At 65.2% G+C, this 56,306-nt stretch carries 53 protein-coding genes (1 of these 53 only partly in view); 35 read left to right on the forward strand and 18 right to left on the reverse strand.

The genetic code is table 11. The features are described from left to right. Nucleotides 1–80: 80 nt before the first annotated feature. Complete coding sequence (locus tag DBY63_RS08055) at nt 81–968, reverse strand: lysophospholipid acyltransferase (protein ID WP_044341240.1); 888 nt, start codon at nt 966–968, stop codon at nt 81–83. Nucleotides 969–1,058: 90 nt separating this feature from the next. Further along, the gene (locus DBY63_RS08060; protein WP_027598729.1) at nt 1,059–1,643 is read right to left on the reverse strand and encodes a DNA-3-methyladenine glycosylase I; all 585 of its coding nucleotides are present in this window, start codon (nt 1,641–1,643) and stop codon (nt 1,059–1,061) included. A gap of 343 nt (nt 1,644–1,986) precedes the next feature. On the opposite strand from DBY63_RS08060, the gene glyQ reads away from it, so the two are divergent. The 4 genes from glyQ to DBY63_RS08080 are packed head-to-tail and all read left to right on the forward strand — an operon-like array spanning nt 1,987 to nt 6,298. Continuing rightward, a complete protein-coding gene (glyQ, locus tag DBY63_RS08065) occupies nt 1,987–2,952 on the forward strand; it encodes a glycine--tRNA ligase subunit alpha (RefSeq protein WP_027598728.1) in 966 nt (321 codons plus the stop codon). Next, nucleotides 2,952–5,009 carry a glycine--tRNA ligase subunit beta gene (gene glyS, locus DBY63_RS08070; protein ID WP_027598727.1) on the forward strand — a complete coding sequence of 686 codons (2,058 nt, stop codon included), beginning with the start codon at nt 2,952–2,954 and terminating at the stop codon, nt 5,007–5,009. Before glyQ ends, glyS begins: the two co-directional genes overlap by 1 nt. Nucleotides 5,010–5,012: 3 nt before the next feature. Further along, nucleotides 5,013–5,555: a D-glycero-beta-D-manno-heptose 1,7-bisphosphate 7-phosphatase gene (gene gmhB, locus DBY63_RS08075; RefSeq protein ID WP_027598726.1), complete on the forward strand. Its 543-nt coding sequence runs from the start codon at nt 5,013–5,015 to the stop codon at nt 5,553–5,555. Further along, on the forward strand, nt 5,555–6,298 hold the full coding sequence (locus DBY63_RS08080) for a lysophospholipid acyltransferase family protein (RefSeq protein ID WP_027598725.1): 744 nt from the start codon (nt 5,555–5,557) through the stop codon (nt 6,296–6,298). Before gmhB ends, DBY63_RS08080 begins: the two co-directional genes overlap by 1 nt. 389 nt (nt 6,299–6,687) lie before the next feature. On the opposite strand, the gene gyrB is transcribed toward DBY63_RS08080, so the two are convergent. The 4 genes from gyrB to dnaA are packed head-to-tail and all read right to left on the reverse strand — an operon-like array spanning nt 6,688 to nt 12,826. After that, entirely contained in the window at nt 6,688–9,108 is a 2,421-nt protein-coding gene (gene gyrB / locus DBY63_RS08085; RefSeq protein ID WP_027598724.1) for a DNA topoisomerase (ATP-hydrolyzing) subunit B, read from the reverse strand. Next, nucleotides 9,105–10,214 carry a DNA replication/repair protein RecF gene (gene recF, locus DBY63_RS08090; RefSeq protein WP_007160137.1) on the reverse strand — a complete coding sequence of 370 codons (1,110 nt, stop codon included), beginning with the start codon at nt 10,212–10,214 and terminating at the stop codon, nt 9,105–9,107. The genes gyrB and recF overlap by 4 nt, the downstream gene beginning before the upstream one ends. A gap of 10 nt (nt 10,215–10,224) precedes the next feature. Continuing rightward, nucleotides 10,225–11,328, reverse strand: a complete 1,104-nt coding sequence (gene dnaN / locus DBY63_RS08095; protein ID WP_007160136.1) for a DNA polymerase III subunit beta — start codon at nt 11,326–11,328, stop codon at nt 10,225–10,227. 28 nt (nt 11,329–11,356) lie between these two features. Further along, nucleotides 11,357–12,826, reverse strand: coding sequence for a chromosomal replication initiator protein DnaA (gene dnaA / locus DBY63_RS08100; RefSeq protein ID WP_007160135.1), 1,470 nt, complete (start codon nt 12,824–12,826; stop codon nt 11,357–11,359). 526 nt (nt 12,827–13,352) lie between these two features. Here dnaA and rpmH point away from each other — a divergent pair. The 21 genes from rpmH to glmS all read left to right on the forward strand — a co-directional run bounded on the left by rpmH (nt 13,353) and on the right by glmS (nt 33,451). Further along, complete coding sequence (gene rpmH / locus DBY63_RS08105; RefSeq protein ID WP_007160134.1) at nt 13,353–13,487, forward strand: 50S ribosomal protein L34; 135 nt, start codon at nt 13,353–13,355, stop codon at nt 13,485–13,487. Between the two features lie 12 nt (nt 13,488–13,499). Beyond that, nucleotides 13,500–13,901, forward strand: coding sequence for a ribonuclease P protein component (gene rnpA / locus DBY63_RS08110; protein ID WP_108582264.1), 402 nt, complete (start codon nt 13,500–13,502; stop codon nt 13,899–13,901). Beyond that, entirely contained in the window at nt 13,894–14,142 is a 249-nt protein-coding gene (gene yidD / locus DBY63_RS08115; protein WP_007160132.1) for a membrane protein insertion efficiency factor YidD, read from the forward strand. Before rnpA ends, yidD begins: the two co-directional genes overlap by 8 nt. Nucleotides 14,143–14,144: 2 nt before the next feature. Beyond that, on the forward strand, nt 14,145–15,860 hold the full coding sequence (yidC, locus tag DBY63_RS08120) for a membrane protein insertase YidC (RefSeq protein ID WP_027598723.1): 1,716 nt from the start codon (nt 14,145–14,147) through the stop codon (nt 15,858–15,860). A 63-nt stretch (nt 15,861–15,923) separates the two neighbouring features. Next, a complete protein-coding gene (gene mnmE / locus DBY63_RS08125; RefSeq protein ID WP_108582204.1) occupies nt 15,924–17,285 on the forward strand; it encodes a tRNA uridine-5-carboxymethylaminomethyl(34) synthesis GTPase MnmE in 1,362 nt (453 codons plus the stop codon). Nucleotides 17,286–17,730: 445 nt separating this feature from the next. After that, entirely contained in the window at nt 17,731–19,623 is a 1,893-nt protein-coding gene (gene mnmG, locus DBY63_RS08130) for a tRNA uridine-5-carboxymethylaminomethyl(34) synthesis enzyme MnmG (RefSeq protein WP_027600505.1), read from the forward strand. Next, on the forward strand, nt 19,623–20,267 hold the full coding sequence (gene rsmG / locus DBY63_RS08135; RefSeq protein ID WP_108582205.1) for a 16S rRNA (guanine(527)-N(7))-methyltransferase RsmG: 645 nt from the start codon (nt 19,623–19,625) through the stop codon (nt 20,265–20,267). Before mnmG ends, rsmG begins: the two co-directional genes overlap by 1 nt. An 8-nt stretch (nt 20,268–20,275) precedes the next feature. Further along, the gene (locus DBY63_RS08140; RefSeq protein WP_007160127.1) at nt 20,276–21,070 is read left to right on the forward strand and encodes a ParA family protein; all 795 of its coding nucleotides are present in this window, start codon (nt 20,276–20,278) and stop codon (nt 21,068–21,070) included. A gap of 9 nt (nt 21,071–21,079) precedes the next feature. Further along, nucleotides 21,080–21,952 (forward strand): ParB/RepB/Spo0J family partition protein, encoded by an 873-nt coding sequence (locus DBY63_RS08145; RefSeq protein ID WP_044341244.1) that lies wholly within the window; start codon nt 21,080–21,082, stop codon nt 21,950–21,952. A gap of 146 nt (nt 21,953–22,098) precedes the next feature. Continuing rightward, nucleotides 22,099–22,503 carry a F0F1 ATP synthase subunit I gene (locus tag DBY63_RS08150; protein ID WP_037006585.1) on the forward strand — a complete coding sequence of 135 codons (405 nt, stop codon included), beginning with the start codon at nt 22,099–22,101 and terminating at the stop codon, nt 22,501–22,503. Nucleotides 22,504–22,519: 16 nt separating this feature from the next. Beyond that, on the forward strand, nt 22,520–23,383 hold the full coding sequence (gene atpB, locus DBY63_RS08155; RefSeq protein WP_007160124.1) for a F0F1 ATP synthase subunit A: 864 nt from the start codon (nt 22,520–22,522) through the stop codon (nt 23,381–23,383). A gap of 139 nt (nt 23,384–23,522) precedes the next feature. Next, nucleotides 23,523–23,780: a F0F1 ATP synthase subunit C gene (atpE, locus tag DBY63_RS08160; RefSeq protein ID WP_003097235.1), complete on the forward strand. Its 258-nt coding sequence runs from the start codon at nt 23,523–23,525 to the stop codon at nt 23,778–23,780. Between the two features lie 55 nt (nt 23,781–23,835). After that, nucleotides 23,836–24,306: a F0F1 ATP synthase subunit B gene (locus DBY63_RS08165; RefSeq protein WP_007160122.1), complete on the forward strand. Its 471-nt coding sequence runs from the start codon at nt 23,836–23,838 to the stop codon at nt 24,304–24,306. A 12-nt stretch (nt 24,307–24,318) separates the two neighbouring features. Then, nucleotides 24,319–24,855 (forward strand): F0F1 ATP synthase subunit delta, encoded by a 537-nt coding sequence (locus tag DBY63_RS08170; RefSeq protein ID WP_027598717.1) that lies wholly within the window; start codon nt 24,319–24,321, stop codon nt 24,853–24,855. Between the two features lie 18 nt (nt 24,856–24,873). Then, the gene (gene atpA / locus DBY63_RS08175; protein WP_007160120.1) at nt 24,874–26,418 is read left to right on the forward strand and encodes a F0F1 ATP synthase subunit alpha; all 1,545 of its coding nucleotides are present in this window, start codon (nt 24,874–24,876) and stop codon (nt 26,416–26,418) included. Nucleotides 26,419–26,466: 48 nt separating this feature from the next. After that, on the forward strand, nt 26,467–27,330 hold the full coding sequence (gene atpG / locus DBY63_RS08180; RefSeq protein WP_007160119.1) for a F0F1 ATP synthase subunit gamma: 864 nt from the start codon (nt 26,467–26,469) through the stop codon (nt 27,328–27,330). Between the two features lie 30 nt (nt 27,331–27,360). Continuing rightward, the gene (gene atpD, locus DBY63_RS08185; RefSeq protein ID WP_007160118.1) at nt 27,361–28,737 is read left to right on the forward strand and encodes a F0F1 ATP synthase subunit beta; all 1,377 of its coding nucleotides are present in this window, start codon (nt 27,361–27,363) and stop codon (nt 28,735–28,737) included. Between the two features lie 38 nt (nt 28,738–28,775). Continuing rightward, nucleotides 28,776–29,201: a F0F1 ATP synthase subunit epsilon gene (locus tag DBY63_RS08190; RefSeq protein WP_007160117.1), complete on the forward strand. Its 426-nt coding sequence runs from the start codon at nt 28,776–28,778 to the stop codon at nt 29,199–29,201. A gap of 154 nt (nt 29,202–29,355) precedes the next feature. Continuing rightward, nucleotides 29,356–30,723, forward strand: a complete 1,368-nt coding sequence (gene glmU, locus DBY63_RS08195) for a bifunctional UDP-N-acetylglucosamine diphosphorylase/glucosamine-1-phosphate N-acetyltransferase GlmU (protein ID WP_108582206.1) — start codon at nt 29,356–29,358, stop codon at nt 30,721–30,723. Nucleotides 30,724–30,777: 54 nt separating this feature from the next. Next, nucleotides 30,778–31,548 (forward strand): DeoR family transcriptional regulator, encoded by a 771-nt coding sequence (locus DBY63_RS08200; RefSeq protein ID WP_108582207.1) that lies wholly within the window; start codon nt 30,778–30,780, stop codon nt 31,546–31,548. Between the two features lie 67 nt (nt 31,549–31,615). Beyond that, the gene (gene glmS, locus DBY63_RS08205; RefSeq protein WP_074583353.1) at nt 31,616–33,451 is read left to right on the forward strand and encodes a glutamine--fructose-6-phosphate transaminase (isomerizing); all 1,836 of its coding nucleotides are present in this window, start codon (nt 31,616–31,618) and stop codon (nt 33,449–33,451) included. Nucleotides 33,452–33,469: 18 nt separating this feature from the next. Here the strand turns inward: glmS and DBY63_RS08210 are convergent, their stop codons facing one another. Then, complete coding sequence (locus tag DBY63_RS08210; protein WP_256594361.1) at nt 33,470–33,805, reverse strand: NADH:ubiquinone oxidoreductase; 336 nt, start codon at nt 33,803–33,805, stop codon at nt 33,470–33,472. Between the two features lie 67 nt (nt 33,806–33,872). On the opposite strand from DBY63_RS08210, the gene DBY63_RS08215 reads away from it, so the two are divergent. Then, nucleotides 33,873–34,829: a CobW-like GTP-binding protein gene (locus tag DBY63_RS08215; protein ID WP_042134956.1), complete on the forward strand. Its 957-nt coding sequence runs from the start codon at nt 33,873–33,875 to the stop codon at nt 34,827–34,829. Between the two features lie 185 nt (nt 34,830–35,014). Then, a complete protein-coding gene (locus tag DBY63_RS08220; RefSeq protein WP_256594362.1) occupies nt 35,015–35,926 on the forward strand; it encodes an energy transducer TonB in 912 nt (303 codons plus the stop codon). A 4-nt stretch (nt 35,927–35,930) separates the two neighbouring features. On the opposite strand, the gene ybaL is transcribed toward DBY63_RS08220, so the two are convergent. From ybaL to DBY63_RS08245, 5 genes are all read right to left on the reverse strand, one after another. Beyond that, nucleotides 35,931–37,649, reverse strand: coding sequence for a YbaL family putative K(+) efflux transporter (gene ybaL / locus DBY63_RS08225; protein WP_042134955.1), 1,719 nt, complete (start codon nt 37,647–37,649; stop codon nt 35,931–35,933). 74 nt (nt 37,650–37,723) lie between these two features. Further along, complete coding sequence (locus DBY63_RS08230) at nt 37,724–38,206, reverse strand: acyl-CoA thioesterase (RefSeq protein ID WP_007160109.1); 483 nt, start codon at nt 38,204–38,206, stop codon at nt 37,724–37,726. Nucleotides 38,207–38,266: 60 nt separating this feature from the next. Then, complete coding sequence (locus tag DBY63_RS08235; RefSeq protein ID WP_027598710.1) at nt 38,267–39,025, reverse strand: SDR family oxidoreductase; 759 nt, start codon at nt 39,023–39,025, stop codon at nt 38,267–38,269. A gap of 69 nt (nt 39,026–39,094) precedes the next feature. Further along, complete coding sequence (locus tag DBY63_RS08240; protein ID WP_007160107.1) at nt 39,095–39,496, reverse strand: SMI1/KNR4 family protein; 402 nt, start codon at nt 39,494–39,496, stop codon at nt 39,095–39,097. 180 nt (nt 39,497–39,676) lie between these two features. Next, nucleotides 39,677–40,534 (reverse strand): TIM44-like domain-containing protein, encoded by an 858-nt coding sequence (locus DBY63_RS08245; RefSeq protein WP_042134953.1) that lies wholly within the window; start codon nt 40,532–40,534, stop codon nt 39,677–39,679. Nucleotides 40,535–40,805: 271 nt separating this feature from the next. On the opposite strand from DBY63_RS08245, the gene DBY63_RS08250 reads away from it, so the two are divergent. Further along, nucleotides 40,806–42,566 carry a cation:proton antiporter gene (locus DBY63_RS08250; RefSeq protein ID WP_027598708.1) on the forward strand — a complete coding sequence of 587 codons (1,761 nt, stop codon included), beginning with the start codon at nt 40,806–40,808 and terminating at the stop codon, nt 42,564–42,566. Nucleotides 42,567–42,890: 324 nt separating this feature from the next. On the opposite strand, the gene DBY63_RS08255 is transcribed toward DBY63_RS08250, so the two are convergent. The 3 genes from DBY63_RS08255 to DBY63_RS08265 form a co-directional block, all read right to left on the reverse strand. Continuing rightward, on the reverse strand, nt 42,891–43,319 hold the full coding sequence (locus DBY63_RS08255; RefSeq protein WP_108582209.1) for an EamA family transporter: 429 nt from the start codon (nt 43,317–43,319) through the stop codon (nt 42,891–42,893). 2 nt (nt 43,320–43,321) lie between these two features. Next, nucleotides 43,322–45,490, reverse strand: a complete 2,169-nt coding sequence (gene uvrD / locus DBY63_RS08260) for a DNA helicase II (protein ID WP_044341252.1) — start codon at nt 45,488–45,490, stop codon at nt 43,322–43,324. Between the two features lie 132 nt (nt 45,491–45,622). Next, nucleotides 45,623–46,141, reverse strand: coding sequence for an Hcp family type VI secretion system effector (locus DBY63_RS08265; protein WP_017639168.1), 519 nt, complete (start codon nt 46,139–46,141; stop codon nt 45,623–45,625). A gap of 340 nt (nt 46,142–46,481) precedes the next feature. On the opposite strand from DBY63_RS08265, the gene hexR reads away from it, so the two are divergent. Together hexR and DBY63_RS08275 are read left to right on the forward strand one after the other, a co-directional pair. Next, a complete protein-coding gene (gene hexR / locus DBY63_RS08270) occupies nt 46,482–47,351 on the forward strand; it encodes a transcriptional regulator HexR (RefSeq protein ID WP_007160102.1) in 870 nt (289 codons plus the stop codon). Nucleotides 47,352–47,425: 74 nt separating this feature from the next. Continuing rightward, nucleotides 47,426–47,647 (forward strand): hypothetical protein, encoded by a 222-nt coding sequence (locus DBY63_RS08275; RefSeq protein ID WP_074583361.1) that lies wholly within the window; start codon nt 47,426–47,428, stop codon nt 47,645–47,647. On the opposite strand, the gene DBY63_RS08280 is transcribed toward DBY63_RS08275, so the two are convergent. Continuing rightward, nucleotides 47,577–48,551: a LysR family transcriptional regulator gene (locus DBY63_RS08280; RefSeq protein ID WP_042135432.1), complete on the reverse strand. Its 975-nt coding sequence runs from the start codon at nt 48,549–48,551 to the stop codon at nt 47,577–47,579. The two genes, DBY63_RS08275 and DBY63_RS08280, sit on opposite strands and share 71 nt — an antisense overlap. A 138-nt stretch (nt 48,552–48,689) precedes the next feature. On the opposite strand from DBY63_RS08280, the gene DBY63_RS08285 reads away from it, so the two are divergent. Together DBY63_RS08285 and oadA are read left to right on the forward strand one after the other, a co-directional pair. After that, nucleotides 48,690–50,105, forward strand: coding sequence for an acetyl-CoA carboxylase biotin carboxylase subunit (locus tag DBY63_RS08285; protein ID WP_027598704.1), 1,416 nt, complete (start codon nt 48,690–48,692; stop codon nt 50,103–50,105). Between the two features lie 13 nt (nt 50,106–50,118). After that, entirely contained in the window at nt 50,119–51,924 is a 1,806-nt protein-coding gene (oadA, locus tag DBY63_RS08290) for a sodium-extruding oxaloacetate decarboxylase subunit alpha (RefSeq protein ID WP_044341253.1), read from the forward strand. A 56-nt stretch (nt 51,925–51,980) separates the two neighbouring features. Here the strand turns inward: oadA and DBY63_RS08295 are convergent, their stop codons facing one another. Next, nucleotides 51,981–52,847, reverse strand: coding sequence for an SDR family oxidoreductase (locus tag DBY63_RS08295; RefSeq protein WP_027600490.1), 867 nt, complete (start codon nt 52,845–52,847; stop codon nt 51,981–51,983). A 12-nt stretch (nt 52,848–52,859) separates the two neighbouring features. Continuing rightward, nucleotides 52,860–54,248: an NAD(P)-binding domain-containing protein gene (locus DBY63_RS08300; RefSeq protein ID WP_042134943.1), complete on the reverse strand. Its 1,389-nt coding sequence runs from the start codon at nt 54,246–54,248 to the stop codon at nt 52,860–52,862. A gap of 171 nt (nt 54,249–54,419) precedes the next feature. On the opposite strand from DBY63_RS08300, the gene DBY63_RS08305 reads away from it, so the two are divergent. The 3 genes from DBY63_RS08305 to DBY63_RS08310 form a co-directional block, all read left to right on the forward strand. Continuing rightward, nucleotides 54,420–55,469, forward strand: a complete 1,050-nt coding sequence (locus tag DBY63_RS08305) for an AraC family transcriptional regulator (protein ID WP_108582210.1) — start codon at nt 54,420–54,422, stop codon at nt 55,467–55,469. Between the two features lie 145 nt (nt 55,470–55,614). After that, entirely contained in the window at nt 55,615–55,746 is a 132-nt protein-coding gene (locus tag DBY63_RS25180) for a hypothetical protein (protein WP_255211807.1), read from the forward strand. 195 nt (nt 55,747–55,941) lie between these two features. Then, nucleotides 55,942–56,306: the 5' end (the start) of a metal ABC transporter substrate-binding protein gene (locus tag DBY63_RS08310; RefSeq protein ID WP_027600488.1), read on the forward strand. 529 nt of this gene lie beyond the right edge of the window; 365 of the gene's 894 nt are visible here — the first part of the coding sequence; its start codon is at nt 55,942–55,944; its stop codon lies beyond the right edge, outside the window.

Here is a 56,306-nt window from a genome sequence, read left to right on the forward strand (position 1 = left end):
CTGGCGAAGCGCCGAGCGATAGCTCATGGGATGACCGCTCGAGGTTCAGCGCCCGGGCATGACCCGGGCTGGCAAGCGGCCTAGTACCACTTCTCCTCGCCATCCGGGCGATTCTTGAATCTCTTCATGCTCCACATGTACTGGGTCGGATAGCGCCGCACGTAGCCGGCCAGCACCTCGCTCATGGCGGCCACCGAGACCTCCGGATCCGGGTCGTACATGGCCGCGGGCGCGGCTTCCAGGATCACCTTGTAGCCGCTGCCGTCCGCCAGGCGCACAGCATGGAAGAACACCCCGCGGGCCTTGCCGCGCGCCAGCAGCGAGGGCACGAACTTGCTGGTCAGGGCGGTGGTGCCGAGGAAGGGCACGAAGAGGCCGGCGCTGCGACTCGGCTCGGGATCCGCCGGAATGCCCACGGCGCCGCCGCGCCGGACTTCCTTGATCACGCTGATGATGCCTTCCGGGGTGGAGGGCGCCACCCGATTGCCCAGCTGTACCCGCTGGCGCTTGAGCAGCTCGTCCACCGCCTTGAGCTTGGGCGGCCGGTAGAAGATGATCGGCTTGGCGTGGGAGCAGTAGAAGTGGTTGAGCAACTCCCAGTTGCCCAGGTGGCTGGTGATGCCCACCACGCCATCGCCGGAGGCCAGGGCTTCCTGCAGGACGTCCATCCCTTCCACCTCGCGCACCAGGCGCAAGGAACGCTGCGGCGACCAGATCCAGGCGCAGGCGCTTTCGGTCAGGGTCTTGCCGATGCCGCGCAGGCACTCGCGCGACAGCCGTTCCAGACCGGCGGCATCGAGTTCGGGAAAACAGTGGGCGAGGTTGATGCGGGTGACCTTGCTGGCGCGGGTCGGCAGCTTCCACATGCACCAGCCGATGAATCCACCCAGGCGCTGCACCAGCGGCCAGGGCAGCAGGGCGAAAAGGCGCAGGAAGGCGATCATCAGCGCGCCTTTGAATCTTTCCAAAAGAGGGGCTCCTGTCTGAATGCCCAGACAGTTTACCGTCTACAGACCCCGGAAACGTTAAGAAAGCGTAAGGTTCGCGCCAACTGGCAGCTATACATTCGACTTTTCCTGCAGCTCTGCCGACGCAGACGCCAATTCGCCATGGCGGTCGCAGTCGAGGGTATGGTCCATGACCAGGCCCATGGCCTGCATGAAGGCATAGCAGATGGTCGGCCCGACAAAGGTGAAACCGGCCCGCTTGAGCGCCTTGCTCATGGCCTCGGCTTCCGGGGTGATCGCCGGCACCTCGCTGCGATCACGGAAACGATTGATGCGCGGAGTACCGCCGACAAAGGACCACAGCCAGCCGGCAGGGTCTTCGAGGCGCAACCAGGCCTGGGCGTTCTGACGAGCGGCGCGCAGCTTGGCGCCATTGCGGATGATGCCCGGGTCCTGCATCAGCACCGCGATCTCGGCATCGCTCAACTGCGCCAGGCGCCTGGGATCGAAGCCATGCAGCACCTGACGATAGCGCTCGCGCTTCTTCAGCACGGTGATCCACGACAGTCCGGCCTGGAAGCCCTCCAGCAGGAGGAATTCGAAGAGCACCGCCGGATCGCGCTGGGGCACGCCCCACTCGTGGTCGTGATACTCGATGTACAACGGATCGGCGGTGCACCAGAAGCAACGCGGCATGGCGAAGACTCGGTCGAGGAGGGAAGGCCTCACCTTAGCGCAATTGCCCGACAGCGGAGGCGAGTCATAACCGCCTCTGGAATGGGTAGCATGGCGAATGCTCTGAACGCACGTTTCTAACAGGCCGCAGGCGCTGCTACCGTAGGAGCAGCTACCTTTATCGCGGCCATGGGCCGCTCCTACAGGCCAACCCGTATCTGTAGGAGCGGCCCATGGCCGCGATAAAGCGCGCAGCCGGCCATCCCCGCCAAATACCGCCGGGCAGCCCTACGAGCCCATGCGGTCCCTCCCGGCTTTCGGCTATACTCCTCGGCTTTTCGTCGCAGCCGAACGGGTATTTTTCGTGAGCCAGTCCAAGCCCACCGTGCGCACCTTCCAAGACTTGATCCTGGCCTTGCAGCAATACTGGGCCGAGCAGGGCTGCGTGGTACTCCAGCCCTATGACATGGAAGTCGGCGCCGGTACCTTCCACACCGCCACCTTCCTGCGCGCCATCGGTCCCGAGACCTGGAACGCCGCCTATGTGCAGCCCAGCCGCCGCCCCACCGACGGCCGCTACGGCGAAAACCCCAATCGCCTGCAGCACTACTACCAGTTCCAGGTGGTCTTGAAGCCCAACCCGGACAACTTCCAGGAGCTCTACCTGGGCTCCCTGGCCGCCATCGGCCTGGATCCGCTGGTGCACGACGTGCGCTTCGTCGAGGACAACTGGGAATCGCCCACCCTGGGCGCCTGGGGTCTGGGCTGGGAAGTCTGGCTCAACGGCATGGAAGTCACCCAATTCACCTACTTCCAGCAGGCCGGCGGTCTCGAGTGCTACCCCGTGACCGGCGAGATCACCTATGGTCTGGAGCGCCTGGCCATGTACCTGCAGGGCGTGGATTCGGTCTATGACCTGATCTGGGCCGACGGCCCCTTCGGCACCGTGACCTACGGCGACGTCTTCCACCAGAACGAGGTGGAGCAGAGCACCTACAACTTCGAGCACGCCAATGTGCCCAAGCTGTTCGAACTGTTCGACTTCTACGAGTCCGAGGCCAATCGCCTGATCGCCCTGGACCTGCCGCTGCCCACCTACGAGATGGTGCTCAAGGCCTCCCACACCTTCAACCTGCTGGACGCCCGCCGGGCCATCTCGGTGACCGAGCGCCAGCGCTACATCCTGCGCGTGCGCACCCTGGCGCGCAGCGTCGCCCAGGGCTACTTCAAGGCCCGGGCCCGGCTGGGCTTCCCGCTGGCCAGCCCCGCGCTGCGTGACGAGGTCCTGGGGCGCGACGATGTCCAGGCGCTGCTCAAGGAGGGCGAATGATGAGCACCACTCTGGATTTCCTGGTCGAACTGGGTACCGAAGAACTGCCACCCAAGGCGCTCAAGACCCTTGGCGACAGCTTTCTCGCCGGCATCGAGAAGGGCCTCAAGCAGGCCGGTCTCGGCTATGCCGGCGCCCGCGCCTATGCCGCGCCGCGCCGTCTGGCGGTGCTGGTCGAAGCCCTGCAGACCCAGCAGCCCGAGCGTAGCGTCAACCTGGACGGCCCGCCGCTCCAGGCCGCCTTTGGCGCCGATGGCCAGCCGACCCAGGCGGCCCTGGGCTTCGCCCGCAAGTGTGGCGTCGACATCAGCGCCATCGACCGCAGCGGTCCCAAGCTGAGATTCTCCCAGAGCATTCCCGGCCAGCCGGCGGCCAGCCTGCTGCCCGGCATCGTCGAAGCCTCCCTGGCCGAGCTGCCGATTCCCAAGCGCATGCGCTGGGCCGCCCGCCGCGAGGAATTCGTGCGTCCCACCCAGTGGCTGGTGATGCTGCTAGGTGACGAGGTCATCGACTGCGAGATCCTGACCCGCCGCGCCGGCCGTGAGTCCCGCGGTCATCGCTTCCACCATCCCGACGCCGTGCGCATCAGCGCGCCGGCCCACTACGCCGCCGACCTGCGCGCCGCCCATGTGCTGGCCGACTTCGCCGAACGGCGTCAGCTGATCGAGTCCCGCGTGGCCGAACTGGCCGCGGCGGAGCAGGGCAGCGCCGTGGTGCCGCCCGCGCTGCTGGACGAGGTGACCGCCCTGGTGGAATGGCCGGTGCCGCTGGTCTGCGCCTTCGAGGAACGCTTCCTCGAGGTGCCCCAGGAAGCCCTGATCACCACCATGCAGGACAACCAGAAGTACTTCTGCCTGCTGGACGCCCAGGGCAAGCTCCTGCCGCGCTTCATCACCGTGGCCAACCTGGAGAGCAAGGACCCGGCGCAGATCGTCAGCGGCAACGAGAAGGTGGTCCGCCCCCGTCTCACCGACGCCGAGTTCTTCTTCAAGCAGGACCAGAAGCAGCCGCTGGAAAGCTTCAACGAGCGTCTCAAGAACGTGGTCTTCCAGGCCCAGCTCGGCACCGTCTACGACAAGGCCCAGCGCGTCGCCGCCCTGGCCGCCTTTATCGCCGAACGCATCGGCGGTGATGCCGAGCGCGCCCACCGCGCCGGTGTGCTCGCCAAGTGCGACCTGGCCACCGAGATGGTCGGCGAATTCCCGGAGATGCAGGGCATCGCCGGCTACTACTACGCCAAGAAGGGCGGCGAGGCCGATGACGTGGCCCTGGCGCTCAACGAGCAGTACATGCCGCGCGGCGCCGGCGCCGAATTGCCGCAGACCCTGACCGGGGCCGCCGTGGCCCTGGCCGACAAGCTCGACACCCTGGTCGGCATCTTTGGCATCGGCATGCTGCCCACCGGCAGCAAGGACCCCTTCGCCCTGCGCCGTCAGGCCCTGGGGGTGCTGCGCATCCTCATCGAGAAAGGTCTGGAGCTGGATCTGCCAGCCGCCGTCGCCTTCGCCATCGCCGGTTACGGCGAGCGGGTCAAGGCCGCGGGGCTGCAGGAGCAGGTGCTGGACTTCGTCTTCGACCGCCTGCGTGCCCGCTACGAGGACGAAGGCGTCGACACCGCCGCCTACCTGGCCGTGCGGGCCCTGCGCCCGGCTTCGGCGCTGGACTTCGATCAGCGCGTCCAGGCCGTGCAGGCCTTCCGCCGCCTGCCCGAAGCCGAAGCCCTGGCCGCCGCCAACAAGCGCGTCTCCAACCTCCTCGGCAAGTTCGAGGGCACGGTCGCCACCCAGGCCGATGCCGCTCTGTTCGAGACCGACGCCGAGCGCACCCTGGCCGCGGCCATCGCCGATGCCGAGCGAGAAGCCGCGCCCCTGGCCGAAGCCCGCCGTTATCGCGAAGCCCTGGAGCGCCTGGCCAGCCTGCGCGCCCCGGTGGATGCCTTCTTCGACGAGGTGCTGGTCAACGCCGAGGACGAGCGCGTCCGCGCCAATCGCTATGCGCTGCTCGCCCACCTGCGTGGCCTGTTCCTGGGCATCGCCGACATCTCGGTGCTGGGCTAGGGCATGAAGCTGATCGTGCTGGACCGCGATGGCGTCATCAATGTCGATTCCGATGACTACGTGCGCAGCGCCGAGCAGTGGCAACCGCTGCCCGGCAGCCTCGCCGCCATCGCTCGCCTGAACCGGGCCGGTTGGCAGGTGGCCGTGGCCACCAACCAGTCCGGCCTGGCCCGCGGCTACTTCACGGAAGACGACCTGACGGCCATGCACGAGAAACTGCAGCGGCTGCTGGCGGAGGAGGGCGGTCGGGTCGACCTGATCCTGCACTGCCCCCATGGCCCGGAAGCGGGCTGCGACTGCCGCAAGCCGCTGCCCGGCCTGTTTCGCGCCATCGCCCACCACTATGGCCGTGCCGACCTGAGCGGCGTGCCGGTGGTGGGCGACAGCCTGCGCGATCTGGAAGCCGGCGTGGCCCTTGGCTGCACGCCCTGTCTGGTGCGGACCGGCAAGGGTGAACGCACCCTGGCCAAGCCTTTGCCAGCCGGCACCCGGGTCTTCGTCGACCTGGCCGCGGTGGCTGATCACCTGCTCGAGGAAGCGCCCTGATGCGGCTCTTGCGTACCCTGTTGTTCTATGTGCTGCTGGGAACCAGCGGCATCCTCTGGTCCTGCGTCAGCCTGCTGATCGCGCCCTTCCTGGCCTATCGCGCCCGCTATCGGCTGGTGGTCAAGGCCTGGACCGGTTTCGCCGTCTGGCTGGCCAAGGTCATCTGCGGTATCCGTTACGAGATCGAAGGCCTGGAAAACGTCCCGGCGCAGCCCTGCGTGATCGTGGCCAATCACCAGAGCACCTGGGAAACCTTTTTTCTGTCCGCCCAGTTCGAGCCCACCTCCCAGGTGATCAAGCGCGAATTGCTGCGGATTCCCTTCTTTGGCTGGGCCTTCTCGCTGCTCAAGCCGATCGCCATCGACCGCGACAACGGCAAGCTGGCCCTGCAGCAGCTGACGGAGCAGGGCGGTCGCTACCTGGCCCAGGGTTGCTGGGTGCTGATCTTTCCCCAGGGCACCCGCATCGATCATGGCCAGATGGGCAAGTTCTCTCGCGGTGGCGCCGCCCTGGCCTGCAGCCTGAACGTGCCCATCCTGCCCATCGCCCATGACGCCGGTGCCTACTGGCCCAATCGCTCCTGGATCAAGTCGCCGGGGACCATCAAGGTCAGCATCGGTCCGCTGCTCCATCCCCAGGGTCAGGATCCGCGCGCCATCGTCGATCTCAATGCCCGCTGCTTCGCCTTCATCGAACAGGCTCTGGCGACCAAGCCCGACGCCAGTCCCGCCCGCGCTGCGTAGCCTGACCGCCAGGCCGCGAGGCCTGGCTGTTTCCACCCCTTTTCCGCCCTTTTCCCACAGACTTATCCACAGGCCAGATCAAGCCTTTGGTGTGGGCGGATTTTGGCCCGCTACCTCGGATGAGTCTTCATCCACAAGTACCGACAAGCTTATTCCCAGGCTTATCCACAGGATCATCCGTTATAGCCTGTGTCTCTATGCCGCATGGCACGGCCTCTTTACGCAAATTTTCTGTGGTGATCAAAAGCGGCTGAGGAAAACTATCCACAAAACCTCTGGCTATAAGATGAACGGCGTTCGCTCCCGGGGAACGAAACGCTGCGGCTCTCTAGACAGAATGTTTTCCACAAAAAAGCCCCGCATGGCGGGGCTTGTGCATAACCGCCGGATCAGACGTCGAGGTTCGACACGGCCAAGGCATTGCTCTCGATGAAGTCGCGGCGCGGCTCCACCTGATCGCCCATCAGGGTGTTGAAGATCTGATCGGCGGCGATGGCGTCCTCGATGGTCACCTGCAGCATGCGGCGCACGTTCGGGTCCATGGTGGTTTCCCACAGCTGATCCGGATTCATCTCGCCCAGGCCCTTGTAGCGCTGGATGTTGAATCTCTTGCTGGTCTCCACCATCAGCCATTCCCAGGCTTCCTTGAAGGTGCTGACCGGGCGCCGGCGTTCGCCACGCTTGGCGTAGGCGCCTTCCTCCAGCAGGTTGTCCAGCTGGGCAGCCAGCTCGGTCACCAGGCGGTAGTCGTTGCTGCCGAAGAAATCCCGGTTGAAGGTGACGTAGCTGGACAGGCCGTGGGCACGGGTCTCGACCTCCGGCAGCCACAGGCTGCGCTCGCGGTCTTCGCGCAGGCTCAGGGTGTAGGTGGTGCCATTGCGCTCGGCAGCCTTGAGGCGCGTCTCCAGGCCGGCCAGCCACTGGCGCATGGCCGCCTCGTCACCCAGCTGCTCCACGCCCACGCGGGGCAGGTACAGCAGGTGTTCGCTGACGTCGGCCGGATAGAGGCGCGACAGGCGCTTGAAGGTCTTCATCACCTGGCGATAGCTGTTCACCAGCTTCTCGAGTTCCACGCCGGACAGGCCCGGGGCGTTCTCGTTGACATGCAGGCTGGCTTCCTCGAGGGCGGTCTGGGTCAGGTATTCCTCCATCGCCTCGTCGTCCTTGATGTACTGCTCCTGCTTGCCACGCTTCACCTTGTACAGCGGCGGCTGAGCGATGTAGATGTAGCCCCGCTCGATCAACAGCGGCATCTGGCGGAAGAAGAAGGTCAGCAGCAGGGTACGGATGTGCGAACCGTCGACGTCAGCATCGGTCATGATGATGATGTTGTGGTAGCGCAGCTTGTCGATATTGAACTCTTCGCGACCGATACCGCAGCCCAGCGCGGTGATCAGGGTGCCCACCTCCTGGGAGGAGAGCATCTTGTCGAAGCGGGCCTTCTCGACGTTGAGGATCTTGCCCTTGAGCGGCAGGATCGCCTGGGTGCGCCGGTTGCGGCCCTGCTTGGCCGAACCACCGGCGGAGTCACCCTCCACGATGTAGAGTTCGGACAGCGCCGGGTCCTTTTCCTGGCAGTCCGCCAGCTTGCCGGGCAGACCGGCGATGTCCAGGGCGCCCTTGCGGCGGGTCATCTCCCGCGCCTTGCGCGCCGCTTCCCGGGCCCGGGCCGCGTCGATCATCTTGCCGACCACCGCCTTGGCCTCGTTGGGATTCTCCAGCAGGAAGTCGGAGAAGTACTTGCCCATCTCCTGCTCCACAGCGGTCTTCACCTCGGAGGAGACCAGCTTGTCCTTGGTCTGGGAGGAGAACTTGGGATCCGGCACCTTGACCGAGATGATGGCGGTCAGGCCTTCGCGGGCGTCGTCACCGGTGGTGGCCACCTTGAACTTCTTGGCCAGGCCCTCGGCCTCGATGTAGTTGTTCAGGTTGCGCGTCAGTGCCGAGCGGAAGCCCGCCAGGTGGGTACCGCCATCGCGCTGGGGAATGTTGTTGGTGAAGCAGAGGATGTTCTCGTTGAAGCTGTCGTTCCACTGCAGGGCCACTTCCACGCCGACGCCATCGTCGTCGCGCTGCACTTGGAAATGGAACACCTCGTTCACCGCGGTCTTGTTGGTGTTGAGGTAGTCGACGAAGGCACGCAGGCCGCCTTCGTACTTGAACAGCTCTTCCTTGCCGCTGCGCTCGTCGCGCAGGACGATGCCGACACCGGAGTTGAGGAAGGACAGCTCACGAATCCGCTTGGCCAGGATGTCCCAGCTGAACTGGATGTTGCTGAAGGTCTCGGCGGACGGCTTGAAGTGCACCTGGGTACCGGTGGTGTCGGTCTCGCCGATCACCGCCAGCGGCGCCTGGGGCACGCCATGCACATAGACCTGCTCCCACACCTGGCCGGCGCGGCGAATGGTCAGCCGCAGCTCCTCGGACAGGGCGTTCACCACCGAGACGCCCACGCCGTGCAGGCCGCCGGACACCTTGTAGGTGTTGTCGTCGAACTTACCGCCGGCGTGCAGCACGGTCATGATGACCTCGGCCGCGGAAACGCCTTCTTCCTTGTGGATATCCACCGGGATGCCGCGACCGTTGTCGCGCACGGTGATGGATTCGTCCATGTGGATGGTGATGCTGATCTCGCTGCAGAAGCCGGCCAGGGCCTCGTCGATGGAGTTGTCCACCACCTCGAAGACCATGTGGTGCAGGCCGGTGCCGTCATCGGTGTCGCCGATGTACATGCCGGGGCGCTTGCGCACGGCATCCAGTCCCTTCAGCACCTTGATGCTGGAAGAGTCGTAGGTATTGGTCTCGCTCATGCTTGGCTCCCGCTAGTGTGGGTCTGCTTGATATGGCCGTGTTCCACGTGGAACACGCTGACCTCTGTCTCCGGCCGCCAGGCGGCCTGTAGCGTCTCGCGCTCGACACAGGTGATGAAGACTTGGCACTCCAGTGCCTCCAGCAGCCGGCACAAGGCCAGCCGGTGTCCCTCGTCCAGTTCCGAGGGCAGGTCGTCGATGAGATAGACGCACTGGCCCCGCTTGACCTGGTTGACCAGCCGCCCCTGGGCGATGCGCAATGCGCACACCACCAGCTTCTGCTGGCCGCGCGACAGGATGTCCGCCGCGTTGTGATTGCCGATGCGGATCCGCAAGTCGGCGCGCTGGGGGCCGGCCTGGGTATGCCCCAGCTGCAGATCCCGCGGCAGGCTATCTGCCAGCACCTCGCGCAAATCGCGCTCGCGGTCCCAGCCGCGGTAGTAACTCAGGGTCAGGCCGTCGAGCTGGATCAGTTCGGCCAGCACCGCGGTGAATTCCGGTTTCAGGCGCTGGATGTAGGCCTGGCGAAAGCCATCGATCTCGGCACTGGCTAGGGCCAGTTCCTGATCCCAGGCGGCCTGCGCCGCAGGATCGATTTTACCACGTCTGAGCCAGTGATTTCGCTGCCTGAGCGCCTTTTGCAGGCGTTGCCATAGGGGCAGAAAACGCTGTTCCTCGTGGAACACGCCCCAGTCGAGAAACTGCCGTCTGATTTTGGGACTGCCTTCGAGCAGCCGGAAGCCGTCGGGGTTGATCAGCTGCAGCGGCAGCACCTCGGCCAGCTGCGCCGCACTGCGGGCATTCTCGCCATTGATGCGGATCTGATAGTCGCCGCCGCGCTCGCGCTGGATGCCCAGGTTGCAATCCTGGCCCCCGGGCAGCCGCACCTGGCCGAACACCGTGCAGCTGGCCTGCTCGTGCTGGATGACCGGCGCCAGCTTGGTGCTGCGAAAGGAGCGGGCGAGGCCCAGCAGGTGGATGGCTTCCAGCAGGCTGGTCTTGCCGCTGCCGTTGGCGCCGTGCAGCAGGTTGACCCGGGGCGAGGGCTGAAGCGCGACCGCCTGCAGATTGCGCAGGCGGTCGGCGTTGAAGCGGATCAGCGTCATCGAGCGGCGATCAGAGGCGCATCGGCATCACGACATAGGAGGAATCGTCGTTGCCCGCCTCCTGCAACAGCGCACTGCTGCTGGAATCGGACAGGGTGATGCGCACCTGGTCGGTGGTCATTACGCCGAGCACGTCGAGCAGGTAGCTGACGTTGAAGCCGATCTCCAGGCTGCCGCCGTCGTAATCGACCTGCAGTTCTTCCTCGGCCTCTTCCTGCTCCGGGTTGTTGGCCTGGATCTTCATGAAGCCGTTTTCCAGCTGCAGGCGGATACCGCGGTACTTCTCGTTGGAGAGAATGGCGGTGCGGCTGAACGCCTCGCGCAGGTGCTGACGTTCGCCCAATACCAGCTTGTCGCCATGCCGCGGCAGGACGCGCTCGTAGTCGGGGAACTTGCCGTCCACCAGCTTGGAGGTAAAGGTGAAGTCCCCGGTGGTGGCGCGGATATGGTGCTGGCCCAGCACCACGTTGACCGGCTCTTCCGGTTCGGTGAGCAGGCGCGACAATTCCAGGATGCCCTTGCGCGGAACGATGACCTGGTGCTTCTCGGCCTGATCGACGTCGGCTTCCAGCATGCACATGGCCAGGCGGTGACCATCGGTGGCCACGGCGCGCAGGCGCCCGGTGCTGGCTTCCAGTAGCATGCCGTTGAGGTAGTAGCGCACGTCCTGCTGGGCCATGGCGAAGCCGGTGCGCTCGATCAGGCGGCGCAGGCGCCCCTGGGGAATGCTGAACTTCAGCGAACCCGGACCTTCCTCCACGGTGGGGAAGTCGTTGGCCGGCAGGGTGGACAGGGTGAAACGGCTGCGTCCGGCACGGATCAGCAGCTTCTGCTCCTCGGTGCGGATGTCGATCAGCGCATCGGGCTGCAGGCTCTTGCAGATATCCATCAGCTTGCGCGCCGGCACGGTGATCTCGCCGGCTTCGGCGGCTTCTTCCAGATCGACCCGGCCAACCAGCTCGACTTCCAGGTCGGTACCGGTCAGCGACAGCCGCTGGCCTTCAACGACCAGGAGTACGTTGGACAGCACCGGCAGCGTTTGCCGACGTTCCACGACACCGGCCACCAGCTGCAGCGGTTTCAACAGGGCTTCGCGTTGAATGGTGAAATGCATGGTCAGGTCCTTGCCAGGGCCGCGTCCGTCAGGTCGTCAGGGTACGCAGCAGGTTCTTGTAATCCTCGCGGATATCCGCGTCGGATTCCCGAAGTTCGGCGATCTTGCGACAGGCGTGCAACACCGTCGTGTGATCGCGTCCGCCAAAGGCGTCGCCGATTTCCGGCAGGCTGTGGTTGGTCAGCTCCTTGGACAGCGCCATGGCGACCTGCCGCGGCCGGGCCACCGAACGCGAGCGGCGTTTGGACAGCAGATCGGCGATCTTGATCTTGTAGTACTCGGCCGCGGTGCGCTGGATGTTGTCGATGCTGACCAGCTTGTCCTGCAGTGCCAGGAGATCCTTGAGCGATTCGCGGATCAGCTCGATGGTGATGTCGCGGCCCATGAAGTGGGCATGGGCGATTACCCGCTTGAGCGCGCCTTCCAGTTCCCGCACGTTGGAGCGGATGCGCTGGGCGATAAAGAAGGCGGCGTCGTGGGGCAGGTCGACCTTGGCCTGGTCGGCCTTCTTCATCAGGATCGCCACCCGCGTTTCCAGCTCCGGCGGCTCCACCGCCACGGTGAGACCCCAGCCGAAGCGCGACTTGAGCCGCTCTTCCAGGCCGTCGATCTCCTTGGGATAGCGGTCGCTGGTGAGGATCACCTGTTGTCCACCTTCGAGCAGGGCATTGAAGGTGTGGAAAAACTCTTCCTGCGAACGCTCCTTGCGGGCGAAGAACTGGATGTCGTCGATCAGCAGCGCGTCCACCGAGCGGTAGAAGCGCTTGAATTCGTTGATGGCGTTGAGCTGCAGCGCCTTGACCATGTCGGCGACGAAGCGCTCCGAATGCAGATAGACGATCTTGGCGTTCGGATTGCGCTTGAGCAGGTGGTTGCCCACCGCGTGCATCAGGTGGGTCTTACCCAGACCCACGCCCCCATAAAGGAAGAGCGGGTTGTAGCCGTGCTTGGGATTGTCCGCCACCTGCCAGGCCGCGGCGCGGGCCAGCTGGTTGGACTTGCCCTCGACGAAGTTCTCGAAGGTGAAGGTACGGTTCAGGTAGCTGGTGTGCTTGAGCGCGCCCTCTACCTGCACGGTGCGTTCGGTCTTGACCGCCGGCTCGTCGGCCTCGGCCAGTTCCGCGGTCACGTCTTCCAGGGCGACGCCCGCGGTGACGATGTCCGACTGGATCGGCTGCGGAGCCTGCACCGGAGGAGGCAGCGGGGTGCTCTGGCTGCTTGGCGTCTGCGCCGGACGCGGCTTGTTGCTGCGCTTGCTGCCGATCAACAGGGACAGCACCGGGGCGATGCCGTCGTCGGCATGTTCCTCGAGCAATTCGAGGATGCGGCTCAGGTACTTCTCGTTGACCCAGTCGAGCACGAAGCGATTGGGCGCGAACACCCGCAGCTCATCCCCTTCCGCTTCCACCTGCAGTGGCCGGATCCAGGTATTGAATTGTTGCGAAGGCAGCTCGTCGCGCAGCACATCCACGCAACGTTGCCAGAGTTCGACCGACACAGCGTCTCCCAAGAACTGGAGCGGCCCGGACGGGCCATGAGCAAACGCCCATTGTATCCCTCCCCACCCGGGTTATCCACATGACCGCGCAGTTTCCCAACAGATAGCCGTCACTACGGTAATGGGCGGACGCACGACCGTCAGCTCTGTGGATAACGCCGTCTGACCTCTCTGGACATCCCGGGGCTTTTCGCTGTGGATAATCCGACTGTGCGTAACCGCCTTGCTTATCCACAGCCTCTCAGCAGGCAGAGCACCCGAACTGCACCTGTTGAAAACAGACTTTCCGTCCCCGCTCCGGTCAGAGCCCGTCTGGCCTGGCACGATCTATCCACAGAAATCCGCTGCACCATACATATTCACTTCAACAGTCTTTTAAAACTTTCTGACCTGTTGATTTTATTTGCCTGGTCTCCTGTCAGCCGGTGCTGGTTGGAAATTGACCTGTACCGAGGCTTTCTCTAGAATCGCCGGTCTCTTTGCGCGGGGCACTCATGCCTTGCCGCTTTCACCTAGGTAAAAGTCCATGAAACGCACCTTCCAACCCAGCACCCTGAAGCGCGCCCGTGTCCACGGTTTCCGTGCTCGTATGGCAACCAAGAACGGCCGTCAGGTTCTGTCCCGTCGCCGTGCCAAAGGCCGCAAGCGTCTGGCGATCTGATTGCCCGGTCAGGTGGTGAGTCAGGGTTTCGGTCGGGACAGGCGCTTACTGAGCTCCCAACAGTTCCAAGCGGTCTTTGACTCTCCCACCCACAAGGCATCCGGCAAGCACCTGCTGCTGCTCGCCCATGCCAATGGGCTCGACCATTCCCGCCTCGGGCTGGTCATCGGCAAGAAGAGCGTCAGGCTTTCTGTCGAGCGCAATCGCATCAAGCGGGTCATCCGGGATTCCTTCCGTCTGAATCAGGACCGCCTGGGCAGCTTCGATCTGGTCTTCGTCGCCCGCAAGGGACTTGGCGAAGTCGACAATCCCGAATTGCACGATCAGCTGCTGCAACTGTGGAAACGTCTCAATCGCCAGGCGAGCAAGACCGTTGCCCACCCAATCGACAGTCCCGACGGTGCTCATGCGTAAACCGGCCCTGCTGCTGATTCGCTTCTACCGTTACGCCATCAGCCCCATGATGGCCAGTCACTGTCGTTTCTATCCGACCTGTTCCGGTTACGCCCTCGAAGCCATCGAGCGCCACGGGCTGCTGCGTGGTGGCTGGCTGACCACACGGCGACTGTGCCGGTGCCATCCCTGGCACTCAGGCGGATATGATCCCGTTCCTCCCGCAAAGAACCCAGCCCCGACCTCTTCGATGGCCGAGTAAACATGGATATCAAGCGCCCGCTACTCATTGCCGCCTTGGCGATCGTGTCCTACACCCTGGTTTTCCAGTGGAACAAGGATTACGGCCAGGCCGATCTGCCCACGGCCAAGACGCAGACCAGCGTCCTGCCGGGCGATACCCCCAACGTGCCCACCGACGTACCGGCCGATGCCAAGGCCGCGGCGCCAGTGGACAACTCGGCCGCCCAACCGAGCACCGCGCTCATCAAGGTGCGTACCGACGTCCTGGATCTGGCCATCGATCCGCGCGGTGGTGACATCGTCCAGCTCGGACTGGTGCAGTACCCCCGTCGCCAGGACCACCCCGACGTTCCCTTCATGCTGTTCGACAACGGCAACGAGCGTCTCTATCTGGCCCAGAGCGGCCTGACCGGTGCCAACGGACCCGACGCCAACAGCGCCGGTCGTCCGCTGTACACCTCGGCGCAGTCCAGCTACGTGCTCGCCGATGGCCAGCCGCAACTGGTGGTGGATCTCAAGTACCAGGCCAATGGCGTGGACTACACTAAGAGATTCACCTTCCACCGGGGCCTGAAGGTCGATTGTTCGGACGCCGAGAAGGCGCAGAAGAAGATCACCTGCATCAATCCGGACGCCTACCAGATCCAGGTCAGCTATCTGATCGACAACCACAGCGCCAACGCCTGGAACGGCGTGCTCTACGCCCAGCTCAAGCGTGACAAGAGCGGCGATCCCTCGGCCACCACCGCCACCGGCGTGTCCACCTACCTGGGCGCCGCGGTCGGCACCCCGGCCGAGCCCTACCGCAAGGTGTCCATGAGCGACATGGACAAGAACCGCCTGCAGGAATCCGTGCAGGGCGGCTGGGTGGGTTGGCTGCAGCACTACTTCGTCACCGCCTGGGTGCCGAACAAGGATGAGCAGCACCAGATCACCACCCGCAAGGATGCCCAGGGCAACTACATCGTCGGCTTCACCGGTCCGCAGTTCAGCGTGCCGGCGGGTGGCAAGGGCGAGACCTCACTGACCCTCTACGCCGGTCCGAAGATCCAGGAGCACCTCAAGACCCTGTCCCACGGCCTGGAACTGACGGTCGACTACGGCTTCCTGTGGTTCATCGCCCAGCCGATCTTCTGGCTGCTGCAGCATATCCACAGCATCCTGGGTAACTGGGGCTGGTCGATCATCGTCCTGACCATCATCATCAAGATGCTGTTCTTCCCGCTGTCCGCCGCCAGCTACCGTTCCATGGCGCGCATGCGTGCCGTCGGCCCGCGACTGCAGGCGCTGAAGGAACAGTATGGCGACGATCGCCAGAAGATGTCCCAGGCGATGATGGAGCTGTACCGTAAGGAGAAGATCAATCCCCTGGGTGGCTGCCTGCCCATCGTGGTGCAGATGCCGGTGTTCCTGGCGCTGTACTGGGTGCTGCTGGAAAGCGTCGAGATGCGCCAGTCGCCCTGGATGTTCTGGATCACCGACCTGTCGGCCAAGGATCCCTTCTTCATCCTGCCAATCATCATGGGCGGTACCATGCTGGTGCAGCAGATGCTGAACCCGGCACCGCCGGATCCCATGCAGGCCAAGGTCATGAAGATGATGCCGATCATCTTCACCTTCTTCTTCCTGTGGTTCCCGGCCGGTCTGGTGCTGTACTGGATCGTCAACAACTGCCTGTCGATCCTGCAGCAGTGGTACATTACCCGGAAGATCGAGGCGGCCAGCAAGAAGGCCTGACCCCGCTCACCCTGTCCACACGACGCCCCTTGATTGGGGCGTCGTGCTTTCTGGAGGATCGTCATGTCCCTGCCTTCCGACAGTATCGCCGCCATCGCCACCGCCACCGGGCGCGGCGGCGTCGGCATCGTCCGCGTCTCCGGTCCCCTGGCCGCCCCGCTGGCGCGGGCGATCTGCGGCCGCGAGCTGCCGCCCCGGCATGCCCACTACGGCAACTTCCTCGCCGCCGACGGCAGCGTGCTGGACGCCGGCATCGCGCTGTTCTTTCCCGGTCCCAACTCCTTCACCGGCGAAGATGTGCTGGAGCTGCAGGGCCATGGCGGCCCGGTGATCCTCGATCTGCTGCTGCGCCGCACCCTGGAAGAGGGCGCGCGCCTGGCCCGCCCGGGTGAATTCAGCGAACGCGCCTTTCTCAACGACAAGCTCGACCTGGCCCAGGCCGAAGCCATCGCCGACCTCATCGAGGCCAGCACCGAACAGGCGGCGCGCAATGCCCTGCGTTCGCTGCAGGGCGAATTCTCGCGCCGGGTGGAGAGCCTGGTCGAACAGCTGATCCGCCTGCGCATCTATGTCGAGGCGGCCATCGACTTTCCCGAGGAAGAGATCGACTTCCTCGCCGATGGCCGGGTCCAGGGCCTGCTGGAGGGCGTCCAGGCCGAACTGCACGAGGTCCAGCGCGAAGCCAACCGCGGCGCCCTGCTGCGCGACGGCATGACCGTGGTGATCGCCGGTCGCCCCAATGCCGGCAAGTCCAGCCTGCTCAACGCCCTGGCCGGGCGTGAGGCCGCCATCGTCACCGACATCGCCGGCACCACCCGGGATGTCCTGCGCGAACATATCCACATTGATGGCATGCCGCTGCATGTGGTCGATACCGCCGGCTTGCGTGACACCAGCGACCGGGTCGAGCAGATCGGGGTCCAGCGCGCCCTGGATGCCATTGCCGGCGCCGACCGGGTGCTGCTGGTGGTGGACGCCAGCGCTCCGGAAGCCCGGGATCCCCAGGCGCTCTGGCCGGAACTGCTGAGCACCCGGCCGCCGCTGGACAAGCTGACGGTGATCCGCAACAAGGCCGACCTCACCGGTGAGCCTACCGGGCTGCTGGCGACCGAGCCGGTCGAGATCAGTCTCAGCGCCACCGATGGCGCCGGTATCGAAGCCCTGCGCGAGCATCTCAAGGCCTGCATGGGCTTCGAACAGACCACCGAAGGCGGCTTCAGCGCCCGCCGCCGCCATCTGGATGCCCTGCAGCGGGCCGCCAGCGCCCTGGACCACGGCCATCGCCAACTCACCCTGGCCGGCTCCGGCGAGCTGCTGGCCGAAGACCTGCGCCAGGCCCAGCAGGTGCTTGGCGAGATCACCGGCGCCTTCAGCTCCGACGACCTGCTCGGGCGCATCTTCTCCAGCTTCTGCATCGGCAAATAGCCTCCCTTCCGCCGTTCCCGGCCTGTGCAACGCAGGCCTTGGCTGTCCTCATCTCCCCTTTCCAGAGTCCTGTTGATAACCCTGCCTGAGGTCTGCCCATAAATCGGTGCACGAACTGTCCATGACTGGCGTTGTGGATAAGCGGGCAAAGGGTCCACAGGATGCTGAGAGCTTGTATTCATCCACAGCACAAGACGTACACGGGGTTCAGGTTTTCCCCAGCCCAGCGTTGACGAGGGCTGCATAGGCTTATCCACAGCGAAGGGCCTGCATATACATAAGCTCTATATCAGTCCTTTTAAAACTTTCTTCCCTATTGTTTATATTGGGTGTCTGCCAGGCCAGCTGATCATTTTTTGGCCAGAGCCCCCTTCTGCAAGTGACGTCCAGGCCTTATACTTGCCGGCTTTCCTTTGAATTCCTGCCAACAGGCACGAGGTGCGTGGTGGACTTTCCTTCCCGTTTCGACGTCATCGTGATCGGCGGCGGCCATGCCGGTACCGAAGCGGCCTTGGCGGCCGCTCGCATGGGTGTGCGCACCCTGCTGCTCACGCATAATGTGGAAACTCTCGGCCAGATGAGCTGCAACCCCGCCATCGGCGGCATCGGCAAGAGCCATCTGGTCAAGGAGATCGATGCCCTGGGCGGCGCCATGGCCGCGGCCACGGATCTCGCCGGCATCCAGTTCCGCATTCTCAACAGCCGCAAGGGACCTGCCGTGCGCGCCACTCGCGCCCAGGCCGATCGCGTGCTGTACAAGGCGGCCATCCGCTACACGCTGGAAAACCAGCCGAACCTGTGGATATTCCAGCAGGCCTGCGACGACCTCATCGTCGAAGGCGATCGCGTCGCCGGCGTGATCACCCAGATGGGCCTGAAATTCCATGCCGACAACGTGGTGCTGACCGCCGGGACCTTCCTCGGTGGTCTTATCCACATCGGTCTGCAGAACCACAGCGGTGGACGAGCCGGGGACCCGCCGGCCATCGCACTGGCCCAGCGCCTGCGTGAACTGCCGCTGCGGGTATCGCGACTGAAGACCGGCACGCCGCCGCGCATCGACGGCCGCTCGGTGGACTTCTCGGTGATGACCGAGCAGCCCGGCGATACCCCCTTGCCGGTGATGTCCTTTCTCGGCAATCGCGAGCAGCATCCGGCGCAGGTCAGCTGCTGGATCACCCACACCAATGCCCGCACCCACGACATCATCCGCGCCAACCTGGATCGTTCGCCCATGTACTCCGGCGTGATCGAAGGAGTAGGGCCGCGCTACTGTCCGTCCATCGAAGACAAGATCCACCGCTTCGCCGACAAGGACAGCCATCAGGTCTTTCTCGAGCCCGAGGGTCTGACCACCCACGAGCTCTATCCCAACGGCATCTCCACCTCGCTGCCCTTCGATGTGCAGCTCGAGGTGGTGCGCTCCATGCGCGGCATGGAGAACGCCCACATCCTGCGACCCGGCTACGCCATCGAATACGACTTCTTCGATCCGCGGGATCTCAAGTACAGCCTGGAAACCAAGGTCATCGCCGGCCTGTTCTTTGCCGGCCAGATCAATGGCACCACCGGCTACGAAGAAGCCGGCGCCCAGGGGCTGCTCGCCGGTGCCAACGCCGCGTTGCGCGCCCAGGGCCGCGAGGCCTGGTGTCCGCGCCGCGACGAGGCCTACCTCGGCGTGCTGGTGGACGACCTCATCACCCTGGGCACCCAGGAGCCCTATCGGATGTTTACCTCGCGCGCCGAATACCGGCTGATCCTGCGCGAAGACAACGCCGACCTGCGCCTGACCGAGAAGGGTCGCGAGCTGGGCCTGGTGGACGATCAGCGCTGGGCGCTGTTCGAAGCCAAGCGCGAGGGCATCGCCCTGGAAGAGCAGCGCCTCAAGGCGACCTGGATCCGTCCGGGCACGCCCCAGGGCACGGCGGTGGCCGAACGCTTCGGCACCCCGCTCAACCACGAATACAACCTGCAGAACCTGCTGGCCCGCCCGGAGATCGATTACGCCGGCCTGATGGCCGCGGTGGGCGAAACGCCGGCCGAGACCCAGGTCGCCGAGCAGATCGAGATCAAGACCAAGTACGCCGGCTACATCGATCGCCAGCAGGACGAGATCCAGCGGCTGCGCGCCAGCGACGCCGTGGCGCTGCCCGCCGAGCTGGACTACGCCAGCATCTCCGGCCTGTCCAAGGAGATTCAGCACAAGCTGGCCCAGGCCCGTCCCGAAACCCTCGGTCAGGCCTCGCGCATTCCCGGGGTCACCCCGGCGGCGGTCTCGCTGCTGCTGATCCACCTGAAGAAGCGCAGCGCCGGTCGCAGCCTGGAGCACAGCGCCTGATGGCCAGCGCGATTCAAGCCAACGAACTGCGCCAGGGCGCCGAGACGCTCGGCGTGGCGCTGTCCGCCGCCGTGGAAGAGCGCCTGCTGGGCTACCTGGACCTGCTGGTCAAGTGGAACAAGGCCTACAACCTCACCGCGGTGCGCGATCCCAACGAGATGGTCTCGCGGCACCTGCTGGACAGCCTCAGCATCGTCCCCTACGTGGGCGCCGGGCACTGGCTGGACGTGGGCAGCGGCGGCGGCATGCCGGGCATTCCCCTGGCGATCCTCTTTCCGGAGTCGCGCTTCACCCTGCTCGACAGCAACGGCAAGAAAACGCGCTTCCTGACCCAGGCCAGGATCGAGCTGGGCCTGACCAATCTCGAGGTGGTGCATGCCCGCGTCGAGGCCTATCAGCCCGCCGCGCCCTTCACCGGCATCGTCTCGCGGGCGTTCAGCGCCATCGACGACTTCGCCACCTGGACGCGCCACCTGGGCGACAACCAAACACAGTGGCTGGCGATGAAGGGGCTACACCCCGACGACGAGCTGGCCAAGCTACCAGCGGATTTCCGGGTTGCGGCGGCGCACGTCCTCGCGGTTCCCGGTTGCCAAGGCCAGCGGCACTTGCTGATACTGCGCCGCACGAACGGAGAGGGGTAAGGCGGTACATGGCCAAGGTTTACGCGATAGCCAACCAGAAGGGCGGGGTGGGCAAGACCACGACGTGCATCAATCTCGCCGCTTCTCTGGCCGCCACCAACCGGCGCAAGGTGCTGCTGATCGACCTCGATCCCCAGGGTAACGCCACCATGGGCAGCGGGGTGGACAAGCATGCCCTGGAGCATTCGGTGCTGGACGTCCTCACCGGCGCCTGCGGCCTGCTCGACGCCATGCACTTTTCCGAGCACGGCGGCTACCAGCTGCTGCCCTCGAACCGCGACGTCACCGCCGCGGAAGTCGAGCTGCTGGAGATGAGCGGGCGCGAGAGTCGCCTGCGCGATGCCCTGGCCCCGGTGCGGGACAACTACGACTACGTGCTCATCGACTGCCCGCCGTCGCTGTCCATGCTGACCATCAACGGGCTGGTGGCCGCCGATGGCGTGATCATCCCCATGCAGTGCGAATACTTCGCCCTGGAAGGCCTGACCGATCTGATCGGCAGCATCCAGCACATCGCCCAGCGGCTGAATCCGCAGCTGAAGATCGAAGGCCTGCTGCGCACCATGTTCGATCCGCGCATCGGCCTGGCCAACGACGTCGCCGCCCAGCTCAAGCAGCACTTCGGCGACGAGCTCTACGAAACCATCATTCCGCGCAACGTCCGCCTGGCCGAAGCCCCCAGCTACGGCATGCCCGCGCTGGTCTACGACAAGAGCTCCAAGGGGGCCGCGGCCTATCTGGAGCTGGCCAGCGAGCTGGTCAAACGTCAGCGCAAGGCGGCTCGCGTCGCCAAGACTGCCTAAGGAATCCCCATGGCTGTGAAGAAACGAGGTCTGGGCCGCGGTCTCGACGCCCTGCTCGGCGGTGCCAGCGTCAAGGTCCTGCAGGAGCAGGCCGCCGCCACCCCGGTCAGCGAACTGCAATCGCTGCCGGTGGACATCATCCAGCGCGGCAAGTACCAGCCGCGCCGGCACATGGATCCGACCGCTCTGGAAGAGCTGGCCAACTCCATTCGCGTCCAGGGGCTGATGCAGCCCATCGTGGTGCGCGCCATCGGCGAAGGCCGTTACGAGATCATCGCCGGTGAACGCCGCTGGCGCGCCAGCCAGCAGGCCGGTCTGGACCGCATCCCCGCGCTGGTGCGCGATGTGCCCGACCAGGTGGCCATCGCCCTGGCGCTGATCGAGAACATCCAGCGGCAGAACCTCAATCCGCTGGAAGAAGCCATGGCCCTGCAGCGGTTGCAGGACGAATTCGAGCTGACCCAGGCCCAGGTGGCCGAAGCCGTCGGCAAGTCGCGCTCGGGCGTGACCAACCTGCTGCGCCTGCTGGCTCTGGCCGAAGAGGCCAAGGACCTGCTGGCCAGGGGCGAGCTGGAGATGGGCCACGCCCGCGCCCTGCTCGGCCTGCCCAAGGCCCGCCAGGCGGAAGGGGCGCGGCACGTTGTCGCACGGGGGCTCACCGTCCGCCAGACCGAAGCCCTGGTGCGCCAGTGGCTCAGCGGTGCGGAGCCGGTCGAGAAGGCGCCTGCGGTGGATCCGGACATCAGCCGGCTGGAGCAGCGTCTGGCCGAACGTTTGGGCGCCAACGTGCAGATCCGCCATGGCGAGAAAGGCAAGGGTCAACTGGTGATCCGTTACACCTCTTTGGACGAACTTCAAGGCGTACTGGCGCACATTCGCTGACACAAATGCCTGCAAGGCTGGGCGGCAATCTGTCCGGGGTGGCTTGAACCACTCCAGACGCGCCCCTATACTTTGCCCGCTTTTTGTCGGCACAAAGCATGCCAGTGAAAACAACTATTATGCCGACACCAGAGGACTTCGAGCCGATGGACCGCCGCACGCCCAAACGCCTGCCCTTCCATCACCAGCCTGCCTTTCGCCTGCTGCTCGTCCAACTGGCTGTCGCGTCGTGTGCCGCCGTTGTCTTGTCTTGCTTCGTCGGTAAGGTCGCCGGTTATTCCGGATTGTTGGGCGGGCTGATTGCCTGGCTGCCCAATCTGTATTTTTCGTTCAAGGCGTTCCGCTATCGCGGCGCCCATGCCGCCCGAGACATCGTCCGTTCTTTCTACTCGGGCGAGGCGGGCAAACTGATTCTCACGGCAGTGCTCTTTGCACTGACGTTTGCCGGGGTAAAACCGCTTTCGGCTCCTGCACTGTTCGGCGTCTACCTGTTGACGCTGATGGTCAATGCCGGCGCGCCCCTGCTACTGAAAAAACCGACTAGACCTTAAGGCATTCGAGGCACACATGGCAGCAGACTCCGCTTCGGGCTACATCCAGCACCACCTGCAGAACCTGACCTATGGTATGCATCCGGTGAACGGCTGGAGCTTCGCCCACACCCCCGCTGAAGCTAAGGAAATGGGCTTCTGGGCCTTCCACGTGGACACCCTCGGCTGGTCGGTCGCCCTCGGCCTGATCTTCCTGGTGCTGTTCCGCAGCATCGCCAAGAAGGCCACCAGCGGTCAGCCCGGCGGCCTGCAGAACTTCGTCGAAGTGCTGGTGGAATTCGTCGACGGCAGCGTCCGTGACACCTTCCATGGCAAGAACGCCCTGATCGCGCCCCTGGCCCTGACCATCTTCGTCTGGATCTTCCTGATGAACCTGATGGACCTGGTGCCGGTGGACTGGCTGCCGTCCGTGGCCGGCATGCTGTTCGGCGAGCACACCTACTTCCGCGTGGTGCCCACCACCGACCCGAACGCCACCCTGGGCATGGCCCTGTCGGTGTTTGGCCTGATCATCTTCTACAGCATCAAGATGAAGGGTCTCGGCGGCTTCTTCGGCGAGCTGACCCTGCACCCGTTCAGCAGCAAGAATCCGCTGCTGCAGATCATCCTGATTCCGATCAACTTCCTGCTCGAATTCGTCACCCTGATCGCCAAGCCGATCTCGCTGGCGCTGCGACTGTTCGGCAACATGTATGCGGGCGAGCTGATCTTCATCCTGATCGCCATCATGTTCGCCAACGGTCTGGCACTGGGCGGTCTGGGTATCGTGCTGCAGTGGGCGTGGGCGGTGTTCCACATCCTCATCATCACCCTGCAGGCCTTCATCTTCATGATGCTGACCATCGTCTACCTGTCGATGGCGCACGAAGAAAGTCACTAAGGAATGGCCCCCGGGCGCTGCTGACGGCGTCCGGAGGCGGTTCTGCCGTGAGTCCCGGCGGGCCCTGTCCGCCGGGTAACTTGGGAAAACTTTTTCGCTTCAACCTTAACCAAGACGACTAAAAAAGTCGGGAGGAAAGATGGAAACTGTAGTTGGTTTGACCGCGATCGCCGTTGCTCTGCTGATTGGCCTGGGCGCTCTGGGTACCGCCATTGGCTTCGGTCTGCTGGGTGGCAAGTTCCTCGAAGGCGCCGCTCGTCAGCCGGAAATGGTTCCGATGCTGCAAGTCAAGATGTTCATCGTCGCCGGTCTGCTCGACGCCGTGACCATGATCGGTGTTGGTATCGCCCTGTTCTTCACCTTCGCTAACCCCTTCGTTGGTCAGATCGCCGGCTGATCACCCTCGCGGGTGTAGGCAGGACTGATGGACAACGAACGAGCGAGGTGTTGGCGTGAACATTAATGCAACCCTGATAGGCCAGTCCGTTGCCTTCTTCATCTTCGTGCTCTTCTGCATGAAGTACGTGTGGCCGCCGATCATCTCGGCGCTGCGTGAGCGTGAGAAGAAGATTGCCGATGGCCTTGACGCTGCCAACCGCGCGGCTCGTGATCTGGAAGTGGCACAGCAGCAAGCCAACCAGAAAGTGAACGAAGCCAAGGGTCAAGCAGCCGAGATCATCGAGCAAGCCAACAAGCGTGCCGCTCAGATCGTCGAGGACGCACAGGCCAAGGCCCGTGCCGAAGGCGACCGGATCAAGGCGCAGGCTCAGGCGGAAATCGAGCAGGAAATCAACACCGCGAAGGACGCTCTGCGTGCTCGCGTCGGCGTGCTGGCCGTGGCCGGCGCCGAGAAGATCCTCGGATCGACCGTTGATGCCAATGCTCATGCCCAGTTGGTCGACCGACTGGCAGCGGAAATCTAAGCGAGGCCACCAATGGCAGAACTGAACACGCTGGCCCGGCCCTATGCCAAGGCGGCTTTCGAGTTCGCACAGTCCCAGCAGCAGTTGACCCAATGGTCGGCCGCGCTAGGGCTGCTCGCCGCGGTATCCCAAGATGGGACCGTGCGCCAGCTGCTTCAGCAGCCGCAGTTGACTGCGGACGCCAAGGCCGGATTGCTCATCGACGTATGTGGCGATCAGCTGGATGCACAGTCCCAGAACTTCGTTCGGACCGTGGCAGAAAACGACCGGATCGACCTGTTCCCGGCCATCGCCGAGATCTACGAGGCGTACAAGGCCGAGCAGGAAAAATCCATTGAGGCGGAAGTCACCAGTGCTTTCGCCTTGAGCGACGAACAGCAAGACAAACTCGCCAAGGCTCTCAGCGCAAGGCTAGGTCGACAAGTGCGACTAAATGCATCCGAGGATGCGAGCCTGATCGGTGGTGTGGTAATCCGCGCCGGCGACTTGGTAATCGATGGCTCCGTTCGCGGCAAGCTCGCGCAACTGGCCGAAGCGTTGAAACCTTGAGTTTGAAGGGGCAGTAGCATGCAGCAACTCAATCCTTCCGAAATTAGTGAAATCATCAAGGGTCGCATCGAGAAACTCGACGTGACCTCGCAAGCCCGCAACGAAGGCACCATCGTCAGCGTGTCCGACGGTATCGTGCGGATCTTCGGTCTGGCCGACGTCATGTACGGCGAAATGATCGAATTCCCCGGCGGCATCTACGGCATGGCGCTGAACCTGGAGCAGGACTCCGTCGGCGCCGTGGTCCTGGGTAGCTACCTGGGTCTGGCCGAAGGCATGAGCGCCAAGTGCACCGGCCGCATCCTGGAAGTCCCGGTTGGTCCGGAACTGCTGGGTCGCGTCGTCGACGCCCTGGGCAACCCCATCGATGGCAAGGGTCCGCTGAACGCCAGCGCCACCGACGCCGTCGAGAAGGTCGCACCGGGCGTGATCTGGCGTCAGTCGGTCGACCAGCCGGTGCAGACCGGCTACAAGGCCGTCGATGCCATGATCCCGGTAGGCCGCGGTCAGCGCGAGCTGATCATCGGTGACCGTCAGATCGGCAAGACCGCCATGGCGATCGATGCCATCATCAACCAGAAGAACAGCGGCATCCGCTGCGTCTACGTCGCCATTGGTCAGAAGCAGTCGACCATCGCCAACGTGGTGCGCAAGCTGGAAGAGAACGGCGCTCTGCACAACACCATCGTGGTGGCAGCCAGTGCGTCCGAATCGGCGGCCCTGCAGTTCCTGGCACCCTACTCGGGTTGCACCATGGGCGAATACTTCCGCGACCGCGGTGAAGACGCCCTGATCGTCTATGACGATCTGTCCAAGCAGGCCGTGGCCTATCGCCAGATCTCCCTGCTGCTGCGTCGTCCGCCGGGCCGTGAAGCCTATCCCGGCGACGTGTTCTATCTCCACAGCCGTCTGCTCGAGCGCGCCTCCCGCGTCTCCGCCGACTACGTCGAGAAGTTCACCAACGGCGCCGTGACCGGCAAGACCGGCTCGCTGACCGCACTGCCGATCATCGAGACCCAGGCCGGCGACGTGTCCGCCTTCGTTCCGACCAACGTGATCTCCATCACCGACGGCCAGATCTTCCTGGAAGCCGGCCTGTTCAACTCGGGCATCCGCCCGGCGGTCAACGCCGGTGTCTCGGTATCCCGTGTGGGTGGTGCGGCCCAGACCAAGATCATCAAGAAGCTGTCCGGCGGTATCCGTACCGCGCTGGCCCAGTACCGTGAACTGGCGGCCTTCGCCCAGTTCGCCTCGGACCTGGACGAAGCCACCCGCAAGCAGCTCGAGCATGGTCAGCGCGTCACCGAGCTGATGAAGCAGAAGCAGTACGCGCCCATGTCCATCGCCGAGATGTCCCTGAGCCTGTACGCCGCCGAGCGTGGTTTCCTGAGCGATGTGTCCCTGGACAAGATCGGTAGCTTCGAGCAGGCCCTGATCGCCTACTTCAACCGCGATCACGCCGACCTGATGGCCAAGATCAACGTGAAGGGCGACTTCAACGACGAGATCGACGCCGGCATCAAGGCGGGAATCGAGAAGTTCAAGGCCACGCAAACCTGGTAAGCCGCGACGGGGGCGCCAGCCCCCGTTTGCCAACCCGATAGGTGTCACATGGCAGGCGCAAAAGAGATTCGCGGCAAGATCGCGAGCATCAAAAGCACACAGAAGATCACCAGCGCCATGGAAAAGGTTGCGGTCAGCAAGATGCGTAAGGCTCAGGCCCGCATGGCTGCCAGCAAGCCTTATGCCGAGCGCATCCGCGCTGTGATCGGCCACCTGGCCAACGCCAACCCCGAGTACCGCCATGCCTTCATGGTGGAACGCGAGGTCAAGCGCGTCGGTTACATCGTGGTCAGCTCCGATCGGGGTCTGGCCGGTGGTCTGAACACCAACCTGTTCAAGGCTCTGGTCCGCGACATGAGCGACCAGCGCGGCAAGGGTGTGGAAATCGATCTGGCGGTGATCGGGGCCAAGGGTGCCTCCTTCTTCCGCAGCTTCGGCGGCAACGTGGTCGCGGCCATCAGCCACCTCGGCGAAGCCCCGGCGATCGGCGATCTGATCGGCAGCATCAAGGTGATGCTGGATGCCTACCTGAACGGCCGTATCGACCGTCTGTACGTGGTGTCCAACGTCTTCGTCAACACCATGACCCAGAAGCCGACCATCCAGCAGCTGGTGCCCCTGGTACCGGCCGAGGGCGGTGAGCTGCAAGGCAAGCATTGGGACTACCTCTACGAGCCCGACGCCAAGACCCTGCTCGACGGTCTGCTGGTGCGCTACGTGGAATCCCAGGTGTACCAGGCCGTGGTCGAGAACGCTGCCAGCGAACAGGCCGCGCGGATGATCGCGATGAAGAACGCCACCGACAACGCCGGCGATCTCATCAAGGAGCTGCAGCTGGTCTACAACAAGGCTCGCCAGGCTGCGATCACCCAAGAAATTTCGGAAATCGTCGGCGGCGCCGCCGCGGTCTGACGGACAGCTTAAACATTCGAGGAACGCGAAATGAGTAGCGGACGTATCGTACAAATCATCGGCGCCGTGATCGACGTGGAATTCCCGCGCGACGCGGTACCGCGCGTCTTTGACGCCCTCAAGGTGCAGGGTGCCGAAACCACCCTGGAAGTCCAGCAGCAGCTGGGCGACGGCGTGGTCCGTACCATCGCCATGGGTAGCACCGAAGGCCTAAAGCGCGGCCTGAACGTGGGCAACACCGGCGAGGCCATCAAGGTCCCGGTCGGCGTCAAGACCCTCGGCCGCATCATGGACGTCCTGGGCAACCCCATCGACGAAGCCGGCCCCATCGGCGAGGAAGAGCGCTGGGAAATCCACCGCAAGGCCCCGTCCTATGCAGAGCAGGCCGGTGGTAACGACCTGCTGGAAACCGGCATCAAGGTCATCGACCTGGTCTGCCCCTTCGCCAAGGGCGGCAAGGTCGGCCTGTTCGGCGGCGCCGGCGTGGGCAAGACTGTCAACATGATGGAGCTCATCCGTAACATCGCCATCGAGCACAGCGGTTATTCCGTGTTCGCCGGCGTGGGCGAGCGTACCCGTGAAGGGAACGACTTCTACCACGAGATGAAGGACTCCAACGTTCTGGACAAGGTCGCCCTGGTCTATGGCCAGATGAACGAGCCGCCGGGCAACCGTCTGCGCGTGGCCCTGACCGGTCTGACCATGGCCGAGAAATTCCGTGACGAAGGCCGTGACGTCCTGCTGTTCGTCGACAACATCTACCGCTACACCCTGGCCGGTACCGAAGTGTCCGCGCTGCTGGGTCGTATGCCGTCCGCGGTGGGCTACCAGCCGACCCTGGCCGAGGAGATGGGTGTCCTGCAGGAGCGCATCACCTCCACCAAGCTGGGTTCGATCACCTCCGTTCAGGCCGTCTACGTCCCTGCGGATGACTTGACCGACCCGTCCCCGGCGACCACCTTCGCCCACCTGGACGCCACTGTGGTTCTGTCCCGTGACATCGCCTCCCTGGGTATCTACCCGGCGGTCGATCCCCTGGACTCCACCTCGCGCCAGCTGGACCCGAACGTGATCGGCCAGGAGCACTACGACACCGCTCGCGGCGTCCAGTACGTGCTGCAGCGCTACAAGGAGCTGAAGGACATCATCGCGATCCTGGGCATGGACGAACTGTCCGAGTCCGACAAGCAGCTGGTATCTCGCGCTCGTAAGATCCAGCGCTTCCTGTCCCAGCCGTTCTTCGTGGCCGAAGTCTTCACCGGTTCGCCCGGCAAGTACGTGTCCCTCAAGGACACCATCGCCGGCTTCTCAGGGATCCTGCGTGGCGACTACGATCACCTGCCCGAGCAGGCGTTCTACATGGTCGGCAGCATCGACGAAGCCATCGAGAAAGCCAAGAAACTGTAACTGCCGCGCCCGGCGACGGGCGCTCTTAGAGGCACGCTATGGCCAAGACAGTCCAATGCGACATCGTCAGCGCGGAAGGGGAAATCTTCTCCGGCGCGGTGGAGATGATCATCGCCCACGGCCACCTGGGTGATCTGGGTATCGCCCCGGGCCATGCGCCGCTGCTCACCGATCTGAAACCGGGCCCCATCCGCCTGGTCAAGGCCGGGGGCGCCGAGGAGGTGTTCTACATCTCCGGCGGTTTTCTGGAAGTGCAGCCGAATGTCGTCGAAGTGCTGGCCGATACCGCCAGCCGCGCCGGTGACATCGACGAAGCTGCCGCTCTGGAAGCCAAGCAGCGCGCCGAGGCAGCACTGAGCGACAAGGGCACGGAGTTCGATTACACCGCTGCCGCCACTCAGCTCGCCGAAGCCGCCGCCCAGCTGCGCACCATCCAGCAGCTCAAGCGGCAGGCCAAGCGCTAAGCGCGAGGTCAGGCTGTAACGACAAGGGTAGCTTCGGCTACCCTTTTCTTTTGTCGTCCGAAAAGTGGGCGAGAAATTTCGCGTGGTCGGACTTGGAAGGCGCCTGTCGCCTTCGGTCGCCGGCTCGTCTCTTCCTCCTGTCTCCGAGGTTCCGATGTCCCTGGAAATCGTCATCCTGGCTGCTGGCCAGGGCACCCGCATGAGATCCGCTCTACCCAAGGTGCTTCATCCCGTGGCCGGTCGCAGCATGCTGGGGCATGTCCTCGACCGTGCCCGTGAGCTGCAGCCGGCCGGCATCCATGTCGTCATCGGCCATGGCGCCGACCAGGTCCGCAGCCAGCTGGCCGCCGACGACGTCAGCTTCGTGGTCCAGGCCGAGCAACTCGGTACCGGCCATGCCGTGGCCCAGGCGGCGCCGGCGCTGACGGCGGAGCGGGTATTGATCCTCTATGGCGACGTGCCCCTGATCCAGACCGAGACCCTGCAGCGCCTGCTGCAGCAGGTGGATGACAGCCACCTGGCGCTGCTGACCGTGGAGCTGGACGATCCCACCGGCTATGGCCGCATCCTGCGCGATGAGCAGGGGCGGGTAACCGCCATCGTCGAGCACAAGGACGCCAGCGACGCCCAGCGCGCCATCCGCGAAGGCAATACCGGCATCCTCGCGGTACCCGGTCGGCGGCTGGCGGACTGGCTGGGTCGCCTGTCCAACAGCAATGCCCAGGGCGAGTACTACCTGACCGATGTCATCGCCCTCGCGGTGGCGGACGGCCTGACCATCGCCACCAGCCAGCCGGCGGACGCCATGGAAGTGCAGGGCGCCAACGATCGTCGGCAGCTGGCCCAGCTGGAGCGGCACTTCCAGCAGCGCGCCGCCGAGCGCCTGATGCTGCAGGGCGTGACCCTGCTGGATCCCCTGCGCTTCGATCAGCGTGGCCAGGTCGAGGCGGGTCGTGACGTCTCCATCGACGTCAACGTCATTCTCGAAGGTCGGGTGGTGCTGGAAGACGGCGTGAGCATCGGTCCGAATTGCGTGATCAAGGACAGCGTGCTCAAGCGCGGCGCCATCATCAAGGCCAACAGTCATCTGGACGGCGCCGTGGTCGGGGAGGGCGCCGACGTCGGTCCCTTCGCCCGTCTGCGCCCGGGCAGCGAACTGGGCAGCAAGGCCCATGTGGGCAACTTCGTCGAACTCAAGAACGCCCATCTGCAGGACGGCGCCAAGGCCGGTCACCTGACCTATCTGGGCGATGCCAGCATCGGTGCTGGCAGCAACATAGGCGCAGGCACCATCACCTGCAACTATGACGGCGCCAACAAGTTTCGAACCGAAATCGGCGCGGATGTCTTCGTGGGTTCCAACAGCTCGCTGGTGGCGCCGGTCAGCCTGGGCGCCGGCGCGACCACGGCGGCAGGCTCGGTCATCACGGCGGACGTGCCGGCTGATACCCTGGCACTGGGGCGGGCGCGGCAGATCAACAAGACCGGCTGGCAGCGACCGAAGAAGGCCCCCAAGGCTTGACGCCGGCCTGCTATTAGGTTTTGATTCGATCCATTATCTTTCGAATCGAAATTTATGACCCGTCGCAACACCGCCCAGCGTCGCCACGCCATCCTTGCCCAGCTCCGGGAGCAGGGCGAGGTCAGCGTGGACGAACTGGCCCGCCAGCTGGAGACCTCCGAGGTCACCATCCGCAAGGACCTGGCCGCCCTCGAGCGCAATGGGCTACTGCTGCGCCGCTACGGCGGTGCGGTGGCCATGCCCCAGGAGCTGCTGGCCGAGGCACCGCCCCAAGCATCGCCGTTCAAGCAGGCCATTGCCCGGGCCGCGGCCCGGCGCCTGCGCGAACATGCACGGATCATCGTCGACTGCGGCAGCACCACGGCAGCGCTGATCCCACAGCTCGATCGCCGTCCCGGCCTGGTGGTCATGACCAATTCCCTGCAGGTGGCCATGGCGCTGCGCGAGTTGGAACAGGAACCCATGCTGCTGATGACCGGCGGCACCTGGGATCCGCACTCGGAATCCTTCCAGGGGCAAGTCGCCGAGCAGGTACTCAGATCCTATGACTTCGACCAGCTGTTCATCGGCGCCGACGGCCTCGATCCGGAGCGCGGCACCACCACCTTCAACGAGCATCTGTCGCTGTCGCGGGTGATGGCGGAGGTGGCGCGCGAGGTGGTGGTCATGGCCGAGGCGAGCAAGCTGGGCAGGCGAATTCCCAATCTGGAACTACCTTGGGAAAGGGTGGACGTGCTCATCACCGATGAGCGACTGCCCGCCGAGGCGGCCCGGGCGATCGAAACCCAGGGGGTGCAGGTCATCTGCGCCCCGGTGGATAACTAGACAATCAGGTCATCCACAGCCGGCCCCGCCGGGTCGTTGTGGATAAGACAGGCAAGGGGAGGTAAGCATGTGTGGAATCGTCGGCGCCATTGCCGAGCGTAACATCACCGCCATTCTGGTCGAGGGTCTCAAGCGCCTGGAATACCGTGGCTACGACAGCGCCGGCCTGGCCCTGCTGGATGCCCAGGGCGAGTTGCAGCGCCTGCGCCGCATCGGCAAGGTCAGCGAACTGGAAGCGGCCCTGTTGGCCGATCCCCTGGCCGGTCGCCTGGGCATCGCCCACACCCGCTGGGCGACCCATGGTGCGCCTACCGAAGCCAATGCCCACCCGCATTTCTCCCAGGGTGACGTGGCGGTGGTGCACAACGGCATCATCGAGAACCACGAGGCCCTGCGCGCCCAGCTCAAGGCCCAGGGCTATGTCTTCACCTCCCAGACCGACACCGAGGTCATCGTCCATCTGCTGCACCTCAAGCTGCAGGACAGCGGCGACCTGACCACGGCGCTGAAGGCGGCGGTCAAGGAACTGCACGGCGCCTATGGCCTGGCGGCGGTCTGGCGCCAGCAGCCGGATCGCCTGGTGGCGACTCGCAGCGGCAGTCCCCTGGTCATCGGCCTGGGTCTGGGCGAGAACTATCTGGCCTCCGACCAGCTGGCGCTGCGTCAGGTGACCGATCGCTTCGTCTACCTGGAAGAGGGTGACGTGGCCGAGATCCGCCTGGATCAGATCACGCTCTGGGATATGAGCGGCGCGCCGGTCCAGCGCGAGATGGTGCAGTACCACGAAGGCAGCGAGGCCGCTGACAAGGGCGCCTATCGCCACTTCATGCTCAAGGAGATCCACGAGCAGCCCAGTGTGGTCCAGCGCACCCTGGAAGGCCGTCTGGGTGACGGTCAGGTCTTGCCCGAGGCCTTCGGTCCGGCGGCATCCGAGTTGTTCGCCAAGGTCCGCCAGGTCCAGATCGTCGCCTGCGGCACCAGCTTCCATGCCGGTTCGGTGGCGCGCTACTGGATCGAGGAATACGTCGGCATCCCCTGTCAGGTGGAGGTGGCCAGCGAATTCCGCTATCGCCGCGTCGCCGTCAGCCCGGACACCCTGTTCGTCACCATCTCCCAGTCGGGCGAAACAGCCGATACCCTGGCCGCGCTGCGCATGGCCAAGCAATCCGGCTATCTGAGCAGCCTGGCCATCTGCAACGTGGCGACCAGCTCCCTGGTGCGCGAATCCCAGCTGAGCTTCCTGACCCAGGCCGGTCCCGAGATCGGCGTGGCCTCGACCAAGGCCTTTACCACCCAGCTGGTTTCGCTGCTGCTGCTGACCCTGAGTCTGGGTCGCTGCCAGCAGCGTCTGGCTGCCGCCGTCGAAGCCGAGCTGGTGGCCGAATTGCGCCGGCTGCCGGCGCGGCTGGACGAAGCCCTGGCCATGGACAAGACCGTGGAAAAGCTGGCGGAATCCTTTGCTGAGAAGCACCACACCCTGTTCCTGGGGCGTGGCGAGCAGTACCCGGTGGCCATGGAGGGTGCGCTCAAGCTCAAGGAGATCTCCTACATCCACGCCGAGGCCTATCCGGCCGGTGAGCTCAAGCACGGTCCGCTGGCGCTGGTGGATGCCGACATGCCGGTGGTGACGGTGGCGCCCAACAACGAGCTGCTGGAAAAGCTCAAGTCCAACCTGCAGGAAGTGCGCGCCCGTGGCGGTCAGCTGATCGTCTTCGCCGACGAGCGTGCCGGCTTCGAGGAAGGCGAAGGCACCCGCATCGTGCCCATGCCGCACATCCACGATGCGCTGTCGCCGATCCTCTACACCATCCCGCTGCAGCTGCTGTCCTACCACGTCGCCGTGTTCAAGGGCACCGACGTGGACCAGCCACGCAATCTGGCCAAGTCGGTGACCGTGGAATAAAGGGTTCCACGTGGAACCTCAGGGCACGCGCCAGCTGCCCTGATTCTGCTGCCGGCAGGCGAAGGCCAGGAAGCGGCCGTCGCCGGGCTCGCCGTAGTAGTGGATATCCTGTCGATAGGGCACGCCCGGACTGCGGGCGCCCTGGCAGATGCCGATCTCGCCGACCGGACAGCGGTCGACGAAGCGGACCTCGGTCTGCTGGTCCTTGAGCTGCGGCTGGCAGAAGCCGTCGCGAAACAGCTGGGCGGGGATGTCGATATTGCTCTGGCAGACCTGCACGTCCACACTGCCCTGACGACTGCGGATCACGCAGGCATCGGCGAGCGCCAGTGACGGCAACAGCAGCAGAGGCATCAGCAATCGCCACATTCCAGCCCATCTCCCTGATGAAATCGCCACTCTAGCATTCGACCCTCCCGCCATGCGCCTCGCCGATATCAAGACCCATGTGATCGCCGGCCCTCTGGGCGCCGGCAAGACCACCCTGATCCGCCAGCTGTTCGCCCAGCGCCCCGCCCACGAGCGCTGGGCGATCCTGGTCAACGAATTCGGCCAGGTCGGACTCGACGCGGCGCTCATGACCCGGGACGACGACGGCCTGGCGATCGCCGAGGTCCCGGGTGGCTGCCTGTGCTGCGTCCAGGGCGTGCCCCTGCAGGTAGCCCTCACCCGACTGCTCAGACGGGCACGACCGCAGCGGCTGTTCATCGAGCCTTCCGGCCTCGGCCATCCCGCCAGTCTCTATCGGCAACTCCAGGCGCCGCCCTGGACCGGGGTGCTGAGTCTGCAACCCCTGATCTGGGTGGTGGATGCCAGGCAACTGCTGGAGGGCCAGCCCTTGCCGGACGCCCAGCAGCAGGCGCTGGGCCAGGCCGGCCTGATCGTGCTCAACAAGAGCGCGGGCCTGGAGCGGGCAGGCTTGCCGGCGCAGTTGGGCGATCGGCCGCTGTACTGGACCGAAGGCGGGCGGATCGCCCTGGCCGACCTGCCCCTGGCCGACGGTGAAACCTCGAGCGACGGCGAGTTATCCGAGCCCGAGGCGGCGTCCGCTCCGCAGGCGCTGTTGCTGCCCGGACGCCCGCTGCGCTTCAGCCATACCCTGGAGGGCCACCACGCCGTCGGTTGGCGCTGGCATCCCAGCCACAGCTTCGACGGCCCGGCATTGCTGGCGCTGCTGGGCGGTCTCCCCGGGCTGCTCAGGCTGAAGGCGGTGCTGCAGCTGGCGGAGGGCTGGCAGGCCTACAACGGTCTGGCCGGGCAGGGCGCCTGGGAGCCGACCCTGTGGCGACGCGACAACCGGCTGGAGTTGATCCTGGAGGAAAAGCCGGACCTAGAGGCCCTCGAAAAAGCGCTGGGCGGGACCATTCGCGACATTTGAGGTTGCCAAATTTGTTCAGCTAATGATAATGATTATTAAATTTACTTCCTCTGCGTATTGCTCCCATGGCTCCGACGTCTCTTGCCAAGCCTGAACCTCTCGTAGTCGCTGCGCGTACCGATGGCGATGAGCTGGAATCCGTCCAGGGACCCGTCAGGGCCGCCCAGGCAGGCGATGTGGAGCCCGTGGCAGGGGTCAATGCCAAGCGTAGCGAGCCCTCGGCCACCATCCTGTCGTTCCGCATGCCCGAGCGTAACGAAGAGATCCTGACCCCGGTATTGACCCCGGTCGGCGCTGCCGAACCGGGCGAGCAGCCACCCCGGGGTCGCGGCTGGGGGGCCGCCTCGGCGCTGTCGCTGATCATGCACGCCAGCATGGCCGCGGCGCTGTTCCTGGTGGTCCAGGCGCCACCGGAGCTGAAGATCGCCAAGGGCGACGAACCCATGCAGGTCAGCTTCATCCAGTTGCCCAAGCCGGTACCCGAGCCGCCCGCGCCGACCCCGGCACCGCCCGCGCCGCCGCCGCCGCCGCAACCCGAACCGCCGCCACCGGAGCCGCCCAAGCCCGTGGAACCGCCGAAACCGGTGGAGCCGCCAAAGCCGGTAGTGGAAAAGCCCAAACCCAAGCCGAAGCCCAAGCCGGTCGAGCACAGCCAGCAGAAGCCGCTGCCGAAAAAGGTCGAGCCCGCGCCGGAGCCGGTGGCTCAGGCCGCACCAGCGCCGGCCCCCGCGCCTGCGGCCACGGCTGCGCCCAGTCAGCCGGCGCCGGCCGCCGCGCCGTCCGGTCCGCCGAAGACCGCCGGCCTGCCCACCGGCAGCATCGACGACGCCGACATCCGGCCGATCAAGATGACGCCGCCGGAGTATCCGGAAATGCTGCGTCGTCGCGGTGTGGGTGGCGAGGTGCGGGTGATGTTCACCGTGACCGCCGACGGTCGACTGGCCGACATTCAGGTGCTGGAAGCCTCCAACAAGCAACTGGAGCGCGCGGTGCTCGAGGTGCTGGGCGAATGGCGCTTCGCCCCCCGGGTCTCCGGCGGCCAGATCGTCCCGCGCAAGGCCACCAAGACCTTCAACTTCAAGATCCAGCGCCGCTAGGTCGCTAGGCGGCGGAGCCCCTGGGCTCCGCCTCGGACTCCCCGGTCCGCTCCAGGCCCAGATAGCGGAACATGCCAAGGGCGATCTCGCGTTCGCCCATGATCACCTCGTCCACGCCATGACGCTCCAGATGGCGGATCTCGTCTTCGTGATGGGCGCGGGCGAGGATAGGCAGTTCCGGCGCCAGCTCGCGGGCCCGGCGCGCGATCTCGGCGGCCTCGAAGCCGTTGGGAATCGCCAGCAGCAGGGCCCGCGCCTCCTCGAGCTTGGCCCGTGCCAGCACCTTGTCCTGGGTCGCGTTGCCGAGGATCGCCTTGAATCCCTGCTGGCGTAGCGCCGTGACGTGTTCCGGTTCGTCCGAGATCACGATCAGCGGCGGATCCTCGCGATCCAGGCGATCGCAGAGATAGCGGCCCACCCGTCCATAGCCCACCAGCACCAGGTGACCCCGTTGCGCCACTGGCTCGGGCTCGTCGTCCAGCTCTGGCGCATGCTTGCCCTTGGCATTGATCAGCCGGCGGCCTTCGCGACGCTCCATCCAGGGCTGCAGCAGGTCGATGCCGTGAAACAGCAGCGGATTGAGGATGATGGAGATGATGGCGGCGGCCAGGATGAGGTCGTGAGCGCCCTGGTCGAGCAGTTTCAGCGACAGGCCGAGGCTGGCGAGGATAAAGGAGAATTCGCCGATCTGCGCCAGGCTGGCGGCGATGGTCAGGGCCACGCTCAAGGGGCGACGATAGGCCAGGACGATCAGAGTCGCGGCGATGGACTTGCCAAAGACGATCACTGCCACCGTGGCCAGCACCGCCAGGGGTTGTTCCAGCAGGATCTCCGGATCGAACAGGCAACCCACGGAAAAGAAGAACAGCACGGCGAAGGCTTCGCGCAGGGGTAGCGAATTCTCCGCCGCGTCGTGGCTGAGTTCCGATTCGTTGAGCACCACGCCGGCAAAGAAGGCGCCCAGGGCGAAGGACACCCCGAACAGCGACGCCGAGCCATAGGCGATGCCCATGGCGATGGCCAGGGTCGCCAGGGTGAAGAGTTCGCGCGAACCGGTACGGACCACCCGGGCCAGCAGCCAGGGGATGACCCGCCGGCCCACCAGCAGCATCAGCGCGATGAAGGCGCCAACCTTGAGCGCGGTGAGGCCCAGCTCCAGCCCCAGGCTCTGGCCCGATTCTTCGCCGCTGTCGCCACCCAGCGGCCCGGCCAGCGCCGGCAGTACCACCAGGGCCAGCACCATCAGCAGGTCTTCCACGATCAGCCAGCCCACGGCGATGCGACCACGTCGGCTTTCCACCATCTGGCGTTCTTCCAGGGCTCGCAGCAATACCACGGTACTGGCCACCGACAGCGACAACCCGAACACCAGGCCGCTGCCCAGTCCCCAGCCCAGGAAGTGGCTCACCCCCATGCCCATCAGGGTGGCGGCAGCGATCTGCACGATGGCGCCGGGGATGGCAATGCGTTTGACCGCCAGCAGATCCTTGATGGAAAAGTGCAGACCCACGCCGAACATCAGCAGGATGACGCCGATTTCGGTCAGCTCCTTGGACAGTTCGGGATCGGCGACGAAGCCGGGCGTGAAGGGGCCGGCCGCGACCCCGGCGAGCAGATAGCCGGCGATGGGCGGCAGGCGCAGACGGGTGGCGAGGATGCCGAAGGCAAAGGCCAGGACCAGGCCGATCGCCAGGGTGGATATCAGAGGGGTGTCATGGGACATGCTGGCTCCAAGGATTTGGATTGCCAGATCCTGGAGCCGCTGCCGTCGAACGACGGCGACCTAGCCGGCAAAACTCAAAAGGTTTCCTTGAGTGCCTGATAGCGCTCTTGAAGTTCCCGACGGATCTGCCGGCGCTGCTGGGCCTGCACACAGCGCCGCTTCTCGTCCGCGGTCACGGGTTCCAGCTGGGGCACGGGGCAGGATTTGCCGTTCTCGTCCACCGCCACCATGGTGAAGAAGCAACTGTTGGTGTGGCGCACCGAACGCTGCTGGATGTTCTCGGTGATGACCTTGACGCCGATTTCCATGGAAGTGGTCCCGGTGTAGTTCACCGAGGCGAGAAAGGTCACCAGTTCGCCGACATGCACCGGTTCGCGAAAGATCACCTGATCCACCGAGAGGGTCACCACATAGCGTCCGGCATAGCGGCTGGCGCAGGCATAGGCCACTTCGTCGAGGTGCTTGAGCAGGGCGCCGCCGTGGACATTGCCGGAAAAGTTGGCCAGGTCCGGGGTCATCAGGATGGTCATGCTCAACTGGTGGTTGCCGGCTTCCATGGGCGAATCCTCGAGGGGGAAATCCTGTAGACGACGCACCGACGCCGTCTGTCACAGCCATCAACGGCCGGCGGACAGCCCGAAGTCGATGGGCAGGTCGGCGCCGGAAATGGCCGCCGCCTGGGGCTGGCAGAGGAAGTAGACGAATTCGGCCACCTCTTCCGGCTGGATGAAGCGCGCGGTTTCGCCCTGGGGATAGCGATTGAGCAGGTTGCGGCGATAGCCGGCCGGATCGCCACTGCCATAGTGGGCGGCCTGGAAGTCCAGCATGGGGGTGTCGATGTCCCCTGGCGAGACGGCATTGACCCGCACCCCATCGCGCGCCAGTTCCACCGCCAGATTCTGGCTGAAGAAGCGCACCGCGGCCTTGGCCGCGCCATAGGCCGCCGCGCCGGCGATGGGCTGGCGTCCGGCGCCGCTGGCGACGTTGATGATGACGCCGCGATTTTCCTTGAGGAAGGGGATGGCCGCCGAACACATGAAGAAGGTGGCCTTGAGATTGACCGCCATCACCAGGTCGTAGTCGTCCTCGGTAAAGGTCTCGACCTCGCCTTCGCGCCAGATGCCCGCCGCGTTGATCAGGGCATCCAGACGCCCGGTACGGGCCATGACCTTGCTGACCAGGGAACGGCAGCCCTCGGCGCTGGAGATATCGGCGGTCACGCTGGAATCCAGGCCGACGATGCCGTTGAGGCCATGCAGGCCCTCGGCATCGCGGTCGGCGGCGGCGACGCGCCAGCGACTCTGGGCGAAGCGTTGCGCCAGGGCGCGGCCGAGGCCGCCCGCGGCACCGGTGATCAGGACGACGGGAGTGCTCATGACGCATCCTCCGTAAGTGATGGCCTTATCCAGACCCATGCGCAGCGGGGTCGTTCAGTAGCGGGCCGGTCAGCTTTCCAGCCAGACGTCGCGCGCCCAGACCCAGACCGAATCCCAGGATTCGTCGGTCAGGTCGCCGTCTTCCCACAACAGTACCTCGCCTTCCTGGCTGACGCAGTAGTAGCCGTCGTCGCTGGCGCAGAGGGGAATGTACTCGCGCGGCAGGCCTTCGTCCCAGGCGGTGGCAGCCACTTCCGGCAGGTAGGTATGGGACTGGGGATCGGTGACGGTCACCGGCTCGATGCGGCCATAGACCACGTCGCTGACGGTCAGCAGGAACTCGCGGAATTCCGGCGGCAGGCTGATGAGCAGTTCTTCCTCGATCTCGACCAGCAGGTCTTCGTCGGGCAGCTCCAGGGGTACGGGAACGGGTTCGTTTTCTTCACGCAGGCGTTCGATGACGTCTTCCATAGCAGGCCTCTCTCGAAATGCGCACCGGATAAAGGGAAAAGAGGCGCGCAAGGTTAGCAGTTCAGTCCGTGATAACGGCAGCTTCCGCACGGACTTGATAGCGGTTTCGAGAGATGTTCGGCAGGCGGCGCCCATGAAAAAGCCCGGCTTAGAGCCGGGTTTTTCGGTGACGTGCCCTTATCAGGCGTTCTGGCGGATACCGGCCAGCAGCCAGGGCTGGTTCTCGCCGGCCATGCGCTCCATGCGCCAGCTTTCGCTGAACGGCTGGCCCTGGTCGAAGCGCGATTCCTTGGATACACCGTTGAAGGTGATGGTGGCGATGGTCTTGCCCTGCAGATCCTCGACACCGTCAAGGGTGGCATTCAGGTTCTCGATGTAGGTGGACTGGAAGCCCTCGCCCAGTGCAGCGCGCTCGTCACGCAGCCATTGCAGCATCTGCGGGGTGACGAACTCGGAGATCTTGTCCATCTCGTTGGCGTCCCAGTGCTGCTGCAGGTTCATGAAGTGCTCGCGACCGGCGGCCACGAAGCGCTCGGCATTGAACCAGCTCGGTGCGTTGATCACCGGCGCGGCGCCAGCGGCGGCACCGCCGAACAGACCGCCATTGTTGGGCTGGTTGGGCATCTCGCGCTGCATCGGCGCATGACCGGCGACGGCGGGCTGCGGACCGGCCTGCTGCTTGCGACGGGCGATCAGGCGGAAGATCACGAAGGCGATGAGCGCCAGGATCAGGAAGTCGAAGAACTGGAAGCCTTCGAAGCCGTCACCCATGAACATGGAGGCGAGCAGACCACCGGCGGCGATACCGGCCAGCGGGCCGAGCCAGCGCGAGGCACCACTGGGACGGGCAGCGGCGGCGGCGCCAGCACCGGCGGCGGGCGCGGCCATGCCCGGCTGCTGGGTCGGCGCGGCCTGGCGGGTCTGGTGAATGGGCGCGGCGCCAGCGGACTTGCCGGCGCCCATGCGTTTGGCATTGGCATCCAGGCTGAGCGTGAGGCCCAGGCACAGGATCATGAAGAAGCTCATCAGGCGTTGCATGTGGTGTTCTCTCTGTGAAGAGTCTGGTGTTGGATACATCTTGCGCTGCCCGGTCAAGTACAGCCAGCGTGAATTGTTTCGGTATTTTGCCCTGTCGGCGTTACCTGGAAGCAGGCCGCCAAGTGCTTGCGACCGTTGAAAATTTCCAAGCACATCAATCTATTACAGATTTTTGCAAAATCCGTCACAAGAGTTTGCAGATGCTAGTCTTGGACTCCAGTCAGCGCAGGTGTCGGGAGAGTGCCCGGCCCGTCATAGGAGGGCCCGGCCGATGCATGCTCTAGCTTTTATCCAGGACATGGCCGTCATCATGCTGGTGGCCGGCGTGGTGACCATCCTCTTCCACCGCCTCAAGCAGCCCGTGGTCCTGGGCTACATCCTCGCCGGCTTCATCATCGGACCCCACACCCCGCCATTCGGTCTGATCCACGACGAAGAAAGCATCAAGACCCTCGCCGAGGTGGGGGTGATCTTCCTGATGTTCAGCCTCGGCCTGGAATTCTCGCTGCGCAAGCTGTTCCGGGTGGGTGCCACGGCCTTCATCGCCGCCTTCCTCGAGATCAGCCTGATGCTCTGGCTGGGTTACCAGGTGGGCCAGATGTTCGGCTGGTCGCATATGGATTCGCTGTTCCTCGGCGCCATCCTGGCCATTTCCTCGACCACCATCATCGTCAAGGCGCTCAACGAGCTGAAGATGAAGCACGAGCGCTTCGCCCAGCAGATCTTTGGCGTGCTGATCGTCGAGGACATTCTCGGCATCGGCATCATCGCCCTGCTGTCGGGCCTGGCGGTGAGCGGTTCGGTGGAACCGGGCGCGGTGGCCTCGACCCTGGGCAAGCTGAGTCTGTTCATGATCGTGGCGCTGGTGATCGGCATCCTGCTAGTGCCACGCCTGCTGGCCTACGTGGCCAAGTTCGACAGCAACGAGATGCTGCTGATCACGGTGCTGGGGCTGTGCTTCGGCTTCTGCCTGCTGGTGGCCAAGCTGGAATACAGCGTGGTGCTGGGTGCCTTCCTGATCGGCGCCATCATGGCCGAGTCGCGGCAGCTGCTTAAGATCGAGAAGCTGGTGGAACCGCTGCGCGACATGTTCAGCGCCATCTTCTTCGTCGCCATCGGCCTGCTGCTCGATCCCAAGGTGCTGGTGGAATACGCCTGGCCGATCACCGTGATCAGCGTCGCCGTGGTGCTGGGCAAGATCCTCGCCTGCAGCCTGGGGACCCTGATCGCCGGCAACGATGGCCGGACCTCGCTGCGGGTCGGCATGGGCCTGGCGCAGATCGGCGAGTTCTCCTTCATCATCGCCACCCTCGGGATCACCCTGGGCGTCACCAGTCATTTCCTCTATCCGGTGGCGGTGGCCGTGTCGGCGATCACCACGCTGCTGACACCCTATCTGATCAAGGCCGCCGATCCGCTGGCGCTGTGGATCGGCCGCTGGTTGCCGCAGCCCATGCAGCGGGTGCTGGGCATCTATGGCGAATGGCTGCGCAGCATCCAGCCCCAGGGCGAGAAGGCGGTTCTGGCCGGCATGATGAGGCGCATCCTGCTGCAGGTGGGCATCAACCTGTCGCTGGTCATCGCCATCTTCCTTGGCGGCGCCTATTTCGCTGGCGGCCTGGCCGGCTGGCTCAGCACCTGGATCACCGATCCCGATCTGCAGAAGGCCTGCATCTGGGGCGGGGCCCTGCTGCTGTCGCTGCCCTGCCTGATCGCCGCCTATCGCAAGCTCAAGGCTCTGGCCATGCTGATGGCCGAACTCAGCGTGCGGCAGAACCAGGCTGGCCGCTATACGCAGCCGGTACGGCGACTGGTCAGCGAGCTGATCCCGCTGCTGTCGCTGGCTGGCATCCTGGTGCTGCTGGCCGCGCTGAGCAGCAGCATCCTGCCGCGTGGCGAGCTGCTGCTGCTGATCGGCCTGGTCGCGGTGGTGGTGATCGCGGTGCTGTGGCGCTGGTTCATCCGCGTCCATTCGCGGCTGCAGATAGCCTTCATCGAGACCCTGGAACAGGACAAGGGCGGACACCCTTAGGCCGCTTTTGCGGAATCCAGCCATTGCCCACCGGGGATCGACGCGGCAGAATCGCTCTAAGTCGGCCGTTTGAATAAGCGGATCGATGGCAAGGGAATGCGCAATGCAGGAAATGGGCTTGGCCGCTTTCTGCCGTCCGGCAATCTCCCACCGGCGGTCAGGCCCTTTTCCTGCGCCCTTTTAAGAGGCTGTTCAAAGTTTCGCGAGCTAGAGCGAAACAAGGCGGAAAGACCCGAGGAAGCGGAGTTTACGAGTGGTAAATGAGCATTCCGAGGGGCTTTTCAACGCAGTTTGGCCGACGCGCAGCAAACTTTGTATAGGCTCTCAGGGCCGCCAGGCCAGCAGCAGCACGCCCCCGCCGATGGCGGCGATGCCGCACCACTGGCGCAGGTCCAGGCGCTCACCCAGCAGCGCCACGCCAAAGATCGCCACCAGCACCACGCTCAACTTGTCCACCGGCGCCACCAGCGAGGCGGGGCCCAGCTTGAGCGCCCGGTAGTAGCACAGCCAGGACAGGCCGGTGGCCACGCCCGAAAGCAACAGGAACATATAGCTGCGACCGGCGATGCTGGCCAGGGGTTGCGCCTGCCCGGTGGCCAGGACGATGGCCGCCAGGACCACAACGACCACCAGGGTGCGCAGCAGGGTGGCGAAGTCCGCGTTGACGTGTTCCACGCCCAGCTTGCCGAAGATGGCGGTGAGGGCGGCGAACGCCGCCGCCAGGAGCGCCCAGAACAGCCAGGAAGTGGTCATGGCTAGAGCGGTTCGAGCTTGGCGTAGCTCACCATCAGCCACTTGCTGCCTTCGGACTTGAAGTTGACCTGCACCCGGGCATGGGCGCCGGAGCCCTCGTAGTTGAGGATGACACCGTCGCCGAACAGGGCGTGGCGCACCGGCTGACCGAGACTGAAGGTGGTCTCCGGCACCGGGGCCTGGGCGAAGGGACTGGGTCGGCTGCCGGCGAAGGGCTGCTTGACCGCATTGGACAGCCGCACTTCCTGGATCAGGCCGTCCGGTACCTCGCGGACGAAGCGCGAGACCTTGTTGTAGGTCTCGCTGCCATAGAGTCGACGGGTCTCCGCATAGCTCATCACCAGGCGGCGCATGGCGCGGGTGATGCCCACGTAGGCCAGGCGGCGTTCCTCTTCCAGGCGGCCGGGTTCTTCCAGGCTCATCTTGTGCGGGAACAGGCCTTCTTCCATGCCGGCCAGGAACACCAGGGGGAATTCCAGGCCCTTGGCACTGTGCAGGGTCATCAGCTGGACGCTGTCTTCGTGGCTGTCGGCCTGGGTGTCACCGGATTCCAGGGCGGCGTGGTCGAGGAAGGCCGCCAGGGGCGTCATCTCCTCGTCACCGCTGAAATCGAAGGAGCGCGCGGCGCTGACCAGTTCTTCCAGGTTTTCCACCCGCGCCTGACCCTTCTCGCCCTTTTCTTCCTTGTGGAAGGTGACCAGGCCGGTCTGCTCGATGATCTGCTGCACCAGGCTGTGCAGGGACAGGTCCTCGGCCTTGAGCGCCAGGGTGTCGACCAGCTCGACGAAGGCATTGAGTGCCGAGGCGGCGCGACCCGACACCGCGCGGGCACCGACCAGGTCGTGCAGCGCCTGCCACAGCGAGGTGTTCTGCGCGCGGGCGGCGCTGCGCAGCGCCTCCACGGTCTTTTCGCCGATGCCCCGCGGCGGCACGTTGATCACCCGCTCCAGGGCGGCATCGTCGTGGCGATGCTGGATCAGCCGCAGGTAGGCCATGGCGTTCTTGATCTCGGCGCGCTCGAAGAATCTCAGACCGCCATAGATGCGATAGGGGATCTTCTCGCGCAGCAGCGCCTCTTCCAGCACCCGGGACTGGGCGTTGGAGCGGTAGAGGATGGCCATCTCGCTGCGCCGGATGCCCTTCTTGAACTCGCTCTCGATGGTCTCGACGATGTAGCGCGCCTCGTCGTGCTCGTTGAAGCCGGCATAGAGGGTGATGGCCTCGCCTTCGCCGGTATCAGTCCACAGCTCCTTGCCGAGGCGGCCGAAGTTGTGGGCGATCAGGCCGTTGGCGGCCTTGAGGATGGTGTCGGTGGAGCGGTAGTTCTGCTCCAGGCGGATGATCTCGGCCGAGAAGTCCTCGTTGAACTGCTGGATGTTCTCGATCTTGGCGCCGCGCCAGCCATAGATGGACTGGTCATCGTCGCCCACCACCATGAGGCTGGCGCCATTCTGGGCGAGGTGCTTGAGCCAGGCGTACTGGACGGCGTTGGTGTCCTGGAATTCGTCCACCAGCAGGTGCTGGAAGCGCCGCTGGTAGTGTTCCAGCAGGCTGGGATTGTTGCGCCACAGATCCAGGGCGCGCAGCAGCAGCTCGGAGAAGTCGATCACCCCGGCGCGGGCGCAGGCCGCCTCGTAGGCTTCGTAGATGCTGCGCATGGTGCTGAGGAAGAGATCGCCGGCGGCCTGGATGTGCTGCGGTCGCAGGCCTTCGTCTTTCTGGCCGTTGATGAACCACTGCGCCTGGCGTGCCGGCCAGCGCTGCTCGTCGAGGCCCAGCTCGCGGATCACCCGCTTGACGATGCGCTGCTGGTCGTCGCTGTCGAGGATCTGGAAATTCTGCGACAGCCCCGCTTCCTGCCAGTGCGCGCGCAACAGGCGGTGGGCCAGGCCGTGGAAGGTGCCGACCCACATGCCCTGCGGACTCATGCCGAGCAATTGCTCGATGCGGTGGCGCATCTCGGCGGCGGCCTTGTTGGTGAAGGTCACCGAGAGGATGGAGTGCGGCGAGGCCCGTTCGACCTGGATCAGCCAGGCGATGCGGTGCACCAGCACCCGGGTCTTGCCCGAGCCGGCACCGGCCAGGACCAGTTGGCGACCCAGGGGCGCGGCCACGGCCTGACGCTGGGCATCGTTGAGGGAATTGAGCAGCAGGGAAATGTCGTCGTTCATCGCCGCATTCTACCGATGCGGCAGAAGGAGCGCCAAACCGGACGGATGGGAGGCGAGGCGGGTGGCGCAGGGCAGCGGACCCCCCGGCCAGCGGGGCTGGCGGGGGGCAGAGTAATGCTTGCAGTCGGCGCCTCAGGCGGCGATCGGCGAGCGCCAGTCGTCGGAACCGGAGGTGCCGGAGACCTCGTGGGTCCAGACGATCTTGCGGTAGGTGAAGTAGACGTCTTCCAGGTGGGTGAAGTGCGCCATGCTCGGGTCCTGGCAGTTGGGCATGCGCGACTGGACGTCGACGATGATGGCGTCCTCCAGTTCGATGGTGAAGTAGTGCTCCTGGGTGCCGGTGGCCGAGGTGCGGTACCACTCCAGGCGGCACTTGCCGAGGCGTTCGCCGGAGGTGAGGGCGTTGAAGATCAGCGGCGAGGCCTTGTCGAACACCTTGGTGATCATCAGCGGCTTGTGCACGCGCTGGCCGGTGGGCTGACCCGACTGGGGATCGCGGGGAATGATCACCTGATGGTTGAAGGCCTGGACCAGGATCTGGTCTTCGTGACCCTCCTGGAAGATGTTGCCGACCGAGTCCTCGGTAAAGGTGCCGGCGGTGATCAGGCCTTGCTTGGTGCCTTCGAGGGACAGGTACGCGGGGGTTGGCATGGTGCTCTCCTTGCCTGGTGATAGGCCTTCATGGCCCGGGTACCAGGAGCTAACAAGGGCTATGCCAGAACCGAAAATTCCTTTCTGATCAGTGGGTTGCAAAAGCACTACAGGGGCGGGGCAGAGCAACTGTGCGCCACCGCTCGGGAATCTGCGCAAGGCCTTGCGCAGAGCGGTTCAAAAGCTGCTCGGGCTCAGGTAGTCGGTCGTGCGGATGACTACCAAGTGCCGATACGGGCGCGAAAAAGACCGTGCTGAATCGTAATGACCAAGAGCCTTGGCGACCGTTATGTAGTATAAGTACGACGCACTACATCCGCCCGCTAGACGAGATACGCCTGTGAACCTCATGCAACACATTGCTCAATCCCGCCACCTGCTGCGCAAGTCGGAGCTCAAGGTCGCCGAGCAGGTCATGGTGGATCCGGCTGCCGTCATGCACAGCTCCATGGCCGACCTCGCCCACAACGTCGGCGTCAGCGAGCCCACCATCGTGCGTTTCTGCCGCGCCATCGGCTGCGACGGTTTCCAGGATCTCAAGCTGCGCCTGGCCCAGAGCCTGGCGGCGGGGGCCAGTTTCGGCCAGTTCGCCATCCACGAGAACGATGCGGTGGAAGACTTCAGTCTGAAGATCTTCGACACCACCCTGCATACCCTCATGGACGTGCGCGAGCGCCTGGACATGCGTGCGCTGGAAACGGCGATCGAGGCGATCGCCAAGGCCCAGCGGGTGATGTTCTACGGCTTCGGCGCCTCGGGCTCGGTGGCCAACGACGCCCAGCACAAGTTCTTTCGCCTGCAGCTCAGCGCCACCGCCTATTCCGATCCGCACATGCAGGCGATGTCGGCGGCGACCCTGACGGCCTCCGATGCGGCCATCTGCATCTCCCAGTCGGGTCGCTCCAAGGACCTGCTGATCACCGCCAACCTGGTGCGCGACAACGGCGCGGCCCTGATCACCATCTGCCCGGGTCAGACGCCGCTGGCCGATCTGTCGACGGTCAACATCGCCATCGACGTGCACGAAGACACCGATATCTATGTGCCCCTGACCTCGCGGATCGCCCACCTGGTGGTGATCGATGTGCTGGCCATGGGCGTGGCCATGTCCCGCGGTCCGGCCCTGGTCGAGCACCTCAAGGGCGTGAAGCGCAGCTTGCGCAGCCTGCGGTTGTCATCGAAATCGACCAAGCACAGCGACACCCAATAGTCGTCTTTTTGTCGCCAAATCGTCACCTGTTAGGGTGAAGCTGCCCATTCCGATCCCAGCCCGGAGGAATTGGCATGACCGCTCTCATCCAGGAATCCAGCGTTCGTCTCGACAGCAAGACCCGCAGAAAGCTACAGGATCAACGGCGGATGAAATTTCGCCGCGCCATCGAAGCCCGTGCCGAAGAGCAGCGACTCGCCGTGGAACTCGATGAATTGCTGTTTCTCAATCAGCTGCTTGACGAGCGCCAGGCCCAGCGCCGACAGCAGGCTCCAGGGCAATACCTAACGCATTGATCAGGCTGCGCTGGCTGCGCAGGTAGTCGACGAAGGCCTGAGCCACCGGCGACAGTGGCTTGCCACGTACCTGGACCACGCACCAGGAGCGGCGCAGCGGCAAGTCGGCGACGTCCAGCTCGACCAGGCTGCCGGCGGCGAGATCACTGCGAATGGCCTGGCGCGGCAGCAGCGCCAGGCCGAGTCCGGCGCGGACCGCCTCGCGCTGCGCCTCGAAGGCGCCGATCTCCAGCTGTTCGGCGAAGTGCGCGCGCTTCTGCTTGAGATAGTCCTCGCAGGCCTGGCGCGTGCCGGAGCCGACCTCGCGCACCAGCAACGGATAGGCCGTCAGATCGCGCAGGCTCAGGCCATGGCGGCCGGCCAGGGCATGGCCCGGGCGCGCCACGGCGACGATGGCGTTGTCCAGCAAGGGCAGGAAATCCAGGTCCGAGCCACTGGGCACCCCGGACATCAGCGCCACGTCCTCGCGATTCTCCGTCAGTCGACGCAGCACCCGGGCATGGTTGCCCACGGTCAGCGCCAGATCGACCTGGGGATGGCTGCTGCGGAACTGGCTGAACAGGTGCGGCGCCAGGTACTGTGCGCTGCTTTCCACCCCCAGTCGCAGCTGGCCGTGCAGGGCGCCGCGCAGATCTGACAGCTGCATATCCAGGCTGCCCAGCCGGGCGAAGAGATCGCGCCCGGTCTGGCGCAGGGCCTCGCCGGCTTCGGTGAGGTAGAGGGTGCGATTGACGTAGTTGAACAGCGGGGCGCCCACCACCTCTTCGAGCTGACGGACCTGCAGGCTCACCGCCGGCTGGGTCAGCGCCATGATGTCGGCCGCGCGGCTGTAGGAGCGGGCCTCGCAGACGGCCTCGAACACCTGCAATTGGCGAAAGGTGAGCCGCATCAGAGGCTTGCGCATGGGCATCTTGGAGATCCATAAGTGATGACTTATGGAGTATCCAACAATTATTTATTTTCCATAAGAGAGACCCTGGCGTAGCTTCAGGTCACCGGCAATAACAAGCGGCTGCAGGCTGCAGCAGACAAGGAGCCAGGTGTGATCAAGAAGATACTTATCGCCAATCGGGGCGAGATCGCCGTGCGCATCGTGCGTGCCTGTGCCGAGATGGGCATTCGCTCGGTGGCGGTCTACTCCGATGCGGATCGCCAAGCGCTCCACGTGAAACGTGCCGACGAAGCCCATGGCATCGGCAGCGATCCGCTGGAGGGTTATCTCAACCCTCGCAAGCTGGTTAACCTGGCCGTGGAGACCGGTTGCGACGCCCTGCATCCCGGCTATGGCTTTCTGTCCGAAAACGCCGAGCTGGCGGAAATCTGCGCCCAGCGCGGGATCCGCTTCATCGGGCCGTCCGCCGAGGTCATCCGCCGCATGGGCGACAAGACCGAGGCCCGGCGCAGCATGATTGCCGCCGGCGTGCCCTGCACCCCGGGCACCGAGGGCAACGTGGCGGACATCGCCGAGGCCCTGCGCGAAGGCGATCGCCTCGGGTATCCGGTGATGCTCAAGGCCACCTCCGGCGGCGGCGGTCGCGGCATCCGCCGCTGCAACTCCCGCGAGGAACTGGAGCAGGCCTATCCGCGGGTGATCTCCGAAGCGACCAAGGCCTTCGGTTCGGCCGAGGTGTTTCTCGAGAAGTGCATCGTCAATCCCAAGCACATCGAGGCTCAGATCCTCGCCGACAGCCACGGCAACACCGTGCACCTGTTCGAGCGCGACTGCTCCATCCAGCGGCGCAACCAGAAGCTGATCGAGATCGCGCCCAGCCCCCAGCTGACCCCCGAGCAGCGCGCCTACATCGGTGATCTCGCCGTGCGCGCGGCCAAGGCGGTGGGTTACGAGAACGCCGGCACCGTGGAATTCCTGCTCGCCGAGGGCGAGGTGTATTTCATGGAGATGAATACCCGGGTGCAGGTGGAGCACACCATCACCGAGGAAATCACCGGCATCGACATCGTTCGCGAGCAGATCCGCATCGCCTCGGGCCTGCCGCTGTCCTTTGCCCAGGAAGACGTCCAGCACCGCGGCTTCGCCCTGCAGTTCCGCATCAATGCCGAGGACCCGAAGAACAACTTCCTGCCGAGCTTCGGCAAGATCACCCGCTACTACGCGCCGGGCGGACCGGGGGTGCGCACCGACACCGCCATCTATACCGGCTACGTGATCCCGCCGTACTACGACTCCATGTGCCTCAAGCTGATCGTCTGGGCGCTGACCTGGGAAGAGGCCATGGATCGTGGCCTGCGCGCCCTGGACGACATGCGCGTGCAGGGGGTGAAGACCACCGCGCCCTATTACGGGGCCATCCTGCGCGATCCCGAATTCCGCAGCGGGCGCTTCAACACCAGCTTCGTGGAAAGCCATCCGGAGCTGACCCAGTACTCGATCAAGCGCAACCCGACGCACCTGGCCATCGCCATCGCCGCCGCCATCGCCGCCCACGCCGGTCTGTAAGGACGACAGAACAATGAAAAGCATCCAGATCACCGACACCATCCTGCGCGACGCCCACCAATCGCTGCTGGCGACCCGCATGCGCACCGAAGACATGCTGCCGATCTGCGCCAAGCTCGACCAGGTCGGCTACTGGTCGCTGGAAGTCTGGGGCGGCGCCACCTTCGACGCCTGCGTGCGCTTCCTCAAGGAAGATCCCTGGGAGCGTCTGCGCCAGCTGCGCAAGGCGCTGCCCAATACCCGGCTGCAGATGCTCCTGCGCGGCCAGAATCTGCTCGGCTACCGGCACTACAGCGATGACGTGGTCGAGGCCTTCGTCGAGCGCGCCGCCGCCAATGGCACCGACGTCTTCCGCATCTTCGATGCCATGAACGACGTGCGTAACCTGGAAACCGCCATCCGCGCGGTCAAGGCCAGCGGCAAGCATGCCCAGGGCACCCTCTGCTACACCACCAGCCCGGTGCACACCGTCGCGGCCTTCGTCGACCAGGCGCGGCGCATGGCTGACCTGGGCGTGGACTCCATCGCCATCAAGGACATGGCCGGCCTGCTGACGCCCTATGCCACCGGCGAGCTGGTCAAGGCGCTCAAGGAGGCCCTGACCCTGGACGTAGTGGTGCACTCCCACGACACCGCCGGGGTGGCCGCCATGTGCCAGCTCAAGGCGGTGGAGAATGGCGCCGATCGCATCGACACGGCGATCTCCAGCATGGCCTGGGGCACCAGCCACCCGGGGACCGAATCCATGGTCGCGGCCCTGCGCGACACGCCCTACGACACCGGCCTGGACCTGGAGCTGCTGCAGGAGATCGGCCTGTATTTCCATGCGGTGCGCAAGAAGTACCACCAGTTCGAGAGCGAATTCACCGGGGTCGACACCCGGGTGCAGGTCAACCAGGTGCCGGGCGGCATGATCTCCAACCTGGCCAACCAGTTGCGCGAGCAGGGCGCCCTCAATCGCATGAACGAGGTGCTGGAAGAGATCCCGCGGGTGCGCAAGGACCTGGGCTATCCACCCCTGGTGACCCCGACCTCGCAGATCGTCGGCACCCAGGCCTTCTTCAACGTGCTGGCCGGCGAGCGCTACAAGACCATCACCAACGAGGTGAAGCTCTATCTGCAGGGCCGCTACGGCAAGGCGCCGGGCGCCATCTGCGAGCAGCTGCGCAAGCAGGCCATTGGCCAGGAGGAGGTCATCGAGGTGCGTCCGGCCGATCTGCTCAGTCCCGAGCTGGCCCGGCTGCGCGCCGAGATCGGCGACCTGGCCAAGAGCGAAGAAGACGTGATGACCTTTGCCATGTTCCCCGACATCGGGCGCAAGTTCCTCGAGGAACGCGCCGCCGGGACCCTGGTGCCGGAAGCCCTGCTGCCCATGCCCTCGGCCGATGGCGTGGCCGCGGTGGGCGGCCAGGGCGTGCCGACTGCCTTCAGCGTCGACGTGCACGGCGAGACCTACCAGGTGGACATCACCGGTATCGGCCTCAAGAGCGAAGGCAAGCGGCACTTCTACCTGTCCATCGACGGGGTGCCGGAAGAGGTGGTGTTCGAAGCCAGTGGCGACTTCGTCGCCGAAGGCGGTCAGCGGCGGCGCCAGGCGGAGCGTCCGGGCGACGTCAGCACCACCATGCCGGGCAACATCGTCGAGGTGCTGGTCAAGGAGGGCGACCAGGTCAGGGCCGGGCAGGGCGTGCTGGTCACCGAAGCCATGAAGATGGAAACCGAGATCCAGGCGCCCATCGCCGGCACCGTCACCGCGGTGCGGGTGGCCAAGGGCGACCGGGTCAATCCGGGCGAGGTGTTGATCGAAATCGAAGGCTGAGATCACTTCGATTTCCCTTGGGGCCTGCGGGCCCCTTTTTTGTTTCCGAAAGAAGGCTAGTCGGGTCGGTCGTCCGGGCGCAGGCGCCAGGTGCCTTCGTGGCGTTCGGCCAGGCCGCGCTGCTCCAGGTCGCTGAGATAGCGACGCAGGCCGCGTTCACCGCGGCGCTGAAAGAACGGCAACAGGCGCGGCAGCAGATCGGGCACCAGCATCGCCAGCCGGCTCAGCCAGAGTTCGCCGGCGCGCGGCGCGCTTTCCAGGCGCGGTCGATCCAGCACCCGCACCAGCAGCCGCGCCACCGTATCGGGTGACTGGGGCGGATCCATGAATTGCAGGGCGTTGCCGCCGGCGATGGCCTCGTGGCGCAGCATCGGGGTGTCGGTGGCCGACGGCAGGACGCAGCAGACGCGGATGCCCTGGGGCGCGAGATCCTGCGCCAGGGCGAGCATGGCGCCGCGCAGGCCGAACTTGCTGGCGCAATAGACGGGGCTCTCCGGGGTGGGAAAGATGCCCGCCAGCGAGACGGTGGTGACCAGCCGGGCGTTGGTCGAGCGCCGGAGCAGGGGAATGGCCAGCCGCGCGAGCAGCAGGGGCGCCAGCAGGTTGATGTCGAGCTCCTGGCGAATGCTCGCCGGAGAGCGTTCGGTGAGGGGGCCGACGCGGACGATGGCGGCGTTGTTGATCAGGGCATCGAGGCGACCGCAGCGCTGCTGGACGAAGTCGATCAGGGCGACGAGCTGGTCTTCGTCGCAGAGATCGGCGGCGTAGGTCAGGGTGGTTTCGCCCAGCTCGGCGCGCAGGGCGGCCAGGCCCCTGGCGTCGCGATCCACCAGGACCAGCTGGACCGGTCGGCGGCTGAGTTGCCGCGCCAGGCATTGACCGATGCCGCCGGCGGCACCGGTGATCAGGATGACGTCGCTCATGGGCAGGCTCGCTCAGGACGGGGTGGGCAGGCTGGCCGGAAGCGGCTCGGGCGCCTGGCGCAGGGGATCGAAATAACCCGGGGTCAGGTCGCTCCAGCCCAGCCGGCGACGCAGCTGGCGCAGATGGTTCTGCAGGGCGTGCACCTCCAGGTAGACGGCGTGGCGGGGCGAGTCGACGAAGCGGATGCCGCCGGAGAGATCCGGGTCGTCCTGCTGGATCAGCGCCTGGAATTCGCGGGCCTGGTGCGGGCGCTGGAGCTGGTCGGCCAGGTGGCAGGCGATCAGGTGGGCTTCCTGATCGAACAGCTTGTAGGCGCTGGAATTGGTCTCCAGATAGCCGATGCCGAACAGGTTGCGGTGTTCACGACTGAAGATGGACAGGTAGAGCTGCGGCCGGCCGTGCTGCCAGCTGAAGTAGTCGGCGGCGTAGCGGCAACTCCAGCGATAGCCGGTGGCATAGAGCACCAGGTCGAGAGTCTCCCGGCTGCCATCGCGAAACACCACCTGGTCGCCCTCGAAGTGCGAGACGTCCGGCCGTGCCTGGATGTTGCCGTGCTGCAGATGGTGCAGCAGCTGGCTGTTGAGCAGCGGATGGCTTTCGAACAGGCGATGGTCCGGCTTCGGCAGGCCGAAGCGGGTCAGGTCGCCTTGCAGCAGGCGCAGCAGACCCTGGAACAGCGGCCGTTCCAGCCACAGCGGCAGGCGCGGACCGCGTTCGCCGAAGACGTCCGCCGGCACGCCGAAGAGGTGCTTGGGGATGAAGTGATAGCCGCGCCTCAGGCTGATGAAGGCGCGCTCGGCGTTGGCGGCGGCGTCGCAGGCGATGTCGGCCCCGGAATTGCCGGCGCCGACGATGAGCACCCGCTTGCCCTGGAATTCCGCCGCACGCCGGTAGCTGACCGCGTGGCGGATCTCGCCGCTGAAGTGCCCCGGGATCTCCGGCAGGTTGGGGTCCCAGTTGCAGCCGGTGGCGCAGATCAGCGCCCGATAACGGCGGCGTTCACCGCTGTCGAGGGTGACGATCCAGCGGCCATCCGCATCCTTGTCGACCCGTTCGACGGCGGTGTTGAAGCGGGCCTGGGCGTAGAGCCCGAAGGTGCGGGCGAAGGCGCGCAGGTAGTCGAGGATCTGGCGATTGCCGGGATAGTCGGGAAAGGCGCGGGGCATCGGATAGTCGAGAAAGCCCGAGAGGTCTCGCGACGAGATGAAGTGGGCGGATTCGTACATGGGCGTGCCGGGGTTATCCAGGTCCCAGACGCCGCCGAAGTCGCTGTGGCGCTCGAACTGTTCGTAATCCAGGCCGCGGCGCTTGAGGGCGCGGGCCATGCACAGGCCGCCGGGGCCGCCGCCGACGATGCAGATGCGCTCGCCGCAGTCCTGGTAGGAGAGATCGTCGTTCATGCAGGTCTCCACGCGTGGGTGTCGAGGCAACCTTAGCGGCGGGTCGAGGGGCCACGGCAGGGTGGCGGCGGCCAGGGAAGGGGGCCGAAACGGACAGCCGTTGCCGAGGGATTTTCGCCCGGTCGCCACTGGGTTAACGTCCAGCCAGGTTCTCGCCCGAGGAGCGTCGTCATGCCGGACCCCGTCGATCCGCGCTTTTCCCGTGCCTCGGCGCCGCCCCAGGTGTCGCGGCTGCTGCTGCGCGTGGCGGCCGACCGCCACGTCGACGTGGAGCGACTCTGCCGCGGCCTGGGGTTCACGGCGGCCGACGTGCAGCGGCCGGGCTTTCGCCTGTCGCACCGGCAGGGCTATCTGCTGGTCAGGCGCTGCCTGGCGCAACTGGGCGACGACGGCCTGGGCCTGGCGGTCGGCGCCCGGCAGACCAGCGTCTCGCTCGGCCTGGTCGGTCTCGGCATGCAGGCCTGCGCCACCCTGGGCGCGGCCCTGGAGCTGGGGTTGCACTATCAGCGGCAGGCCGGTGCCATGCTCGACTATGGCCTGGAGCGGGGGGCGGCGGCGGTGCGGCTGGTGCTGACGCCACGCTTCCACGAGCCGGCGGTGACCGCCTTCTACATGGAGGAGGGGCTGGCCAGCGTGCTAGGCGTCGCCCGGCATCTCGCCGGGACACGGTTGCCGCCGCGGGCGCTGAGCCTGGACTATCCCGCTCCACCGCATGGCGAGCGCTATGCGGCCTTGTTCGAGTGCCCGGTGCGCTTCGCCGCGCCGGTGACCGCCATCGAATTCGACCCTGCCTGGCTGCACATGCCCCTCGCCACCCGCGATGACGCCGTGGCCGCCGAGGTGATCGAATTGCTGGGCGCGACGGCTGGCTACGATCCGCTGCGAACGGATCTGGTCGAGGGCCTGCAGCGCGAGATCCGCAAGCGGCTGGATGCGCCGCCGACCCTGGCGCAACTGGCCGCGCCGCTCAATCTCAGCGAACGGACGCTGCGGCGCCGGCTCGAAGCGGCGGGTACCCACTATCAGGCGCTGGTCGACGAAGCGCGTCGTGATCGCGCCCTGACGCTGCTCGGCCGGGCCGACCTGGCGCTGGCCGAGGTGGCCTTCCAGACCGGCTTTGGCGATCTGCGCAATTTCCGCCGGGCTTTCCGGCGCTGGACCGGCCTGGCGCCGCAGGAAGCCCGTCGCCGCCTGAGGACGCGGGTGGAGGAGGGTGACTAGGCATCGCTCCCGGTTTGTCCGATCGCTCTAGCCCGAGAGTTTTAGGGCGCCTCTATTTATCCGATTGATAAAAAGCACTAACACCTCTCGATAGGGTCTGCTATTTAATATAGCCAAGGCTATGACGATCCCGGGAGGATTCGCGATGCTGAAAGAACTCAAGAAACGCGCCCTGCGCGGTCTGCTGGACAAGCTGCTCGACGGGCACGCCGAACGGCGTCCGTTGGAGACCCAGCCCGAGCGCTCGCGCGGCATGACGGCCCACGCCGCGCACTGATCCCTGCCAATCAGGCCGGTCCCGCCGGCCTCTGCAGCCCTCATCAGCGCCTCCGCTCTGTCCTGAGCGAGGCGCCTTGCCCTGTTCGTCCCTGTCCCTTATCCCTCTCATCCCAGGTTACAAAGTCTTCCTGCACCTCTGATAGGTTGTGCTATCTAATTTAGCCTAGGCTATAACCACCGAGAGGCGGGCCGGATGCTGGAGAAGACGAGACGCTGGACCCTGGCGGGTCTGCTGGGATTGCTGCTGGGCAACGTCGCTCAGGCGGCGGAGCCGTTCAAGGTGGTCACCACCTTCACGGTGATCGCCGACATGGCGCGTAATGTGGCGGGCGACGCCGCGCGGGTGGAATCCATCACCAAGCCCGGCGCCGAGATCCACAACTACCAACCCACTCCGGGCGATCTGCTGAAGACGCGCGACGCCCAGCTGGTGCTGTGGAACGGCCTCAATCTGGAGCTCTGGTTCGAGCGCTTCTTCAGTCGCATGAAGGACGTGCCCAGCGCCGTGGTCTCGCGGGGTGTCGAGCCCATCGCCATCGCCCAGGGTCCCTATGCCGG

The sequence above is a fragment of the Pseudomonas sp. RIT411 genome, from assembly GCF_003057735.2.
Classification (GTDB): Bacteria; Pseudomonadota; Gammaproteobacteria; order Pseudomonadales; family Pseudomonadaceae; genus Chryseomonas; species Chryseomonas oryzihabitans.

Excerpts from the sequence above, each read along its gene's own strand:
- glmS (WP_074583353.1), top strand. The coding sequence starts at position 31,616 with ATGTGTGGAATCGTCGGCGCCATTGCCGAGCGTAACATCACCGCCATT.
- atpB (WP_007160124.1), top strand. The coding sequence starts at position 22,520 with ATGGCAGCAGACTCCGCTTCGGGCTACATCCAGCACCACCTGCAGAAC.
- DBY63_RS08305 (WP_108582210.1), top strand. The coding sequence starts at position 54,420 with ATGCCGGACCCCGTCGATCCGCGCTTTTCCCGTGCCTCGGCGCCGCCC.
- recF (WP_007160137.1), bottom strand. The coding sequence starts at position 10,214 with ATGACGCTGATCCGCTTCAACGCCGACCGCCTGCGCAATCTGCAGGCG.
- rpmH (WP_007160134.1), top strand. The coding sequence starts at position 13,353 with ATGAAACGCACCTTCCAACCCAGCACCCTGAAGCGCGCCCGTGTCCAC.
- DBY63_RS08275 (WP_074583361.1), top strand. The coding sequence starts at position 47,426 with ATGACCGCTCTCATCCAGGAATCCAGCGTTCGTCTCGACAGCAAGACC.
- mnmE (WP_108582204.1), top strand. The coding sequence starts at position 15,924 with ATGTCCCTGCCTTCCGACAGTATCGCCGCCATCGCCACCGCCACCGGG.
- yidD (WP_007160132.1), top strand. The coding sequence starts at position 13,894 with ATGCGTAAACCGGCCCTGCTGCTGATTCGCTTCTACCGTTACGCCATC.
- yidC (WP_027598723.1), top strand. The coding sequence starts at position 14,145 with ATGGATATCAAGCGCCCGCTACTCATTGCCGCCTTGGCGATCGTGTCC.
- DBY63_RS08080 (WP_027598725.1), top strand. The coding sequence starts at position 5,555 with ATGCGGCTCTTGCGTACCCTGTTGTTCTATGTGCTGCTGGGAACCAGC.
- glyS (WP_027598727.1), top strand. The coding sequence starts at position 2,952 with ATGAGCACCACTCTGGATTTCCTGGTCGAACTGGGTACCGAAGAACTG.
- glmU (WP_108582206.1), top strand. The coding sequence starts at position 29,356 with ATGTCCCTGGAAATCGTCATCCTGGCTGCTGGCCAGGGCACCCGCATG.
- ybaL (WP_042134955.1), bottom strand. The coding sequence starts at position 37,649 with ATGTCCCATGACACCCCTCTGATATCCACCCTGGCGATCGGCCTGGTC.
- DBY63_RS08255 (WP_108582209.1), bottom strand. The coding sequence starts at position 43,319 with ATGACCACTTCCTGGCTGTTCTGGGCGCTCCTGGCGGCGGCGTTCGCC.
- DBY63_RS08250 (WP_027598708.1), top strand. The coding sequence starts at position 40,806 with ATGCATGCTCTAGCTTTTATCCAGGACATGGCCGTCATCATGCTGGTG.
- DBY63_RS25180 (WP_255211807.1), top strand. The coding sequence starts at position 55,615 with ATGCTGAAAGAACTCAAGAAACGCGCCCTGCGCGGTCTGCTGGACAAG.
- rsmG (WP_108582205.1), top strand. The coding sequence starts at position 19,623 with ATGGCCAGCGCGATTCAAGCCAACGAACTGCGCCAGGGCGCCGAGACG.
- gmhB (WP_027598726.1), top strand. The coding sequence starts at position 5,013 with ATGAAGCTGATCGTGCTGGACCGCGATGGCGTCATCAATGTCGATTCC.
- atpE (WP_003097235.1), top strand. The coding sequence starts at position 23,523 with ATGGAAACTGTAGTTGGTTTGACCGCGATCGCCGTTGCTCTGCTGATT.
- DBY63_RS08230 (WP_007160109.1), bottom strand. The coding sequence starts at position 38,206 with ATGGAAGCCGGCAACCACCAGTTGAGCATGACCATCCTGATGACCCCG.
- atpD (WP_007160118.1), top strand. The coding sequence starts at position 27,361 with ATGAGTAGCGGACGTATCGTACAAATCATCGGCGCCGTGATCGACGTG.
- DBY63_RS08240 (WP_007160107.1), bottom strand. The coding sequence starts at position 39,496 with ATGGAAGACGTCATCGAACGCCTGCGTGAAGAAAACGAACCCGTTCCC.
- DBY63_RS08150 (WP_037006585.1), top strand. The coding sequence starts at position 22,099 with ATGGACCGCCGCACGCCCAAACGCCTGCCCTTCCATCACCAGCCTGCC.
- gyrB (WP_027598724.1), bottom strand. The coding sequence starts at position 9,108 with ATGAGCGAGACCAATACCTACGACTCTTCCAGCATCAAGGTGCTGAAG.
- DBY63_RS08200 (WP_108582207.1), top strand. The coding sequence starts at position 30,778 with ATGACCCGTCGCAACACCGCCCAGCGTCGCCACGCCATCCTTGCCCAG.
- dnaN (WP_007160136.1), bottom strand. The coding sequence starts at position 11,328 with ATGCATTTCACCATTCAACGCGAAGCCCTGTTGAAACCGCTGCAGCTG.
- DBY63_RS08190 (WP_007160117.1), top strand. The coding sequence starts at position 28,776 with ATGGCCAAGACAGTCCAATGCGACATCGTCAGCGCGGAAGGGGAAATC.
- DBY63_RS08300 (WP_042134943.1), bottom strand. The coding sequence starts at position 54,248 with ATGAACGACGATCTCTCCTACCAGGACTGCGGCGAGCGCATCTGCATC.
- DBY63_RS08295 (WP_027600490.1), bottom strand. The coding sequence starts at position 52,847 with ATGAGCGACGTCATCCTGATCACCGGTGCCGCCGGCGGCATCGGTCAA.
- atpG (WP_007160119.1), top strand. The coding sequence starts at position 26,467 with ATGGCAGGCGCAAAAGAGATTCGCGGCAAGATCGCGAGCATCAAAAGC.
- DBY63_RS08145 (WP_044341244.1), top strand. The coding sequence starts at position 21,080 with ATGGCTGTGAAGAAACGAGGTCTGGGCCGCGGTCTCGACGCCCTGCTC.
- DBY63_RS08170 (WP_027598717.1), top strand. The coding sequence starts at position 24,319 with ATGGCAGAACTGAACACGCTGGCCCGGCCCTATGCCAAGGCGGCTTTC.
- DBY63_RS08265 (WP_017639168.1), bottom strand. The coding sequence starts at position 46,141 with ATGCCAACCCCCGCGTACCTGTCCCTCGAAGGCACCAAGCAAGGCCTG.
- DBY63_RS08235 (WP_027598710.1), bottom strand. The coding sequence starts at position 39,025 with ATGAGCACTCCCGTCGTCCTGATCACCGGTGCCGCGGGCGGCCTCGGC.
- DBY63_RS08210 (WP_256594361.1), bottom strand. The coding sequence starts at position 33,805 with ATGCCTCTGCTGCTGTTGCCGTCACTGGCGCTCGCCGATGCCTGCGTG.
- atpA (WP_007160120.1), top strand. The coding sequence starts at position 24,874 with ATGCAGCAACTCAATCCTTCCGAAATTAGTGAAATCATCAAGGGTCGC.
- DBY63_RS08060 (WP_027598729.1), bottom strand. The coding sequence starts at position 1,643 with ATGCCGCGTTGCTTCTGGTGCACCGCCGATCCGTTGTACATCGAGTAT.
- DBY63_RS08245 (WP_042134953.1), bottom strand. The coding sequence starts at position 40,534 with ATGCAACGCCTGATGAGCTTCTTCATGATCCTGTGCCTGGGCCTCACG.
- DBY63_RS08280 (WP_042135432.1), bottom strand. The coding sequence starts at position 48,551 with ATGCGCAAGCCTCTGATGCGGCTCACCTTTCGCCAATTGCAGGTGTTC.
- oadA (WP_044341253.1), top strand. The coding sequence starts at position 50,119 with ATGAAAAGCATCCAGATCACCGACACCATCCTGCGCGACGCCCACCAA.
- DBY63_RS08140 (WP_007160127.1), top strand. The coding sequence starts at position 20,276 with ATGGCCAAGGTTTACGCGATAGCCAACCAGAAGGGCGGGGTGGGCAAG.
- DBY63_RS08215 (WP_042134956.1), top strand. The coding sequence starts at position 33,873 with ATGCGCCTCGCCGATATCAAGACCCATGTGATCGCCGGCCCTCTGGGC.
- uvrD (WP_044341252.1), bottom strand. The coding sequence starts at position 45,490 with ATGAACGACGACATTTCCCTGCTGCTCAATTCCCTCAACGATGCCCAG.